This is a genomic window from Arthrobacter sp. JUb119 (assembly GCF_024807995.1).
GTDB lineage: Bacteria > Actinomycetota > Actinomycetes > Actinomycetales > Micrococcaceae > Glutamicibacter.
In genome coordinates this window covers 689,736-745,492 of sequence record NZ_JANUFE010000001.1, presented here as the reverse complement: position 1 = coordinate 745,492, position 55,757 = coordinate 689,736, and the positions used below count along the sequence as shown (strand labels likewise).

The window sequence follows — 55,757 nt, the reverse complement described above, 5'->3', positions numbered from 1 at the left end:
GGCCCCCATTCCTGAGCTTGTTCTTCCTCGGCTTGCTCGCCAGCACCGGATGCCTTGCCCTCTCCATCGTCCACGAGAATATCCGCATATCGATCGGAGCGGCACTAGTGCTTAGCGGTGCCCTGCTCACCATCGGGGTCAATGTTCCGCTCAATCGGCGACTGGAACAGAATTCGTTGGCTTGGGCGAAATATGAGCCACGGTGGATCAGGGCCAATGCCGCGCGAGCACTGGGTTCCGGCCTAGGCGCTGTCCTCCTGCTCAGCGGTGTTTGAGCTGGATGCAGCACTCCTGCCCCGTCACATCCATTCCGGGGGCAACCCGTGATCAACCTGCACAAATTGGCTCTGCGCGAAACTGCCTGCGTCATTGTGTCTCGAATGCTCGATTAGCACCTGGGACACCGATAGCATCGAGAGAGCACTAGCCAATCGTTCCAGGAGCTAAATCCCATGTCCCATAAGGTCAAAGCCGTTATTTCCCGCGTCAAGGACGCACCCGTAGAGGTCGTAGACATCATCGTTCCGGATCCGGGTCCCGGAGAAGTAGTTGTCGATGTGCTCACCACCGGTGTCTGCCACACCGACCTGCACTACAAGCTCGGCGGAATTGGCGACGAGTACCCGTACCTGCTGGGCCACGAGTCCACCGCAGTAGTCAGCCAGATCGGCGAGAACGTCACCAACGTCAAGGTCGGCGACCGCGTGATCCTGAACTGGCGTGCAGTCTGCGGCCAGTGCCGCGCTTGCGCCAAGGGCGAGCCGAAGTACTGCTTCAACACCTTCAATGCCACCCAGAAGATGACCCTGGAAGATGGCACCGAGCTTTCCCCAGCGCTGGGCATCGGATCCTTCGCCGAAAAGACCCTAGTCCACTCCGGCCAGTGCACCATCGTGGATGAAGAAGCCGACCCGGCCGCAGTAGGCCTGCTCGGTTGCGGTGTCATGGCCGGCATCGGGGCAGCGATCAATACCGGCGAGATCAAGCGCGGCGAGTCCGTCGCAGTGATCGGTTGCGGTGGCGTCGGCGCTGCTGCCATCGCCGGCGCGCAGCTGGCCGGCGCAACCACCATCATCGCGGTGGACGTGAACCCGGACAAGCTGGAAGGCGCCAAGAAGTTCGGCGCCACCCACACCGTGGATTCCTCCAAGGTCGACGCCGTGGAAGCCATCCAGGCACTCACCGGCGGCTTCGGCGCCGACGTCGTCATCGACGCGGTGGGCCGCCCGGAAACCTACAAGCAGGCCTTCTACGCCCGCGATCTTGCTGGCCGCGTCGTATTGGTAGGCGTGCCAACTCCGGAGATGAAGCTCGAGCTGCCGCTGCTCGATGTCTTCGGCCGCGGCGGCTCGCTGAAGAGCTCGTGGTACGGCGACTGCCTGCCAAGCCACGACTTCCCGATGCTCGTCGAGCAGTACAAGCTCGGCCGCCTGGATCTGGATGCCTTTGTCACCGAACGCATCACGATCGATGAAATCGAAGAAGCGTTCACCAAGATGCATGAAGGCACCGTGCTTCGTTCGGTGGTGGAGCTCTAGTGGCCGCCCGCATCGAGAACGTCGTCACTTCCGGCACCTTCTCCCTGGATGGCGGGACGTGGGATGTCGATAACAACGTCTGGATCGTCGGCGATGATTCCGAGGTGATGGTCATCGACCCGGCACATGATGTTGCCAAGATCCGCGAAGCTGTGGGCGATCGAGAAGTCATGGCCGTGCTGCTTACCCACGGGCACGATGACCACATCCGTGCGGCTGGCGAATTCGCCGACGCCGTGGATGCACCGCTGTTCTTGAACCCGGAAGACCGCATGCTCTGGGAAGCTGTCTACCCCGAGCGCGATGTGGACGCAGAAATCAGCGAAGGCGATTCATTCACCATCGCCGGCACCACGCTGACCGCCCTGCACACCCCGGGGCACTCTCCGGGCTCAACCTGCTTCTACGCTGAAGACCTCGGTGTACTGTTCAGCGGTGATACCCTGTTCAACGGCGGCCCGGGGGCTACCGGTCGCAGCTACTCCAGCTTCGAGACGATCGTCGAGTCGATCCGCACCAAGCTGCTGGTCCTGCCAGCTGAAACCGTGGTCAATACCGGCCACGGCGATGCCACCTCCATCGGTGCAGAAGCGCCGAACCTGGATGAATGGATCAAGCGCGGTCACTAAGCACCACGCATCGAGCGGCAGCAGGCCATTAGAGCCGGCTGCCGCTCGTGTTTAAAGTTGATGCGCAAAACATCTGGTGATGGCAAGATTAAATACATGCCTTCAGATAAACGCTACAAGTCCGCCACTGCCTTATTCCTGGGCGCAGCAGTATTCATCATCGTCGGCATCGTCGTGCTGTGGTGGGACAGTCAACAAGAAGTAGTTTTCTACTCTGGATCCTATGTACCGCTGGTCGAAGACTCTGAAATCTACTTTGGCCCGGGTCCCGCCGAAGTTCTCGGTTGGGTGCTGGCTTTGCTCGGCGTTGGCGCGCTGGGGGTTGCCGGCGGCTTATCGCTTCGCCAGCTCGCTCGGTTCAAGGCCTGGTTCCTGATCGCCGGACTGCTGTTGGCAGCAGGTGGCATCGGAGCACTGCTATGGGACTACAACCAGGTTCGAACCTTCGGCTGGTTCGCCTATGCCCCGCTGAGCGAAGCAGCATTCGTTCCTGACAGCGCAGCCCACGTCATGGGCGAGCTGGGACTTGTGGCAGGAATCCTGCTGGCCAGCAGCTACCTGGGGTTCCGGCTCGGGTCCAAGCCCAGCGGCTCAGCCATCCGCGGCTAAAACAGCGAGTTGTTGTGCGCCGCAATCAGCTCCGGCGAATTATTGCGCACATTGCCAACAGCGGTATCGACCTCATGCATGGTCCATTGGGAAGCCACATCGAAAGCTTCGGCGCGAATCTGCTCGATCAGCCCTTCACCGTCTTCCTCGGCAGGGTTCATCCACCGGCCCATCATCTCCTTGCCCAACGGAATGGGCAGGCGATCATGCAGGCCCGCAAGTTCGCCGAGCACCCCGGGCTCTTCCGCTGAAGGCGAATCCATGGTCATGATCGAAGTGGAAAGAATCCAGGACCCGTCCTGGTCCTTCCACCATTCGTATAGGCCGGCGAAGAAGATCAGCTTTCCATCCTCGCGATGCACGTAGAAGGGGCGCTTTTTGCTGCCTTCCTTTTTCCATTCGTAATACCCTTCCACCGGGACGACGGCACGGCGCTTCTTCACCGCCGAACGGAAGGTCGGCTTGGTGCTGGCCGTCTCGCTGCGCGCATTGAAGGCGCGCACCCCGACCGCGAGCTCCTTGGCCCATCCTGGCACCAGCCCCCACCGTGCTACATGGATCTGGCGGTGCAGCTCATCGTCGATCAGCCGCTCGAGCACAACCGGCACGTCGGTAGTCGGAGCAACGTTCCAGGACTGGCGCAGTTCCAGATTGGCGTCCGCTTCCGCCTCGGCCTCTGCCACCAGATCGCCGATGGCTTTGGCCATCACATATCGTCCGCACATCGCCTACCCCTTCGAACCGGCATCAAGGAAAATCTGCTCCCCAGTCTAGCGAGCGGAGCAAAAGAATCCAGCGAACTTTTTCTACCCCTCCGGGAACAAAGTAAACACCATTGCCGTTACACCATGTATGAGCAACGAATTGAACCTTGACCACTACGTTCCCGCTGCCGGCGGAGTCACCATGTTCACCACCAGCTGGTGCGGCTACTGCCGCAACCTCAAGCGCCTGATGGACCAGAAGGGTGTCGCATACACCGAGGTGAATATCGAAGAAGTCGAAGGCACCGCAGAGATCGTCGAGGCGTTCAACAACGGCAACCAAACCGTGCCAACCCTGATCTTCCCGGACGGCACCGCAGCCACCAACCCGCGCATTGACGAGGTTGTTGAGCGAGTCGGCGCCTAGATCCGGCCGCGAACCAAAATCGGCACCCGCATCGGGTGCCGATTCTTTTTTAAGCTGTGCTAGATGCCTTGCAGCGTGGCGTGCTCGCTATATTCGTCGAGCAGCGCTGAAATAAATGCTTCGGTGGTGACAGCGGCGAGCAGATCATTAGCCGCGCCTACCGTCGTGGGATCCATTGGAATGCCCATTGCTTGGTAGACCCCATCGAGGACTTGCCGCAATGGCGCGGAATCCTCGACAACAAAGACCGAAGAGAACAGCCATGCCCCGGAAACCACACGCTGAGCTGTGCCTACCAGCTTCACTGGATAGTTGCGCGGCGATTTCCCATCAGGGAGGCCATGCACCGAATGATCTCCCGGGCAATACTCCCCCGGGATTGGCCCGACTTGCGCATTCACGCCAAGGCGCTGGAAAGCGTTGGCATACACCCGCGCGAAGACCTCGAAGCGATTCTGCTGGCGCATCACCGCCTCGGCTTCGGGCTCAATATGATCAACGATCAATGTACCCCGGTGATACGCGGCGGCCCGGCCTCCAGCTTTGCGCACCAAAGGAGCAAAGCCTTGCTGCTGCGCTACCTCACGAGCCGCCTCATAGCCCTCTAGCCGCACATCGCGCTGGCCGAAGGCCAGGGTCGGGTCCGGACGATAGAGCCGTAGCAGCGCGCCGCTTTCGCCAGATTGGACGCTGCGCAACAGTTGCACTCCACGTTCTAGGTCAGCAGCCGGGTCTCCGCTAGGATTTTCGATTTCCACAGATAACGGCGCATCTGACTGGGGGTTCCACAAACTCATAAATCTGAGTCTAATTCAGCAATTCGCTCCAGGCGGAGTAGATGTCACAGCATCCGATTGCCGATGGCCGAGGTTTCTGGGCCATAATAAAAGGCGTGCCAAATTCTTCTACCCCTGTCATCCTGATCGGCGGACCGTCCGGCTCCGGCAAGTCCTATCTCGCGTCGAAATTCGGCCGACCCCACCTGCCGCTGGACGAGTTCTACCGCCAGATCAGCGAAGACGGGAATCCCGTTGATTTCCCCCGTACCGGTTACGGCGAAATCGATTGGGACAATTTGGCTACCTGGAATCAGGAAGCCGCACTGCAGGCTATCGATGATTTGCTCCACCGCGGTACCACTCTGGTCCCTAACTACTCGATCACGACCTCGAGCTACAACGGGCATCGTGAAATCGCTTGCGCAGACGGGCCGATTGTCGCCGAAGGCATCTTCCTCTACGAAATTCTTGAGCCGCTGCGCGCCAAGGGCATTAACGTCCAAGCGTATTACGTGGACGAACCGGCATTGGTAACTGCTCTTCGACGGTTCGTGCGCGATGTAGCACAGCGCCGGAAACCGGTCCTGTTCTTGGTCAAGCGCGGCTATGCACTTTTCCGGGCCCACGGTGCAGACCGGGAAAAGTACCGCCAGCGCCAGTTCACGCTGAAGTCCAAGCCTGAGCTCAAGAAGCTGCTGGCCAAGCTTTCAACCGGCGCATCGAGCTAGCGCGAACGGACCGTCAGGATCTGTTCAGCACGGCCGAAAGGGCCTGCTTCATCGTGCAATACCGTTGAGGTCAGGCCGATGCCGTCAGTGCCGAAGCTCTGCTGGACATCCAGGCCCAGCCACTTGCCCTCGGGCTTGCGGTACATGTGGATCTGCAGATCCACGTTCGGGTAGATCCAGGTTCCTTCCCCCGGATCCACGCGCGGCACCACACCGTTTGCCGTGTCGATCATTCCCACCAAGCTGGACAACGCTGTGGCGTCTCCTGTGTCGACGAGGTCATAAGGAGTACGCAGCCACGCAAAACCTCGACCCGGCCGCAGCTCATCATTGGCGCGCATCTCGATGGATTTGATGTAGCCGCCGGGCCACTGCTCACTGATTTCGCGCACCGCGCAGGCCTCTGGGCCTGGGATTTCCTTGTCTTCAACCCCTGCAACAGCACTGGTGTCACCCGTAATCACCCGCCACGCGCGCGCAACGATGCTGGTGCGGCCCTTGGCCGTCATTTCGGCCTCGATCAATTCGATCGTCCGGCCGGGACGGACCATTCGCGTTGAGATCTCGAATTCTCCGGCGTGAATAAGGCCATGGATCTCATAGCTGATCCGTGCGATGCGCATGTCTTCACGAGGCTGGAAATTTTCCAAGGCGTAGGCCAAGATTCCAGAGGCGGGACCCATGTGCTGCTCATGGGGATTCCACGCACCTTGGGAATGCCACGACGAGCGATAGCGGCCTTCACCGAGTGCTTCGAAATAGAAATCGCCATCAGCTAGGACCTGTTCAAGCTCCTCGTTGAGCTGGTGCGTCATCGTTGCCCTCCTGGCATCGCAGTGTTCAATACTCTGCCCTCAGGTTATCCAAGAGTAATTGGAATCACTAAACTAGCTGGCTGTGTCGTGCTCATGGGCTCGTTGGCCTGCATTATCCATGATTCCGAGCACCTCGGCAATGCCATTGACCGCCCACAGGGCATGAGGAGTCATTGTGTCGAACTGCGCAGATTGCCCCGCCTTCACGTGATAGGTGCGATCTCCTAGCTTTAGCTGGATTTCTCCGAGGAGCACTGTGAACCATTCCTTGCCCGGATGAATACGCAGCTCGGTGGGAGCAGGCGCCTGCGAAGGGTCGAAACGCATTTTCGACACATTCACCCCGTTAACTGCGTCATCGGTGGACAGCTTCCACATGGTTATCCCGGGCATCGAAATCGGCTCCGGGCGGATAATAATCTCGGCTTCAGAGGTCGATACGAGCTCATCCAAGCTGGTATTCAGTGCCTTGGCTATTGGAACCAGCTGGTCAAGAGCAATACGCCGGCCTCCCGTTTCAATCCTGCTGAGCGTGGAAACGCTCAGGGAAGCCTTGCTCGCCAACGATTCCAACGACCAGCCGAGGTTCTGCCGCAACGTTCTTATGCGCTGGCGGATAACTTGGTCAACTTCGAATTCTTGCGTCATGCGCAAAACGGTACACCCCGCAGCGCAAAACGTCGATACCGTGGACACAACATCACAAATAGCAGGGAGAGGAATCATGGAACATTTCGAAGCGATCATTATCGGCGGCGGCAGTGCCGGGCTCGCGGCCGCAGTCGCATTGGGCCGCTCACGGCGCACTGTCCTGGTCATCGACGAGGGAAATCCGCGGAACGCGGCAGCGCAGCATGCCCACAACGTTCTGGGAAACGAAGGCATCAACCCGCTGGACCTCCTGGCCCGCGGACGGCAGGAAGCGATTAGCTATGGCGCGCGGATCATCGAAGGCGAGGTGGAGAACCTCACCGGTTCGCTGGACACCGGATTCAACGTCTCAGCTGCAGGGAATACCTTTAGCGCCGAACGAATCGTGCTGGCAACGGGCCTCATTGATGATTTGCCGTCGATTCCGGGGCTGGCCCAAGCATGGGGTGATACCGCGATCCATTGCGCATACTGCCACGGCTGGGAAGTGCGTGACCAGGAGATCCTGGTACTCGGAATCGGCCCCATGAGCACGCACCAAGCAATGATGTTCAGCCAGCTCAGCTCGAAGATCACCTTCGTCAACCACACCCCGGATGCATTGAACGATGAAAATCGCGCGACACTTGCCGCATTGGGAATACCGGTGGTTGAGCAGCCAGTGAAAGCAATCGATTTCGACACCCAGGGGACTCTGGATTCAGTCACGCTGGCAGACGGCCAGAAGATCAGCGCTCAAGCTCTGGTAGTTGCAAGCCGAATGAACGCACAAGCCTCGCTCTATCTCAAGCTCGGCGGACAGCTTGCCGAGCACCCGCTTGGCACCTTCATCCAGGTCAATGAAATGGGTGCCACAGCCCTGCCAGGGGTTTATGCGGCAGGGAATGCCAGCAACCTAGGCGCGATGGTCATGGCAGCAGCCGCAGCCGGAACGATCGTAGGAGCAGCCATAAATGCGGATCTGCTCGGAAATCAGCTAGCTAAGGCCCAGGCGCAAGCGCGTCTGTAACTGCTGGCTCTACCCCTTCGGGTACCGGCCCAAACGGGGTAGAGCCAAGGCCGCAGGGTGAGCATGAAAATAGCCCGCATCATTTTTCCGGAAAATAATATTTACTAAAACACTAGTCAACGAGCAAATGACGAATACCGATTCAACGATTTGCATTGCCAAAACGCCCAAGTATCACGCATCACGCCCCACGAACCAGCGATCAATGGTACGCTTGATTTGTTACCTCAACGGTTGCAGGCGTGAGTCCCCGCCAGTAATTGTTAGCAGTAGGATTTGTAGCACAGCCAACAAATCGTCTGTGCTTTACAAATCGGTTCATCGATCTTCAGATCGAATGAGCTCCTATCGAAACGAATTCTTCATCTTCTCTTCTTCACTGCAGATAAAACATCTCGACGACTCCGTACGTCACTTTTCTGTGGATTCCTTGTTCTACTCCGCTAGCGTGGGGTCATTACCCGTTAGCAGCCTGGAATCCGACGATGTTTAAGCAAGTGCAGCGACCCCCGTTTTGGCCGATACCGGCAAAATCAGTATTCGATTCTCCGTATCGACGGCAGGCGAATCGTTCTCGGCAGCTCTGCGCGAGGTAACCCCTAAATTTTCCGATTCGGAACTTCGGATCGGCAACCAGGCCACATCGTGGCCAATCAATAAATAAGGATATAACACTATGGCCACTGGCACCGTGAAATGGTTCAACGCTGAAAAGGGCTTCGGCTTCATCGCTCCTTCGGATGGATCGGCTGACGTCTTCGCACACTACAGCGCAATCCAGAGCTTCGGTTTCCGTAGCCTCGAAGAGGGCCAGACTGTTGAGTACACCCTGGAAGCTGGTCCAAAGGGCCCACAGGCAACCAACATCCAGGCTCGCTAAGAGACTTTCTTCAAAGGTGTAGTTCCCCGCAAGGTTGGAACTGCACCTTTGTTGCTTTTAACCGGTTCTTAGCTGCAGGCTTCGACCGGAGGTCGTTCCCGAAGAACCCCAACGCCAAGCAATCTACCTGGCAGTTCCGTCTGCTTCGGGGGCAAGCGGAAAGCAGCAGCTATCGGCATCGGTAGCCGGAATTCAGCTCGGAATTCGACTATCAACTGCACGGGCTAGTAGATTGCGGAAACTCCACTGTGGCGCCACGGCAATGAATTGAAAAGGGAGCTCCATTCGCGACAGGTTAGGAACGGTTGCCGGCGATCCGTTGGAGACCGGACTACTTGCCTGGGTAACTTTGCTGAACCCGATTCTTCGAATTCGCCCACCAGTCCCAGTTCATCGAGCACGTACAAAGTTGACGGACAGATGGTGCCACCGCGAAAGTCCCTGAGGAACTCACGGTGCTTTTCATGAACCGCTACTGGCACACCGCTGCGAGCAAGCATTAAACCGGCGGCCATTCCAGCCGGCCCTCCCCCAACTTTGATTCACTGCCTTCTGCCTGCCATGAATATGCTCTCCTTCACTTGAAATGCCTATTATCGAATTGGATTTGCACCCTACTCGTGAACAGTTCCAGCGCTATTAGACTTCATATTCACAGCGATCATGAACATCGCGAAAATCAACAGCACCACGGCCAGTCCGCGGAACCCTACAGCTGCCAAAATTGGGCCAGCGGTGAGACCGCCAAGCACACCAGCCAGATTCATGCAGAGGTCCGACGTGCCCTGCAACTTCGGACGTTCAGCAAGGCCAACTGATCCAGTAATCATCGTTGCGCCTGCAACCGTCGACGCCGACCAACCGAGGCCTAGACTAAGCAACGCCAAAGTTGTCACGGTATGGTTCTCTGCATTGCTCCATACCAAGATGCTTGCGGTAACCAGCAACGCCTGCCCGGTAAAGATGACCGTTCGTGGACCTAGCATATCTGTGAGCCAGCCAAAGACTGGTGAGAGCGCATACATCCCCGCAACATGGACCGAAATGGTGATCCCGATGAGCGTGAGGCTTGCCCCTTGATGCTGCATGTGAATTGGAGTCATCGACATCATGGACACCATATAAAGATGAGTCAAGGCGACGGTAAGCACGGCACGCCTGGCAGCAGAAGTGTTTCTTAGGATGCTCCAGCCGCGGCGGCGAAGCTGAACCTCGCTCGCTTGGGCAGCCGCCTGACGCTGTGCGATCTGCAACGGATCGGGACGCAAGCCCAGCCAATAAACAAGAACCCCTACCAGCTGGGCGCACATCGCAATAAGAAAGCCACCGGTAAACGGTGGAAGGCTAATGAACTGCGCTAGCTCTTCTCCAGGTTCAAATAAATTCGGGCCGATGACTGCACCCGCAGTTGTTGACCACACAACCAGGGAAAGGTCACGGCCTCGTGTAGCCGTGGTGGACAAGTCGGTGGCGGCGAATCGAGATTGGAGGTTCATTGCCGAACCTGTTCCCAGAACCAGCATTCCAAGCAGCAGCAACGGCCAGTATCTCAGAAAAGCTGCGGCAATGATGACGACAACACCGCTGGCTGCCAGCAATGCGCCGGTCGACAGCGAAATACGCCGGCCGAACTTCTGGGCAAGCAATGCCAAAGGCAACGCCATGATGGCAGCACCTAAAGTATTCATGGTCGCGGCCATGCCAGCCAATGCATCGAGTCCGGAAATGCTTACGATCAGCAGCGACCCCAAAGTCAGGGTTGCGCCACCGCCTAGACCTCCAAGAATTTGTCCCGCAGCGAGGACGGAAATCGACTTGCGTCGAATCCGCTGAATCTGCTGGTCATCCAATGAACGCTGTTCATCCGAAGTGGATTCGATCTGCACATTGACTCCCCCGCATTTATAGCTACCTGTACTGTCTAAGTATCTACTATTTATCTCCGAGCGTTGAGTGCACCGCTGTGCATGACTATGGACCCACCGAAGCTGGGCTATTGCCGGAGTGGTCGCATCCCCATGAATTTCCAATTCAATGGGCTAGGTAACTCACCTTGGTTGCGGATCCGCATCTTTCGACGCTCGAATAATACTGGCGTATCGCTCTGCCGGGTCAGCAGGCAGTCCCACTTTAAGTTCACGGTTCACATCAACAGCGAACACCTCTGCGGCTCCGGATTGGAGTCCATCTCGCGGTCTTCAGACCCCAGTTTGGCTGAGCCGTCGGCGAAGGCGCAAAATTTCGGACCCGTATGTGAGATCGGTCCTTTCGAATAGGGCAACGGCGACGCATGCTTCTGTAGAAGCATACCGAGATTGCTATTACGCCTACTCAAGTTGCTCGTTTTCACGAATCGCTGCCGTAGGCAGCTTACCTTTCGCTGCCTCAAGACCACTGCCTCCAAAGCTCAAAATACGTGCCTTGTCCGGCGCAGTCTCGATCGTTTCCATGACGTGCACCGCGAAGAGCGCCACTTGAGCTTCAAGTGGTTCGAGTTGAGGCCAGATCTCTTCGCCACCAGATTGAACCGCGTGATTGAGCACTTCTTCGAAAGTGCAGTCGAATGCATATAGCTCTTGGGAGTCCGCATACCGCAAGAATACGTATCCATCTTCAGCAGGAGGCACAATAAAGACCTCGCCAAGCCCCGATAATTGGTGTTTCAATCGCTCCAGTTTGCCTGGCAAGCTAGGCATTTGGACCCCCATTCTTGCTTTGGCAGAGAACCATAATGATGCAGCGATCTGATTATTCGGCCACCGTGCTGAGGTCTCTCCCTTCTGCTTTTGTGGCCGAAGGAGTTTTTGCCTTAAGAGGCTGGACTCGCGTGGATGCTAGTCAAACCCCATTGCTCACGATACCTGCGAAATCTCGCCAGTTCGCGTTCATCTGCGGTTGCGGGCCAGGTTGCTTCCGCCCAAGCCATAATTCCCCGCGATCTGGCGGTTGTCCTTGCCTCAATGGGGATACTGCGAGAACGAGTTCCAGATTTCATAACCGCTGCTCACCGCGCAAACGGGACATTTGTCCACGCACCGGGTTCGCACGTGATAACTATTGGCGGTTCCAACACCACAGGCTCCCCAAGATCTTGCTCGGTACACCGCTGACGTACCGTTAGCCCAGCCGGATACGTCAAGTTCGGAACTGTTTAAATGCCAGCAGGCCCGGACTCTGCATGAGTCCAGGCCTGCTGGCCATCACCAATTAGGCTGAAGATTTTCTAGATTAGAAATCCCAGTCTTCGTCTTCGGTGTTCACTGCCTTGCCGATCACGTACGACGAACCGGAGCCGGAGAAGAAGTCGTGGTTCTCATCAGCGTTCGGGCTCAACGCAGCCAAAATCGCTGGCGACACGTCGGTCACGGTCGACGGGAACATTGCCTCATAGCCCAGGTTCATCAGCGCCTTGTTGGCGTTGTAGTGCAAGAACTTCTTGACGTCCTCGGACAGGCCTACCGGATCATAGAGATCGTGGGTGTACTGGACTTCATTTTCGTACAGTTCATACATCAGCTCGAAGGTGTAGTCCTTCAGCTCCTGCTTGCGCTCCTCGGTCTCGTTTTCCAGACCCTTCTGGAACTTGTATCCGATGTAGTAACCGTGAACAGCTTCGTCGCGGATGATCAGGCGGATCAGGTCTGCAGTGTTGGTCAGCTTCGCATGCGAGGACCAGTGCATTGGCAGGTAGAAGCCCGAGTAGAACAAGAACGATTCGAGCAGGGTCGAAGCAATCTTGCGCTTCAGTGGATCTTCGCCGTGGTAGTAGCTCTCAATGATCTGAGCCTTCTTCTGCAGGTTCACATTTTCAGTGGACCAGCGGAAGGCTTCGTCGATTTCCTTGGTCGATGCCAAGGTCGAGAAGATCGAGGAGTAGCTCTTTGCGTGTACCGATTCCATGAAGGCAATGTTGGTGTACACGGCTTCTTCGTGTGGGGTGATCGCATCTGGAATCAGCGAAACAGCGCCAACGGTGCCCTGCAAGGTATCAAGCAGGGTCAGACCGGTGAAGACGCGCATGGTCAGCAGCTTCTCGTCTTCGGTCAGGGTTCCCCACGACTGGATGTCGTTGGACAGCGGCACCTTCTCCGGCAGCCAGAAGTTATTGACGAGACGGTTCCAGACCTCTACGTCCTTGTCGTCCTGGATACGGTTCCAGTTGATTGCCTCAACCTTGTTGGTGAGCTGAATCTTCTCGGTCATTGCCCCTCATCGAAAAGCTAAATCGTATTAAGAACTTTGCTTACAACTCTACCGTTCTTTCGAACGCCACCTGTACAGCAAGGCCCCAAGTTATTGTCAGATCGCTGACACGATCTGAGGTCGTTTTGATATGCAACAGCTGCCGTTGGACGAAACCATGCGGCAGCTGTTGCGTGATGCCATTGCCCGGCTAACCGGTCAATGGATCAAGGTCTTACAGTGCGCAGGAAACGCAGCCTTCAACCTCGGTGCCTTCCAGCGCAAGCTGGCGAAGGCGGATGTAGTACAGGCTCTTGATGCCCTTGCGCCATGCGTAGATCTGAGCCTTGTTGATGTCACGGGTGGTGACAGTGTCCTTGAAGAACAAGGTCAGCGACAGGCCCTGGTCTACGTGCTGGGTTGCGGCAGCGTAGGTGTCAATGATCTTCTCGTAGCCGATTTCGTAAGCGTCTTCGTAGAAGTCGATGTTCTCGTTGTTCATGTAAGGAGCCGGGTAGTAAACGCGGCCGATCTTACCTTCCTTGCGGATCTCGATCTTCGCTGCGACCGGGTGGATCGAGGAAGTCGAGTTGTTGATGTACGAGATCGAACCGGTGGGTGGAACTGCCTGCAGGTTCTGGTTGTAGATGCCGTGCTCCATGACCGAGGCCTTCAGCGCCTTCCAGTCTTCCTGGGTAGGAATCTGCATGCCCTCGAACAGTTCGCGGACGCGCTCGGTAGCGGGAACCCATTCCTGCTCGGTGTACTTGTCGAAGAACTCACCGGAGGCGTACTTCGAGTTCTCGAAGTTATCGAAGGTCTCACCGCGCTCCATAGCGATCTTGTTCGATGCAGTCAGTGCATGGAACAGGATCGTGTAGAAGTAGATGTTGGTGAAGTCGATGCCTTCTTCGGAGCCGTAGTAGATGTGCTCGCGAGCCAGGAAGCCGTGCAGGTTCATCTGGCCCAGGCCGATGGCGTGCGACTTGCTGTTGCCATCAGCAATCGAAGGAACCGAAGCGATGTACGACATGTCCGAAACGGCGCTCAGTGCGCGGATTGCGATGTCTACCGAGGTAGCCAGATCCTTGCCGTCCATGGCCTTGGCGATGTTCATCGAACCGAGATTGCAGGAGATGTCCTTGCCAACGGTTTTGTAGCTCAAGTCATCAGCGAACTCCGAAGCCGAAGAAACCTGGAGGATTTCCGAGCACAGGTTCGACATGGTGATGCGGCCGGCAATCGGGTTGGCCTTGTTCACGGTGTCTTCGAACATGATGTACGGGTAACCGGACTCGAACTGGATCTCGGCCAGGGTCTGGAAGAACTCGCGGGCGCTGATCTTCGTCTTCTTGATCCGAGCGTCGTCTACCATCTCGTAGTACTTCTCGGTGACGGAGATTTCGCTGAACGGTACGCCATAGACGCGCTCGACGTCGTACGGGCTGAACAGGTACATGTCTTCGTTCTTGCGAGCCAGCTCGAAGGTGACATCCGGAATAACAACACCCAAGGACAGGGTCTTGATACGGATCTTCTCATCAGCGTTTTCGCGCTTGGTGTCCAAGAAGCGGTAGATATCCGGGTGGTGTGCGTTCAGGTAAACGGCACCTGCGCCCTGGCGTGCACCGAGCTGGTTTGCATAGGAGAAGGAATCTTCAAGAAGCTTCATCACCGGGATGACGCCGGAAGACTGGTTCTCGATCTGCTTGATCGGCGCACCGTGCTCACGCAGGTTGGTCAGCGATAGGGCAACGCCACCTCCGCGCTTGGACAGCTGAAGCGACGAGTTGACTGCGCGGGCAATCGATTCCATGTTGTCTTCGATGCGCAGCAGGAAGCAGGAGACGAGTTCGCCACGCTGTGCTTTGCCGGCGTTCAGGAAGGTTGGGGTGGCAGGCTGGAAGCGGCCTTCAATGATTTCATCGACCAGGTGCATGGCCAGCTTTTCATCGCCACGTGCCAGGTGCAGGGCAACCATGCATACGCGGTCTTCGTAGCGTTCCAGGTAGCGCTTGCCATCGAAGGTCTTCAGCGTGTACGAGGTGTAGAACTTGAAGGCGCCCAAGAAGGTTTCGAAACGGAACTTCTTGCCGAAGGCGTGCTTGAACAAATCCCGGATGAAGTTCATCGAGTACTGATCGAGGGTTTCACGCTCGTAGTACTCGTGCTTGACCAGATATTCAAGCTTCTCATCGAGGTCATGGAAGAACACGGTGTTGTTGTTCACGTGGTCCAAGAAGTACTGGCGAGCCGCGTAGCGGTCCACCTCAAACTGGATCTTTCCATCTGGTCCGTAAAGGTTCAGCATGGCGTTGAGGTCGTTGTAGCTCAAGCCCTGGAACTGGGCTGGGAGCTCCTTTGAGCTATTCATCGTTGCTGCCGGTTCTGCGACGCTGGTGTCCAAAAGGTTTCAAGCCCTTCTTTGACGTTGAGAACGTCTTCTGAGGTTCCCATAATTTCGAATGTGTAAAGCACGGGTACGTTGCATTTCTCGGCAATGCGTTTTGCCGCAATGCAGTAGTACTCGCCAAAGTTTGTGTTCCCTGCACCGATCACGCCGCGAAGATTCACGCGGTTCGCTTCATGCCGCAGGAACTTCATGATCTGCGGCATGATCGAGCGCTTGCCACGCTCTCCGCCATAAGTGGGTATGAGCAGCACGTACGGTGCAGTTGAGATCAGCTGCGGTTCGGTCGCATAGACCGGAATCCGTGCGGCATCCATCTCAAGTTTGTCCACGAAACGCTTGGTGTTCTCCGAAACAGATGAAAAATAGATCAGTTTCGAATCGGTGAGTTCCAGCGGTTCCTGGGCCTCAGCATGTTGCCTATCGGCAAGCGCTGCAGGTGACATTGCTTTTCGCCTCCACTACAAGCTAGCGGATGGAATTCTTGATTAGTTGGCTGGAGCCAGCAGCTCGATCTTGTCTGGGCGGAAGCCCGACCAGTGATCGTCATCGGTGATTACGACAGGTGCCTGCATGTAGCCCAAGCCACGAACGTGCTCCAAAGCTGCCGCATCCTGAGAGATGTCTACCTTGTTGTACTCGACACCCTTCTTATCCAGCGCGCGGTACGTAGCGTTGCACTGAACGCAGGAAGGCTTCGTGTAAACCGTGATGGCCATGTCCCTGATCCCCTTTAAAAAGTCTTGGTTTCGGCTAAGATCCCGGATTTTCGGAAAAGTCCTAGCCATCCTCTCGGATGCCTCAAAACCACTGTTTCGAGGTGCTTCTGGTGCGAGCCGCACCGACGGGTTCAATACTACATCTTGTGTTTGGCGGGTCAAGCGGCCACAACATGATGTATTACAAGTATGTCATTCATCCACGGCAACGTCCACAGGAACTGTGGATATTAACCCCCGTTTAAACCGCGATTTCTCGCGGACTCGAGACCTTTGTCCACAGGTTGGCAGAAGTCCGCTGTGGGTTAAAAATTCTTCTTGTGAGATGTTCGTCGGCGTGTTCTGCACCCTCCATGTAGTTCGGGGTACACGGTGTGCACCACTACATGTAGTGTCGCCCCTGGCACCCACAGTTTGGCCGACGCACGACCGGCTGTGGAGAACGCGCAGCAAGGGCAGCTGGCGATTTGCCAGCTGCCCTTGCAACGAAGCTCAGTGGCGACGCAGAAGCGACTTAGTCCGGGTAGGTGCGGGCACCGAAGATTCCCTGGCCTACACGCACGACGGTGGCCCCCTCGGCGATGGCCAGCTCGTAGTCTCCGCTCATGCCCATGGACAGGTGCTGGAAGCTTTCAGGAGCATCCTGCTGCAATTGGTCACGGGTTTCGCGCAGCAACGCAAAGCTGCCACGGATAGATGCTTCGTCCTTGGTATTTGCGGCCATGGTCATCAAGCCCACTGGCGTCAACCGATCCAGCGGCGCCAACCCGCCAAGCAAGTCCGCTGCCCCAGCAGCTTCGATGCCTGATTTGCTTTCCTCGCCGGAGGTATTGACCTGGATGAAGACTTCGAGCGTCCGATCCTCTGCCTCCAAACGGCGTTGCAGGGTCTGTGCCAGTTTCAGCGAGTCCAAGGCATGGAACTCATCAGCGAACTTCGCCACGAACTTCGCCTTGTTGGTCTGCAAGGGACCGATAATCGCATAACGCAGGTGCGGGAAATCCTCGCAGAAGTGCTCGTACTTGCCTTGGGCCTCTTGGACCTTATTTTCCCCCAGCGTGTCCACACCGGCAGCAATGGCCAATGCCAAGCGCTCGAAATCGATGGTTTTGGTGACCGGCAGCAGCCGAACCGAGCCAGCGTCGCGGCCGGCAGCCAGCGCCGCCGCGGCGATCTTCTGGTTGACAGCAGCCAGGTTGCGGGTGAAATCCTCGATGGTGGCCGCGTGGGTAGCGGCAGGTTGCGAAGCCAAAGCGCCAACTTTCTTGATGTCACAAACGTGTTGCTGGTGCCAAGGGCACCAGCAACAAGCATAGGCATAAAAGGACTAGAACAATTGCCGCCAATTGGTTTTAGCCAGATTCAGCAGCTCGTCGCCACGCCCGGAGAGCACGGTGCGTATGGCATACAAGGCAAATCCCTTGGCTTGTTCCAACTTGATTTCCGGTGGCATCGACATCTCCTGGCGGTCGGTCACCACATCCAGCAGCGCAGGACCGTCATGGGCCAGGAATTCTTGCACCGTGGCTTCAAGCTGCGCCGAATCATCTACCCGGTAGCCCTTGAGCCCCGAGGCGGTAGCCACGGCCCCGAAGTCGGGGTTGTGCAGATCGGTGGCGTAGGTGACGAACCCGGCGGCCTTCATTTCCAGTTCCACGAAATTCAGCGAGGAGTTGTTGAACACCACGATCTTGATCGGCAGCTTGTTCTGCGTGGCGGTCAGCAGCTCACCGAGCATCATGGCCAATCCGCCGTCACCGGCGAACGCGATAACCTGGCGCTGCCGGTCAATTGCCTGGGCGCCCAGGGCATGGCACAGTGCGTTGGCCATGGAACCGTGGTTGAAGGAGCCGAGCACCCGTCGCTTGCCGGTCATGGTCAGGTAGCGGGCTGCCCAAATCACCGGAGATCCCACATCGGCGGTGAAAATCGCATCCTCATCTGCGTGCTGGTCGATCAGCCGGGCCAGATACTGCGGATGGATTGCAGCACCCGGCTTGGAGGGCGTGGCGAGCTCGTCGAGCTTCGTACGGGTCTTGCGGTAATGCTCCACCGCTGTCTCCAGGTGCTTGCGGTGGGTCTGCACCGGCAGCAGCGCATCCAGAGCCGCCGCGGTGTCCTTCACGGTGCCCACCAGCGGGATGTCCACCCGGGTGCGCTTGCCGATCTGCTCGCCGCGGATATCCACCTGGATGATGGTCGCGTCCTGCGGGTAGAACTGCTGGTAGGGGAAGTCGGTGCCCAGCATCAGGAGCACATCGCATTCGGCAATCGCCTTGGCGCCCGAAGCGAAACCCAGCAGGCCCGTCATGCCCACATCGAAGGGGTTCTCGTACTCGATATGCTCCTTGCCTCGCATCGCATGCACGATCGGCGCCCCGAGCTTGCCAGCCAGCGCGATCACCTCGTCATGGGCTCCTGCCACGCCCGCACCAGCCAGAATGGTGACCTTGCGCGAGCCTTCGAGGATCTCCGCGGTGCGCTCGAGCTCGTCTTCATTGGGCAGCACCCGCGGGTTGGTCTTGGTGATTTCCTGGGTGGGCGTGCGTTCCATCTCCGCCAACGCGACATCGCCGGAAATCACCAGTACTGCCACGCCGCGCTTCTCGATGGCCTCGCGCATCGCAATGCGCAGCATGCGCGGCATCTGCTTGGGATCGGAAACCTGTTCGGCATAGACCGAGCAGCCACGGAAGACTTCCACCGGGTGGGTCTCCTGGAAGTAGTTGGAACCGATCTCCTCGGTAGGGATGTGCGCTGCAATCGCCAGCACCGGCACGCGCGAGCGGTTCGCGTCGTACAGCCCGTTGATCAGGTGCAGGTTCCCCGGACCGCAAGAGCCGACGCATACCGTCAGCTCTCCGGTGATTCCGGCTTCGGCCGCCGCGGCAAAGGCAGCGGCTTCCTCATGGCGGTGGTGGACCCATTCGATCCGCCCGTTCTCCCGCAATGAATCGGTCAAGCCGTTCAGGGAATCCCCCGGAAGGCCGTAAATCCGGCGCACTCCCTGGGTATCGAGCTGTTCAATCAGGTGGTCGGCTACGGTGGGCAAAACATTCCTCCTGCACACAATTTTCCAGTGGGTCTATTCTTCACCCTACTGCGCCAGCCACCTTGTGTCATGGGTTTTTGACGCTGCCGAAGGTTCCTCCCAACACACCGGCAGGTGGCGCACGCAACGAGCGCTGCCTACCGGGCAACGCCGGCTACCCCGCACCGGTGCACCCAGGTCCACCGCGCCTTCTTTCCCGGCGTCCCGGGGCCTGTGGGCGAAGCGCGCCGCGGCGGATCATCGATGGGAGCCAGCCGTGGTATCCAACAGCATGCGCCGGCTCAGCAGCATGGCCAAGGGAGCGGCCGCCGCCAATGCCGAGGCCGCGTAGAGCACCCGCGCAATCACGGTGCTGCCGACGCCTAAGGCCAGGACACCCTGGATGAAGACAAGGCAGAGCAGCGCCTTGGGATGCGACACGGTCCAGGCCAACACGACCCAACCGGCCAGCAGCAGCGGTCCTCCGGAGAAGAGCACCAGGCCCGGTCGCCGATCCGATAGCCGCCCTGCGCTGGTTACGCCGAGGAAGGATCCGAGCCCGAACAGGACCAGCGCGGCCCAAACCCATCCCTCGGCCACGCCGGCGGTGATAGCCGCAACCGGCGCAATGAAGGTGAACGCCGCGAAGGTGCCCCCGTTGACCAGCGTTCCCAGTGCCATGGCCAGGATGAGCGGCCGCGTGGCCAACTGGCTCAGTTCGGCACGCACCGCGTCACCGCCGGGTGGACCGGGGCGCTGCCCGCCATTGGATAGGCTGGAAGCTGCAGCAGAGAACTTCAAGGAGAGACGATGCCCGAACCGCGCCGCATGGCCAATACCACCGAGCTGGCCGCCGGAAAAACCAACGGAGCGATCTGGAAGCTGGAACCCGGGCAGCGCGACCTCGACGCCAACGTGATCTCGCTGGCCCCGTCCGGAGAGATCGGGGAGCACCAGGGCCCGGAGCTGGACGTGGTGCTGCACGTCTTCGCCGGCTCCGGGGTGCTGCATACCGCCAGCGGATCCATCGAGCTGGCCATCGGCGACATCATCTATCTGCCCGCCCGCTCCCAACGGCGCTTCGTGGCCGGCGAAGCGGGCCTGGGCTACTTCTCGGTGCACCAGCGCAAGAAGCGGGCCGGGCTCATGCCCGCCCTGCGTGGCAGCTAGCTCCAGGCCCCGGTCTGGATGAAGCGCTCCAGCTGCGCGGCGTAGGGCTCCAGGTCCAAGCCCTGCTCGGCCACCCACTGCTCGTTGTAGTAGGTGTTCGCGTAGCGCTCGCCGGAGTCGCAGATCAGCGTCACCACCGAGCCCTGCTCGCCGCGTTCGAGCATCTGGGCGATGATTCCGAACGCCGCGTAGAGGTTGGTCCCGGTGGAGCCGCCGGCAAAGTAGCGGGTCTTGGCGCGCAGGAAATGCATGGCTGCCAGCGAGGCGGCATCGGGCACCTGCACCATCTGGTCGATTACCCCTGGCACGAAGCTCGGTTCCACGCTGGGCCGGCCGATCCCCTCGATGCGCGATCCCTGCCCCGTCGCGTAGCCCATGTCCCCGGTGCGCCATCCCCCGTAGAAGGAGGAGCCTTCCGGATCGCCCACGCAGATCCTGGTTTCGTGCCGCTTGTAGCGCGCATAGCGCCCGAAGGTGGCGCTGGTGCCGCCGGTCCCGGCGCCGACCACGATCCAGCTGGGGATCGGGTGGGCTTCGGCGGCCATCTGCGCGTACACCGACTCGGCAATGTTATTGTTCCCGCGCCAATCCGTCGCCCGCTCGGCATAGGTGAACTGGTCCAGGTAGTAGCCGCCGGTTTCGGCCGCCAGCGCGCGGGCCGCCTCATCGACCTGGCCGGCCGCGTCCACCAGGTGGCAGCGCCCGCCGTAGAACTCGATCAGCTCGATCTTCTCGCCGCTGGTGGATTTGGGCACCACCGCGATGAAGTCCAGCCCCAGCATCCGCGCGAAGTAGGCTTCGGAAACGGCCGTGGATCCGCTGGAGGCCTCCACCAGCGTGGTGCCTTCGCCGATCTTCCCGTTGACCAGCCCGTAGAGGATCAGCGAGCGCGCCAGCCGGTGCTTGAGCGAACCGGTGGGGTGCACCGACTCGTCCTTCAAATAGAGCTCGATCCCCCAGTGGGCGGGAAGTTCGAAGCGATGCAGGTGGGTGTCGGCGCTGCGGTTCGCGTCAGCGTCGAGCAGGGAAATGGCACGGCGTACCCAAAGATCTGTCATGGCTCCACTCTAACCGTGGCGAACGGTTTTAACCCTGGCGGCGTGGTACCTTCGGAATCGTGAAAAGAAGGCTGGTTACCGGCGGTTATGCCGCCATCATCCTGCTCGGCTTGGGCTGGGCGGCGTGGGCGGTGCTTTCCGCCGCCGGGCTGGAAACACTCGCCGGCGGGTGGATGGGGCAGGACGCCACCGTCACCTCGGTGCCGCGCATCGGGCAGCTGCCCTGGTTCGGGCTGATGGCCGCAGTGGCGTTCTACGCGATCTGGCAATGCCTGCCGCAAGAACGCACCGGGTTCCATCGCCGGCTGCGCCCCTGGGTGCTCGGCGCGGTGCTGTGCAATGCGCTGTGGGTGGCGTTCCTGGAGCGCGACCGCATCGGCACCTCGCTGGTGTTCGGCCTGCTCCTGCTGGCATTGCTGATCCGCATCGTGGTGATGATCGGCAAGACCCCTGCCCTGCAGCAAGTGGACCGGTGGATTACCCGCGCCAGTTTCGGGCTGTTCACCGGGTGGCTTTCGGTGATCGTGCTGGCCGAAACTGTCGCCTTCGCCGCCCTGTCCGGGGCCGACGCCAGCTCCCTGATGTTCAAGGGCGCCTGCGCCCTGTCGGTGCTGCTCCTGGCGCTGTTCCTCAGCGCGGTGAGCTTCAAGAATCCCATGGGGATCTACCTGAACGCCGGCGCGCTATGGGTGATCGGCTGGATCATCGTGGACCGCTACACCGGCCACGCCACCTCTCCCGGGTTTGCCACGGTGCTTTCGATCGCGGCGATACTGATGCTGCTGTGCCTGCTCAGCGCGCTGCGGACCCGCATTCGCAAGCTGCGCCCGCCCGCAGCCTCCCAGTAAATTCCCAGTTCGCAGTCAGCGCAACGGCGCGGCCTTGAGTGCCCACCCCCGGCTGGCTAGGCTGGGAGCTGAGACCTCAAGGTCCACCAGACTCAAGGTCCATCAGAGAGGAACAACATGTCGAAGACTGCCAAGAGCTTGAAGCAAGTTGAAAAGTCGCTGGCGAAACTCGCCAAGGCTGCCAAGGAAGAGCTGCCGAAGGAAATCCGTGGCGGCTGGAACGAGGCCGTCTCCGGTGTCAACACCGAAGCCATCAGCAAGGCCGGCGCCAACCTGATCGAGAATGTCGGCGGGAATTCCAAGGCCGCCAAGCGTGCCCGCGCCTCGGTGGAGAGCGCTGTGCAGGCCGCCCAGAAGAACCTCGCCGCCCAGGACAAGAAGTCCGGCAATGGCGGCAAGTTCCTGGTCATCTCGCTGATCATCGCCGTCGTGGCCGCGGTCGTGATTTCGCAGAAGAAGAACTAGCTGTCAATCCCGAAGGCGTGGCACCTGCATAGGTGCCACGCCTTCGCTGTTTTCCTGGTACCTGCCGCGCGGCCTACTTCGCGCGGGCCCGTGCGGTCTTGAGGGCCGCCGCGGCGCCGAGCAGCGCGATCACCGCGCCCACCGGAATCAGCCAGAAGCTGTTCGCACCGGTATCGGCGAGGTGTTCGCTGGCTTCCGGCTGGGCTGGATCCGCGGCCTGCGGCGCCTGGGACTGGCCAGCTTCCCGGGTCGGATCCGGGACCCGCGAAGGATCGTGCGATTCCCCGCTCGGCTGCGGCGAGGGGTTCCGGGTTGGTTCCGCGGCTAGCTCTTCGCCCTGGTCTTCACCCTGTTCTTCGCCTGGCGCGTCGCTTGGTGCCTGGCCGGCCAGCTCGAAGACCTCTTCCACCGCACCTAGGTTCGCGAAGACGGTCTCGCCGGTGGCCTCATCCACCGCATCGTTATCGGTCACCATGTAGAGGTGGCCATCGGCTACGGCCAGCCCCTCCAGCTTCTCCTGGGTCCAGCCGCTGGTTTCCTGCAGGACCGGCAGCGCATCGGCCGCCAGCTTCTTCTGCACCAGCGGCACTTCTCCTGCCTGGGCCTGCGGAAGCCGGAACTGGTAGACCGCCTTGTGCTTGGCGTCCGGCCCCACCTGGTTATCGCGCTCGATCACCGCGTAGGAGCCATCGGGCAGCGCAGTGATTTCCGACAGGCCATGCCATGCGCCTTCGGCTGCCGGGTCCAGCTGGTAGCCGTACCAGCTGAACTCGCCGGTGGACGGGAGGTATTTGCCCAGGCGGACGACGTCCTCGCCGGGCAGTTCGCGCTGCACCGCGAACACCACTTCTTCCTGCTTCCCGGAGCCGGTCGCGGCAATGCCTTCCAGCCCGTGCTTGCCCAGCCCCGCCAGTGCAGGCAGCGCGACTTCTTCCTGCACCGCACCGGCCGCGTCGATGCGCACCAGCAGGTTGTCCGCCCCGGTGGCCCCTTCATGGGCGGCCCAGAAACCGCCCTCCGCGCGGGCGGCAATGCCTTCCAGGTCCAGTTCGGTACTGGCCGAGGTCACCGCCATCGAGGATTCCACGGTGGCCGGGGTGCCGGCGCCCAGGGTGTAGATGCGCGGCTGGTACGCGTTGTCGCTGACCGCGAAGAGCTGCGAAGCATCGGCCGGGTTGGCCGACAGGCCGCTGAGCGCACCGAATGGCACCGGATCGGCGGCATCCGAGGACAGCTGCGGGAACTGCGGCGCGGCGGCGCCGAAGGAGTACAGGGACACCGCCGAGCGCACCTGGCCCTCATCGGTTTCCGAGGCGATGGCCAGCAGGTTGCGCCCGGGGATCGGCAAGATCCCTTCCGGGCCGTTGGTGGTCGGCAAGCTTTGCAGATAGCGCGGGCTGGATGGCTCGGACAGGTCGTACACGGCCACGAAGTTCCCGCGTTCGGCCGCGATGAATCCGTAGTCCACGCCGCCGAATTCGGCGATGGCCAGCCCTTCGGGCTCAACGCCCTTCTTCCCTGCGCGCTGCTCCGGGAACAAGCCCTGGGATAGCGCGAGGTGCTCGAAGCTATTGCCCGCATCCCACACCACGTCGCCGGTGGCGGAATCGAAGATCGTGAATCCGCGGCTGCCGCCCTTCCAGTCGCCCTCATTGGCCGTGGCCAGATAGCGGTCCTGGATCCAGCCGATGGCATCGGGCTCGCGCGGCACGCCCTTCAGCTCCCCGCTGGGATCGAGCACGCCGTCCTTTTCGGTGTCGATCCCCGCCAGATCCACGGTCCCGGTGCTGAAGGCGCCGGTAATCCCGCCCGAGGCCAGGTCCACCAGCACCACGCCGTTGTTTTCCTGGAGGGTTGCCGCCAGCTGGTTCTTCTCGTTGATCGTGACGTACTCGGGCTCGGGGTCTTGCGGGGTGTCGAGACCGGCCGCGGCCAGCGGCGGCAGCGCAATCGGTTCGGTGCGGGAACCGGAGGTGAGCGGGACTTCGCGCAGCTTCCAGCCGGCCGGGTCCGCGCCTTGCAGGTCCATGATGGCGATCGATCCGGCCGGGGCTTGCGGCAGCGCGCCTTCGCCAGCGTCCTCGTCGCGTTCATTCTCGATGGCGATGCCCGCGTAGGCACCGTCGGCAGACAGCGCGATGGAATCGGGCTGGCCTGGCAGCGCAAAACTGTGCACCAGCGTGCGGTCGGCAATCCGCACCACATCCACCCGCCCCGAGGGGTCGCTGTAGCTGGCCGAGGTGTTCACCACCACGAACACGTAGTCGCCGTAGGCGGCCACGCTGGTGGGCTCGTCCTCGGCGCTGCCCAGCTGGTGCAGGCCCAGCAGGCCCAGGCCCTTCGGCGCGGCAGGGTTGGAAATGTCCAGAAAGCCGACGCTGCGCGAGAGCGCATCGGAGTAGATCAGCGTGTTGCCGTCCGCCGATACGGTGGAGATTTCTGCGGCGGTCTGGGCCGCGGCGCCCTCGGGATGATTCTCGTAGACCGGGTAGGTGGCCTCGCGTTCGAAGTACTCCCCCGGGTCCGCGGCGGCGGCTAGCGGCGACAGGCTCGCGGCGATGACGGCGGCGGCCAGGATTCCCGGGGCCTTCTTGGATATGCGGTGCACGTAGTTCTCCCCCATGCTGGTTGCGGATGACTCCCCAAGAGTTCCAGCACCACCTAGCCAGAAAGTGAATCTTCGGCAACAGGCAGCCAACCAGCAGGTGTCGGGCGTTCTCCCGCTCACACTTAGTAGAAATTGCGCAACTAAAAGCGGAGAGTGAAGCTGTACCCCAAGGAGAATCATGGAACTGCAACGCATCACCGTTCTGGGCACTGGCGTGCTCGGCGCACAAATCATCTTCCAAACCGCCTACCACGGCTTGCCCGTCATCGGCTACGACATCAGCGAGCAAGCGCTGGCCGCCGCAAACCAGCGGCTGGATGCCCTGGTTGCGCAGTACGCCCAGTACTTCGGGAACCCGCAGAAGGCCCAATCCGCCCGCGAGTCCATCGAACTGACCAGCGATCTGGCCGACGCGGTGCGGGAGGCCGACCTAGTCATCGAGGCGGTGCCCGAGAATCTGGAGATCAAGGCGCAGACCTACCGGAAGCTGGCCGTGCTGGCCCCCGAACAGGCCATATTCGCCACCAATTCATCGACCCTGCTGCCCTCGGATATCGCCGAGTTCACTGGCCGCCCCGGACAATTCCTCGCCCTGCACTATGCCAACCGCATCTGGTCCAACAACACCGGCGAAGTCATGGGCACACCAGCAACCACCCCCGAAGCCTACGAAGCAGTGGTCGATTTCGCCGAGCGTACCGGGCTGGTCGCGATCCGGGTGCTCAAGGAGCAGCCGGGCTACGTGCTGAACTCGCTGCTGGTCCCCTTCCTGCAGTCCGCCAGCCACCTGCTGGTCAACGGGGTCGCCGATGCGCAGACCATCGACAAGACCTGGAAGCTGGGCACCGGAGCGCCGCATGGTCCGTTCGAGATCTACGACATCGTGGGGCTGAACACCGCCTACAACATTTCCCGTGCAGGCGATGCAACCAGCCAGAAGTTCGCCGAGCTGCTCAAGACCCAGTACATCGATCAGGGCAAGCTCGGCGCAGCGGCCGGCGAAGGGTTCTACAAGTACAACTAGCCGCCGCGGGGCGCGCCACCAGGCAGGGGCGCGCCCTCATCCCAGTCGGCCAGCGGCGGAAGGCTCTTCGGATCCGCTACTTCCAGTCCCACCACGATCCAGTTGTGGTCGAAATCCGTGCCTTCGGGAACATGCAGGGTATCGACCACCGGGACAGGGCCACCTGCCAGTCCCCCGGCCTTCGCCGCACGTTCATGATCCCGGTACTGGATGCGCACCACCCGGGCGGCGACTGCTGCCACGGGCACCCCCGTGCCATCGAAGGTGCCGTGGTCATCGAGCTCGAAGGAAATTTCCCCGCGCCCATTGCGCACCTGGGCCAGCTGCCAGCGCACGTGATCTCCTACCGAAAACGCTGAATGGCAGCAGGCATGGAGCGCTCCGTAAATTTCTACTGTGATCTGCATGTTCGGCAATCTACCCGATAGGATTGCCAGGTGGCCCATATAGACGTGACAGACATCCAGTATTTCCTTTCCGACGGCACCCAGCTTCTGGGCGGCGCGGCCTTCAAGGTCACCGCCGGCTCCAAGACCGCGCTGATCGGACCCAACGGCACCGGCAAGACAACCCTGTTCAAGATCATCGCAGGAGACCTGAAGGCCGACGAAGGCTCCATCAACCGCACCGGCACCCTGGGCATCATGCGCCAGTTCGTCGGGCAGGTGCGCGACGACTCCACGGTGAAGGACCTGCTGCTGTCCACCGCCGCACCGACTTTGGCCCAGGCCGCCGCCAAGGTCGCCGAGTACGAGGCCAAAATGCTCACCAGCGAGGACGAGAAAGTCCACATGCGCTACGCCGAGGCGATCATCGAGTGGGGCGACGCCGGCGGCTACGAGCTGGAAACCACCTGGGACAAGGTCTGCATGGCCGCCTTGGGCATCGGGTTCGACAAGGCCGGGGACCGGCTGGCGCGCACCCTGTCCGGCGGCGAGCAGAAGCGCCTGGTCCTCGAAGCGCTCTTCGAAGGCAACGACGAACTGCTGCTGCTCGACGAGCCGGATAACTACCTTGACGTGCCCGGCAAGCGCTGGCTGGAAGAGATCATGTCGCGCTCCAACAAGACCGTGCTGTTCATCAGCCACGACCGCGAGCTGCTGGACAACGCCGCCACCCGCATCGTGACCCTGGAACCGGGCCACGGCGGGGCCACCGCCTGGGTGCACGGCGGCGCGTTCGGCTCCTATGTGGAAGCCCGCAAGGAGCGCAACGAGCGCTTCGAGGAGCTGCGCAAGCGCTGGGACGAGGAGCACGCCAAGCTCAAGGAACTGGTCAACATGTACAAGACCAAGGCCGCGTTCCGTTCCGACATGGCCAACCGCTACCAGGCGGCCACCACCCGGCTGGAGAAGTTCCTGGAGGCCGGCCCGCCGCAGGCGATCCCGCTGGAGCAGAACGTGCAGATGCGGCTGAAGGGCGGGCGCACCGCCAAGCGCGCGGTCGTGGCCGAAAAGCTCGAGCTGACCGGGCTGATGAAGCCCTTCAATACCGAAATCTGGTTCGGCGACCGGGTGGGCGTGCTGGGTTCGAACGGCTCGGGCAAGTCGCACTTCCTGCGCCTGCTGGCCTCCGGCGGATCCGACCCGGAGCGCGAGCACCTGCCGGTCTCCGATGTGGTGATCGCCCCGGTGGCGCATGCCGGCACGGTGAAGCTGGGAGCGCGCATCCGCCCGGGCTACTTCGCCCAGACCCACAGCCGCCCGGACCTGTTTGGCCGCACCCTGCTCGAAATCCTGCACCGCGGCGACGAGCACCGCTCCGGAATGCCGCGCGAGGCGGCGGCCGGAGCGCTGGATGGCTACGGGCTGGCAGCGCAGTCCGAGCAGAAGTTCGAATCGCTCTCCGGAGGCCAGCAGGCGCGCTTCCAGATCCTGCTGCTGCAGCTCTCGGGGGCAACTCTGCTGCTGCTCGATGAGCCCACCGACAACCTGGACCTGCACTCGGGCGAAGCCCTGGAGCGTGCCATCGACGCGTTCGAGGGCACGGTGCTGGCGGTGACCCACGACCGCTGGTTCGCCCGCGGCTTCGACCGCTTCCTGGTCTTCGGCTCCGACGGCACCGTCTACGAGTCCGACGAGCCGGTCTGGGACGAGGCCCGGGTGCAGCGCAAGCGCTAATCCCAGGGAACTGCCCGCGGGTATGGGTCCGGCACAATATGATGCCAAGCCCGTGCCTTCAGTTGCGCCTTCTGCGTTCTGCGGCGCGTTTGCACGCGGGACTAATGCTCGGGGTGCAGGTGAGAATGCGGGGCGTCCATCTGGTGCAGCAGCTGATGCACGCCGGGGTGCACCAGCTCCCAGCGGCGGTACTTTCCATCCCGCTGCACCTGAACTACCCCGGCCTTGCGCAACGTGGCCAACGACTGGGTCACGGTGTTTGCGCCCAGCTGCGCGGCATCGGCCAGCTGGGTGACCGAGGACAGCGGCGCGGCGTGCATGGCAATCAGTATTTTCATGCGGGTGGCATCCGCGCACAGGGCGAACACGTCGATCCAGTCCTGCAGCGATTCCTGCACTTCCTCCAGGGCGTTGGCGCCGACCTGGCCGCGCTCGGACTCAGGCATGCCGCCCCCGCGAAATAGTGGTTGGCAAAATCACCACGCAACCCCTCATCTGTGTGATCAAACACCTGTAGTCTGTGAACATCTACCCCACGCACCGCTCGGAAGGACCTCGTTCGTGCACAGCTACGTCCGGCGCGCCGCACTGATGCTCCCCATCCTACTGGCCACCGCAGGCTGCCAGGCCGCCGTCCCCAGCGACGACGTGCTGCTGCTGACCCCTGCGCTGCCCGAAACCCTGAATCCGCTGGCAGGTTTCGACAACAACGGTACGGGCAAGATCAACGAATCGCTGTATACCCTGGACGGGGAAACTGGCAGCCTGCCGAATTTGGTGCCGCTGCTGGCCGAGGGCGAACCGCAGATCAGCGCCGACGGGCTGCGCTGGAGCATTGCGCTGCAGCCCGGCATCAGCTTCAGCGACGGCAGCGGCTTCGACGCCGGGGATGTGGCCGCCAGCTACCGGGCCATCCTGGACCCCGCCAGTGCCTCGCCCATCGCCGGCGTGCTGGAAAACCTCGATACGGTGCGTGCCGTGGACGAGCGCACCGTCGAATTCACGCTCAAGGAGCCCCAGGTCTCCTTCAAGACCGCACTGCTGATCGGCATCGCCCCTGAAGAACTGATCGCCGACGGGCCGGTGAGCAATTCCAGCCTGAACCGCACCCCGGTGGGTACCGGCCCCTACACGGTGCAGAAATTCGATTCCGCCCAGCTGGTGCTGGGTGCCAATCCCGACTACCGTTCCGGCGCCCCCGACGTGGCCCGGGTGGTCTACGAGCAGTCAGCCGACGACAACGCCCGCTCGCAGGCACTGGCAGGCGGCGGCTACACCGGCACCGTGCTGCCTCCGCGGCTAGCGGCCAGCTTCGCGGATCGCGACGGGTTCGAGGTGGTCACCGCAACCAGCGCGGACTGGCGCGGCATCTCGCTGCCCGCCGACCACCCGTTCACCGCCGATCCTTCCGTGCGCCTGGCGCTGAACCTGCTGGTGGACCGCCAAGCGCTGATCGACGGGGTGCTGGCGGGCTCCGGGCGCCCTGCCTACACCTTCGTCCCGGCCCAGTACGGCAAGGCCTACAACTCTGACGCCGTGTTCGCCCACGACCCCCAGCGGGCCGAGCAGCTGCTGGAGCAGTCGGGGTGGACGCTGGACGGCTCGATGCGCTCCAAGGACGGCCAGGACGCCGCATTCACGATCATGTACAACCCGGGCGACACGCTGCGACGGGACCTGTCCCTGGCCTTGGCCGCCCAGCTCAAGGAGCACGGCATCACCGCCGAGGTCGTGCCCGCCACCTTCGACGAAGCCGAGCCGCGCATCGGCACGGACGCGCTGATGCTGGGCGGCGGCGACACCCCTTACGATGTGGACACCCAGCTCTACAAGATGCTGCATTCAAGCTACCCGGAGGACGGCGCCTACTACGACAACCCCAGCCGCTACGCGGACGCGGCGATGGACCGGCTGCTGCACATCGGCCGGACCAGCACCGACCCAACGGTCCGCGACCAGGCCTACCGCAAGGTCCAGGAACTTTACGTCAAGCAGCCATCGATGCTGCTGCTGGCCTTCACCGACCACAACTACGTGCAGCGCAGCGACGTCCATGAGACGTGGAACACCGCCGGCACCCTGCTCGAACCCCATGACCACGGCACCGCATGGGGCCCGTGGGTGAAAATCGGCCAGTGGACCGGCAAATGAGCCTGACCGTCCTGCGCCCGCGAGGCGTGCCGCGGCTGCCAAGAGCCGGGCTGCTGGTGCTCCGCCGGATGCTGCTGGCCATCCCGCTGACCGCGGGGCTGACCGCAGTGGTGTTCTTCTTGGCTTCCGTCGCCCCGTTCAATCCGCTGGCTGCCTATCTGGGCAGCCGCTACGAGCACACCGGCGCCGCCGAACGCGCGGCCCTGCGCGCCGAGCTGGGCCTGGACGACTCCTGGTTCGGTGCCTGGCTCGGCTGGTTGGGCTCGGCGGTGCACGGCGAGCTGGGCACCTCGCGCATGCTGGCCCGGCCGGTCACCGAGGTGCTCGCCGAGCGCGTGCCCTATACCCTGCTGCTGATGCTTGCCGGGCTGCTGCTTGCCGTGGTGCTCGCGGTACTGCTGGCCTGTGCCGCTGGTCTGTGCCGCGGCGGGTTGGCCGACCGCGCCACCACCTGGATCGCCCAGCTGGCCCAGGCCATCCCGCCCTTCGTGCTGGCGCTGGTGTTCATCGCTGTGTTCTCGCTGCGGCTCGGGCTTCCCACCGGCGGCGTGGCGCCTCCAGGGCAGGAGCCGACCGCCGGGTCGCTGGCCGTGCACCTGCTGCTGCCGGCCACGGTGATGGCCATCAGCCTGCTGCCCTGGCTGGTGCTGAACCTGCGGGCCTCCATGTTCGATCTGCTGGACTCGGATGCGGTTCTCGCGGCTCGGGGACGCGGCGAGGGAGCCGGACGGATATTGGTGCTCGAGGTGCTGCCCGGCGCCCTGCTGCCCTTCATCACGGTGATCGGCTCCCGCCTGGGCGAACTGATCACCGGAGCGCTGCTGGTTGAAACGGTGTTCGGCTGGCCCGGGATTGCCTCGGCGGTGATCGATTCCGCGGTGTCCGCGGACTTCGCGCTGCTGGCCGCGGTGACCGCCTGCTCGGCGCTGGCCGTGTTCCTGGGCAATGCCCTGGCCGACGCCGGCTACCTGCTGCTTGATCCGCGGGTGGGCGATGTCTAGCATCATCCGTGATTCCCGCTTGCTGCCGCTGGGCATCATCCTGCTGGCCGTGGTTTATTCGGTGCTCGTTCCGTTCTTCTCCCCCGAGGCGGTGGAGAACATCGACCTGGCCGCGGTGTACCTGCCGCCGGGGGCCGAGCATTTCTTCGGCACCGATCAGCTCGGGCGCGACGTGTGGGTGCGGGCCGCGGCCGCGCTGCGGCTGTCGATGCTGCTCGCCGTCGCATCGGCGCTGTCCTCCACGCTGCTGGGGGTGCTGGCCGGAACCCTGTCCGCCACCGCCGGCGGGCTGGTGGACCGGATCATCACCCGGCTGGTAGACAGCGTCAGCGCGATCCCGCACCTGCTGCTGGGTGTGGTGATCCTGGCGCTGTGGCCCGGGCAGGGGTGGGCGATCATCCTGTCCATCGCGCTGACCCACTGGACCCAGGTGGCGCGTATCGTTAGGGCCAGGCTGTTGGCCGAACGGGAGGCCGGATACGTCAAGCTCAGCCGGGCCTCCGGCGCCCGGCCGCTGGCGCTGTGGTGCACGCACCTGATTCCCGCGGTGCTCCCGCAGGCGGGCATCGCCGTGGTCCTGCAGCTGCCCCATGCCATCTGGCACGAATCCGCGCTGTCCTTCCTAGGCGTGGGGCTGCCGCCACAATCCGCGTCGCTGGGTTTGCTACTGGAGGACGCCCGCACAGGCATCCTGGTCGGCGCTTGGTGGATGCTGGTGTTCCCGGCCGCGCTGCTGGTGCTGCTCAGCTGGTCCTTTGCCGCCCTGGCGCACCCACAGCCGCAACGCCGCCGCTCCGCGCGGCGCCTCGATTCTCTCGCTCCGCGACGAAAGGGCGGTGCCGCAGAAAAAGCCGATGGGCATCCGCTTCCACGGGGCGCAGGCTTGGTCTTGCGGGGATTGTCGGTATGGAGCAAGGATGATTCCCCAGAACGCTCCGTGCTGCTGGATAACGTCAGCTTCACTGCCGCCGCCGGAGCGGTCAACGTGGTCATGGGTGCTTCGGGCGCAGGAAAGACCATGCTGCTGCGCGCCGCCGCCGGGCTACTGCCTCAATCGCTGGAATCCACCGGCAGCGTCCTCGTGCCGGGAACCGCTGGCGGGCTCTGCCATGCCCCCAAGCTGGGTGAAGATCTGGTTTTCATTCCCGGGTCGGCGGCCACGGCGCTGAACCCGGTGCTCAGCGTGGGCACCGTCTTGCGCCGCGTACGCCGGAGCCACGGCCTGGACAGCTCACCGGCCGCGCTGGCGGCGGTGTTCAAGGACTTCGAACTGGTTCCCGAACTGCTCCATCGCTACCCGCACGAGCTGTCCGGAGGCCAGGCCCAGCGTGTAGTGCTGGCCCTGGGCTTGGCATCCCGCGCCAGTTGCGTTGTGCTGGACGAGCCCACCAGCGCCCTGGATGCGGATACCGCGGCGGCCATCGCTCGGATCCTGCGCCGCTTGGCGGACACCGGGTGCACCATCGTTATGGTCACCCACGACGCTGAACTGGCCGCGGAACTCGCCGACACGCTGACCGTGGTCAGTGATGGGCAAGTGCTCGCATCCGCTTCCGGCGACGGGCAGGTCATCCCGGAATTGGAGGATAGCACCCCATGAGCCTTGAATTGTCTGCGGTGAGCCACCGCTATGCCAAGAACGTCCCCAGAATCCTGGATCAACTGGACCTGGAGGTCACGTCCGGCTCGGTGATCGGTCTGGTCGGGCCCTCGGGTGCCGGGAAGTCCACCCTGCTGGCCATCGCCTCGCTGATGCTGGCCCCGACAGAGGGCAAGCTGCGCATCGACGGCCAAGCGGTACCTGCCCGAGGGCACGTCCCGGCCGAACTGCGCCAGCGCATCGGCATCCTGCCGCAAAACCCGCGCAGCTTCGCGAACCCCCGGCTCACCCTGGGCGCGATCATGGCCGAGCCGTTAGCCCTGCGCGACGGGCTGGCGTTCCCCCGTCCGGGCCGCTATCGCCGCGAGCTGGAGGAACTGGCCCGGGAGGCGAGCCTTGAACCGGCGCTGCTGGAGCGGAAGCCCGGGCAGGTTTCCGACGGGCAGCTGCAACGAGCCCTGCTGGGCAGGGCGTTGGCCCTGGACCCGGCGCTGCTGGTGTGCGACGAGCCGACGTCAGCCCTGGATCCCGGCACCACTGCGCAGATCTTCACGGTGCTGGGCGAGCGGGCTCGAGCCGGGGCGGCGGTGCTCATCGCCTCCCACGACAATGCCTCGCTGGCCGAGCACTGCGATTCGATCCACCAGCTGTCGGCGCTGCGGCGCCCAGACCAAGGGGCACTACTTGGACTCCCCGCCCAAATGCCAAGCGATGATGTCGAGCGCAGGTAGCGGTGTAATCGGCACGTCGGGCTCCACCAACTGGGGAATTTCCAGCCAGAATTCGTGGTGGCCCTGCAGATCAGCCTGCACCTCTGGCAGCCAAGCCAGAATGAAAACGCGGTCGGAGCGCTTGTTGTCCCCTAGCATCCGTTCCTGATGCAGCCTGCGCACCTGGCGGCCAAAGAGTGGAATCAGCTCGGGATTTTGCGATGCACCACCATGGCCAGTTTATCGGATTGACTTGTGGGGTCCGCGGCTAGTCAAGGACACCAAAATGATCAGCAATAGCGTCAAGCTGCGGTTGGCCTGCGTCGCTCAGCGCTCCGGACAGGCACAGGTACGGCATTTATTGGCGAATTGTGCCGGCGCACCGCCGCCCTGTGACCTCGCCGGGATGCGAAACGGCCGCCGGGATCCCCTGCGGGAGGAACGTCGGCGGCCGTTGGATCAATTCCGGAACAGGCTAGTACTTGCGCAGGTTCACCGGCTGCTGTCCGCGCAGCTCGATGCGCAGCTGGTTCACGAGGGCGTGCAGCACCGCATTCGCCGATTCCGTGGAGCCTCCCAAGGTGCGTACCGCAAGACCGGGCACCGGGGCCTGGGAAATGCCCACAGAAATTCCGTCGCGCTGCTGCCCGGCGATCTCGTAGGCCAGTTCGCGCAGGCGAGCGACCATTGCCGCGTCGATGCGCGGGTCGATGGCCAGCAGCATGCCCACGTGGGTGGATTCCTGCAAGTACAGCAGCGAGTCGATGGAATCCTTGCCCGGCTTCACCCACAGGTTATCCAGCGCCCCGAGCCGCCCGTCCAGGTGGACCTCGGTGCGCAGGCGCAGCTGCTCGTAGCTGAACCGGCTGCCGTCCGGGCTCCAGCCCGGGGTGAGGACCTCGCACAGCACCAGCGAGGCATCGGCGGCCATGTGCACCTCGGTGCGCTGGAAGTAGCTGGCGTCCTTATAGGCGATCAGCTGGTCCGGCAGGTATTCGAGCACCGCGCCAGGTTCCAGCCTGATGCGCATGTCCTGCTGCGCCGGGCCCTGCGGGGTGCGGTAGACCTTGGTGGCGGACTGGGTGGTCAGCAGCAGGCTGCTGCCCTCGGCAACACGGATCTCGATGCCGTACTTGTCGGCGCCCAGGTAGCCGCCGCCGGGGTTCACGATGGTGTAGCAGACCTGGGCGGTGTCATCGAGGTAATGCGGGCGCAGCACGCGCAGCGCCCCCTGGTGGTATTGCCGCAGCGCGATGTCCTTCCCGGCCCGCGAGCCGACGTGCAGCCGCAGCTCGCCGACCAGGCCATCCGGGAACGGACTGGGCTCCAGCCCGGAGCCCAAGCCCGGGCTCGAAGCGGCCACTACGCCAGGTCCGTCATCAGCACGTCGTGCTTCAGCCACGCGATGACCTTCTCCAGCCCCTCGTCGGTCTTCAGGTTGGTGAAGCAGAAGGGCTTGTCCCCGCGGAACTGCTTGGAATCCGACTCCATCACCGACAAATCCGCGCCCACGTACGGGGCCAGGTCGGTCTTGTTGATGATGAACAGGTCGGACTTGATCATGCCCTGCCCGGCCTTGCGCGGGATCTTCTCGCCCTGGGCCACGTCGATGATGTAGATGGAGAAGTCCACCAGCTCCGGGGAGAACGTGGCCGAGAGGTTGTCCCCGCCGGATTCGACGAAGATCACCTGCAGGTCAGGGTGCTTGGCTTTCAGCTCCTCGATGGCCGCGGCGTTCATCGAGGTGTCCTCGCGGATCGCGGTATGCGGGCAGCCGCCGGTTTCGATGCCGACGATCCGATCCAGCGGCAGCACGCCGTTGGCGGCCAGGATCTTGGCGTCCTCGATGGTGTAGATGTCGTTGGTGATCGCCGCCATGGAGATCTCGTGCTCCAGGGCCCGGGTGATGCGTTCAATCAGCTGGGTCTTGCCGGCACCGACTGGTCCGCCGATGCCAATCTTGATGGGTTCCATGGTATTTCCTCGAATCTGTTGGGGCCGCAGGTGCGCGGCGGGGTCAGGACATGAACATGCGGGCGCGCTGGTGCTCGTGGCGCATCTGGGCGATTTCCAGCCCGGGCGCCGCGGCGCCCAGATCCATCTCCTCCAGGGTGAAGATCGCCGCGACGGCGTCCGCCACCGGTTCGTGCATCGCCCGGATCACCCGCTGGCCGGCGTCCTGGCCCAGCGGGATGGCGCGGATCGCATTCTGCGTCAGGCTGGTCACCGTGGAGAACAAGTAGCTGCCCAGCGCGTCGGCCACCGGGGCGCCGGCCCCGCGGGCACCCAGGGCGAAGGCGATGGCCGGGTGCCCGGCGCACTGCCCGCTGCGCACGCTGCGCGCATAGGCCGCCACGTCCGCGGTGGGGAACGCCGAGTTGGCCACGGCGAGCATCCGCGCGCCCATCTTGGTGGCTGCCTCGCGCAGCTGGCGGGGCAGGGCCGAGGCATGGATCAGCGCGTCGAGCTGCGCGATCCGCTCCTGGTCCGGCGCCTCATAGGCCAGGCGCAGCAGCAGCCCGTCGGTATAGGCCAGGGCCTGGGACAGGAACTGGTGCAGCCACGTCGCGAAGCTGGCCTCGTCGTGCACCTGCCCGGACTCCAGGTAGCTCTCCATGCCGAAGGAGTGGCTGAACGCGCCGGTGGGCAGTGCCGAGTCCGATAGCTGGAGCAGCGTGAGCAGGTGCGGGGCGCTAGTGGGTGTGCTCGGCATGGCGGAAGGGCACGGGCATAACCCGTTCCTGGCGCTGGTAGGGCGCGTCGTGGTGCTTGAGGAAGTCCTCGACGGTGTGGTCGTACTGCACCACCATCACCTCGGCGCAATACTCCGAGTCGGCGCCGAAGAACTGCGCCTGCAGGTGCCGGTTGCCCAGCGAGTGGGCGATCACGCCCATCTCCAGCACCGTGCGCGGGGCGATGACCAGCACGTCGGTGGGCAGCACCGACACGCTGATCACTTCGGTCTCCGAGAGGAACAGGATGTCCCCGTCACGCAGATCCGGGCCCGGGGCCAGGCGCAGGCCCAGCTCCCGCCCGTGGTCGGTCTTCACGCGCTGGATGCGCTTGACCAGCTCGGCGCTGGGCAGCACCACCTTTTCGTGGTGCCGCCCGGCCAGCTGCTCGGGCTGCTCGTGGAGGTTGCCCACGAGTTCGTCGATAATCATCTATCTCCTTGGTGGTTGGCGGGCCGGCTCACCGGCTAGAACAGGAAGTAGCGCTGGGCCATGGGCAGCTCGTCCGAGGGCTCGCAGGTGGCCAGTTCCCCGTCGACGAACACCTCGTAGGTCTGCGCATCCACCTGGATATCCGGGGTGGCTCCGTTGTGCTTCAGATCGGACTTCACCAAATCGCGGATGCCGTGGCAGGGGCGGATCACCTTGCGCAGGCGCAGGCGCTCGGGGATGCCCTCTTCGATCGCTGCCTTGGACAGGAAGGTGATCGAGGAGGCGTGGACCGCGCTGCCCAGGGCACCGAAGTTCAGCCGCAGCGTGCGCGGCTGCGGGGTCGGGATCGAGCCGTTGGAATCGCCCATCAGCGACTGGACGATCAGCCCGCCCTTGATCACCATTTCCGGCTTGACGCCGAAGAAGGCCGGATCCCAAAGTACCAGGTCGGCAAATTTGCCTTCCTCGACGCTGCCGATGGAGTCGGCGATGCCGTGGGCGATGGCCGGGTTGATGGTGTACTTGGCGACATAGCGCTTCAGCCGCTGGTTATCGCCGATCTCCGGGTCGCCTTCCAGCTTGCCGCGCTGGCGCTTCATCGCGTCGGCCACCTGCCAGGTGCGCAGCACCACTTCGCCCACGCGGCCCATGGCCTGCGAGTCAGAGGAGGTGATGGAGAAGACCCCCATGTCGTGCAGCACGTCCTCGGCGGCGATGGTCTCGGGGCGGATCCGCGAATCGGCGAAGGCCACGTCCTCGGGGATGTCCGGGTTCAGGTGGTGGGCCACCATGAGCATGTCCAGGTGCTCGTCCACGGTGTTCGTGGTGAACGGCAGGGTCGGATTGGTCGAGGCCGGCATCACATTGGGCAGCGCGGCCATGCGGATGATATCCGGGGCGTGCCCGCCACCGGCGCCTTCGGTGTGGAAGGTGTGGATCACCCGGCCGGCGATCGCTTCGATGGTGTCCTCCACGAAGCCGCATTCGTTCAGCGTATCGGCGTGGATGGCCACCTGCACGTCGAACTCGTCGGCGACCTTCAGCGAGTTGTCGATGGACGAGGTGGTCGCACCCCAGTCCTCGTGGATCTTCAGGCCGATCGCGCCGGCGCGGATCTGCTCGGCCAGCGGTGCGCGGTCGCTGGCGTGCCCCTTGCCCAGCAGCCCGATGTTGATCGGCAGGTTCTCCACCGCCTGCAGCATCCTTGCGATGTGCCATGGGCCCGGGGTGAGGCTGGTTGCCTTGGACGCGTCCGAAGGACCGGCGCCGCCGCCGATCAGCGTGGTAGTGCCGTTGGCCAAGGCGACTGGCACCTGGTCCGGGGAAACGAAGTGGATGTGCGTGTCGATCGCTCCGGCGGTGAGGATCTTGTGCTCCCCGGCGATCACGTCGGTGGACGCGCCGATGACGATATCCACCCCGTCGGAGATGTCCGGGTTGCCGGCCTTGCCGATCTTGAAGATATGCCCGTCGCGCAGGGCGACATCGGCCTTGTAGATGCCGGTGTAGTCCAGCACCACCACATTGGTGATCACCGTGTCGGGCACATCCTGGTCGCGGGTGACGCGGCCGTTCTGCCCCATGCCGTCGCGGATGACCTTGCCACCGCCGAAGACCACTTCTTCGCCGTAGGTGGTGTAGTCGTGCTCGATCTCGGCCAGCAGCTCGGTATCCGCCAAGCGGATGGCATCCCCCGTGGTCGGCCCGTACATTTCCGAGTACTGCTTGCGGGTCAGCTCGAAGCCCATGCCTAGTTCTCCTGCTCTTCGTCGGCGGCCGAGGACTTGCCGGCGTTTTCCGCCTCTGCTGCAAGCCGTGCCTCATGCGGCTGCGGCGGGAGATTCTCGTCGACCGGGTCCACGCCGAAGGTGGTGCCCAGCCCGGAGGCCGCATCGCCCTGGTTGGGAAGGTCGATGCTGTAGTCTTCGACGACCTCGGCCTCGCGCTCGGCATCGATGCCTGCGGTGCCGCCGATCGCGTCCGTTTCAACGGCCGGGACCGGCAGGCCCAGCGGCCCGTTGATCCGGTCCTGGAAGCCGTGCACCTCGCGGGCTCCGGAGAATTCGACCAGGTGGACGGTGCGTGCATCGCCCGGCTCGAAGCGCACTGCGGTGCCGGCGGGAATATCGAGCCGGAATCCGCGCGCGGCCACTCGATCGAACTCCAGCTGCGAATTGACTTCGGCGAAATGGTAATGCGAGCCGACCTGCACCGGCCGGTCCCCGCGGTTCACCAGGTTCAGGATGCGGGTTTGCTGCTGTGCATTGCAGGCGATGGGTTCATCGCGCAGGATGTATTCTCCCGGGATCATGATCTGTGCCTTTCTGCGCAGAGGGAACTAGCGAATGGGGTTGTGGACGGTGACCAGCTTGGTCCCGTCGAGGAAGGTCGCTTCGACCTGGACTTGGTCCACCATTACCGCAATGCCATCCATGACGTCTTCGCGGCGGAGGATCGTGGTCCCGTAGCTCATCAATTCAGCCACGGTCCGTCCGTCGCGGGCCCCTTCGATCAATTCGTAGGTGATGACCGCGACGGCCTCCGGGAAGTTCAGCTTCAGTCCACGCGCCTGTCGTCGGCGTGCCAGATCGGCGGCGACGACGATCATCAGCTTCTCTTGCTCCCTCGGCGTTAAATGCATCGACAATTCCCCGTTCAAGAGTGTTTAAGAGTGTCCACCAAGATCGCTGAATTCCGGACAGAAAACGCCGTAACAGCTGTGGATATGGCTAGAATAGCAGACCTTCGGAAAAGGTTTTTTCGACCCGGAATCCATCCATAAAACAACCATTGACAAAATTTATCCACCCAAGTCAAAGAAGTTTTCACGGAAAACAACCCGAACCTCTCCAGCGCGTCGAAAAGCCACGACTTTCCATTCCAGCACAATGCAACGTTCTCCGGGGATTTAATTCCGGATTCCCTGCCTGTTTCCAGCCATGGCTCCGGCAGGAAACTGCTCCCGCTCGGTCCTCCAGGGCGACCGGGAGCAGTTTCCATGCACCGGGCCCGATGCGTCATTCCACGAGCTTGCCTGCCTGCGATACCTCGGTGATCAGCGCGGCCACTTCCGCAGGCACTTCGGGGATCGGCTCACGGGTGATGCCCTCAGGCGACCAGATGAGGTTCACCTGCAGCTGCGGATCGGTGTGCGGATAGTCGCTGCGGTTATGGCAGCCGCGGGTTTCCCGGCGCTCCAGCGCCGACTCCAAGGTGGCGCGCGCGGCCAGAGCCGAGGACTTCAGGTCGAAGGCGTGGCACAGGTCCTGGTAGCCGGCGATGTCCGGGTGGATGCCCACCCGCGCCATCCGCGCTTCGACCTCTGCCAGTTTCTCCAGCCCCAGCGTCAGCCCCGCCTCCTCGCGCACGACTCCGGCGTGCTGGGTCATGATGTCGCGGATCGCCCGCTGCAGGGACCGGACATTTTCCTGCCCATCGGCGGCCAGCAGCCGGTCCACTTCCCCGCGCGCCTTCTCGATGGCCGCCTGCGAACGCGGCTGGGAAGTGAGCGCACGCGAATACCGGGCAGCTCCCTGCCCGACGATCCGGCCGAAGACCAGCAGCTCGATCAGCGAGTTGCCGCCCAGCCGGTTGGCCCCGTGCAGGCCCGAGGAGGCTTCACCGATCGCGTACAGGCCGGGGACCGCCGTCTCATGGGTGAGCGGGTCCACCTGCACCCCGCCCATGGAATAGTGCGCCGTCGGGGCGATCTCGATCTTCTGCTCGGTAATGTCCAGCATCTGCTCCTCGAGCAGCGTCTGGTAGACCCGGGGCAGCCGTTCCATGATGGTGGCGCGGGGCAGGTGCGAGACATCCAGCCAGACCCCGCCCTTGGCGGTGCCGCGCCCGGCGGCGATCTCGGTGTAGGCGGCCAGGGCGACCCGGTCGCGGGTGGACAATTCCATGCGCTGGGGATCGTAGCGCTCCATGAAGCGTTCGCCCAGGGCGTTGGTCAGGATCCCGCCTTCGCCGCGGGCCGCCTCGGAGACCAGAGTCCCGGCCACCGATTCGGGTTCGATGATGCCCGAGGGGTGGAATTGTACGAGCTCGGCATCGCGCAGCCGGGCACCGGCCTCCACGGCCAGGCGGAAGGCGTCGCCGGTGTTCTCGTCGCGCCGCGAGCTGCTGCGCCGCCAGATGCGGGTGTGGCCGCCGGCGGCCAGGATGACCGCGTCGGCATGGATCAGGTACCCGGTGCCGTCGTTGACGTCGAAGCCGTAGGCGCCGAAGATCCGCCCCTCGGCGACCAGCAGCTCGGTGATATAGACCGAGTCCAGGATCGGGACCTGCAGCTGCTGCGCACGGCGGACCAGGGTGCGCTGGATTTCCAGCCCGGTGTAGTCCCCGGCGAAGGCGGTGCGCCGGAATTTGTGGGCACCGAAGAAGCGCTGGGAGATCCGGCCGTCGGTTTCGCGGGCGAAGTTCATGCCGTAGCGTTCCAGGTCCTCGATGCCGCGGGCCGCGCCTTGGGCGACCACCTGCACGGTGCGCGGATCGGCCAGGTAGTAGCTTTCCTTGATGGTGTCCGCCGCGTGCTGCTGCCAGCTGTCCTCGGCGTCCATCGTGCCCAGTGCGGCGTTGATGCCGCCGGCGGCCAGCGCGGTGTGCGCGTCGTGGCGCGGGCGCTTGCCCACGGCCAGCACGTCGGTGCCCGATTCTGCCAGCTCGATGGCCGCGCGCAAGCCTGAACCACCGGTGCCGATGACCAGTACGGAGGTGGATATCTGCTGTTCGTTTCTCATGGTTTCCAGCATCGCCCCGCGCCCAGAATACGTCCAATGAATTATTGGCATGATGTTGATAGCAGTAGGCTATGCACCATGAACCTAGAGCAATTGCGCGGCTTCACCGCCATCGCCGAAGTGGGGCACTTCACCCGGGCCGCCGAGCAGCTGCACCTGGCCCAGCCATCGCTCAGCCGGCAGATCGCCACGCTGGAACAGGAACTGGGCTCCGAGCTGTTCCACCGGGCCCGCGGCAACATCACGCTTACCGCCGCCGGGCAGGCATTGCTGCCCCGTGCGCGCCGGATGCTGGCCGACGAGGAGTCCATCCGCACCGAAATGGCCGACCTGGCCGGGCTGCATCGCGGGCGGGTGCGCCTGGGCGCCCCGCCTACCCTGTGCGTGTCGCTGGTCGCCGAGGCGCTGTCCATCTTCCGCACCTACTACCCCGGGGTGCAACTGCAGATTTTCGAAGCGGGCTCGCACAAGCTGCTGGAGCAGCTGGACGGCGGCGCACTGGATCTGGCGCTCATCGTGACCTCGGAGCATGCGGTGAACGACAACCATCTGGAGAACCTGCCGCTGCTCGAAGAGGAATTGGTGGTCATCGACGCACTGGAGCACCCGCACCTAGCTGGCCAGGAGCTTGATTTGCGCGCGTTGGCTCCGGTGCCCCAGCTGGCCTTCTCGCACAGCTACGATCTGCGCGCCAGCACCGCCCTGGCCTACAAGAACGCCGGCCTGGTGCCCAATATCGTCGTGGAAGGCGGGGAGATGGACGCGGTGCTGCGCTTCGTGCAGCGCGGGCTCGGAGTCGCCGTGGTTCCGGCGACGGTGGCGCTGGACGCTCCGGGAGTGCGCTCCATTGCCTTGCGCGAACCGCTGGCCCGCACCATCGGGCTGGCGCACCGGCGCGATGTCTCATTGACCCGAGCCGCCGCGGCCATGGCGCAGCTGCTGGCCGAAACCGCGCAGCAGCTGGCCGCCGGCCACGGGCAAATCAACTCCCTAGCTTGATCCCCAGGTGGCTGGCCATCGCCTCGGCGAGCAGGCTCAGCTGCAGCGCACTGATCCGTGCCCCGCGCAACCCGTCGACCCCCTCAACCTGGGCGAAGTCCAGCCCCTGCAGGTCGACCTCGCGCAATTGCGCCCCGGCAGCGGTAATTTGCCCGGCCCGCGAATCGACGAAGCCCAGGCGCTGGATCTGCCCGCCCAGGTCGATCTCCTCGAATTGGCAATTGACGAAGAGCACATCGCGCACCGTTGCACCGCGCAAATTCAGCCAGCCGAATTTGCAGTTCTCGAATACCACGCCATCGAGCTGGGCCTCGGCGAAATCCGCAGACCCGAAGCGGCTGTGGGTCACCCGCACATCGTTGAGGAACGCACCAGCGGCTTGCAGGGCGGGAGCCCCGGATTGGTCCAGTTCGCACTGGATTAGCCGGGCATTGCGCAAGGCCTCGATCTGCACGGAGCTGAAACGGCATTCCTCCAGCCGCGCGCCATCGGCCGCCAGCGGCTCATCGAAATCCCTGAAGTGCAGCAGTTCAACGTAGTCGTCGCCCAGATCCCCACGGTAGCCAGGGGCCAGTTCGGGCAGGGTGAAGCGTCGGATTTTCGGTGCCAATGCGCGTCCTTAAAGTGCTTGCTTCGCAACCAGGTTCCCGGCCACGTCATCCAGTGCCGCATCCAGGTGCGGCCAGCGGAACTCGTACCCGGTCCCCTGCAGCACCCCGGGCAGCGCCCAGCGGGACTTGAGCAGCATTTCCGGTTCCACGCGCAGCACGAACATGGCCGGCTCCAGCATCCAACGATACGCGGGCAGCCCGAATTTCGCGCCGGTGGCGCGGCGCAGCGAGGCCATCAGCGCCCGGTTGGCAACCGGGTTCGGCGAGCTGAGGTTGACCGGGCCGGTGATTTCGCGGTGGTCGATGATATGCCCGATCGCGCCGATCGCATCATCGACGTGGATCCAGCTGAAGCGCTGGTTCCCGCGCGTGCGGTGCCAGCCGCTGCGTTCAGCTCCGCTCGGATCCGGGCCGATGCCGCGGTAGCGCCGATGCGCCGGCCACCAGCTATCGTGCTGCGCCCCGCCCAGCCCCAGCCGCGCGACGGCAAGCAGCTTGCGCGTGGCCGGGCCGTCGCCGAGCACGATGGCCATGCGCAGGGCGACCCGGCGCGTGGGCAGCTCGCCGCGGAAGAACTCGCGTTCCCAGTTGCGCGCCACATCCACCGAGAACCCTTCGCCGATCCGGCCGTCTTCGGTGTTCGGCGCATCCATGCTGTGCCGGTAGATGGTCGCGGTGGACGCGTTCAGCCACAGCGCCGGCGGATCAGCGGCCTGGGACACTGCCTCGTGCAGCGCGCGGGTCGTGTCCACGCGCGAGGCGAGGATCTCGTTGCGCGCCGCCTCGTGATAGCGGCAGCCGACATTCTTCCCGGCCAGATTGACCAGCAGTTCTGCACCATCGATGAGTGCCGCCAGCGCCGGGCCATCGCCCCACTGCGCATCCGCTGTACGGCCGCGGCCGATGACCGCCACCTGGTATCCAGCCCCGCGCAGCTGCGCGATCAGCCGTTCGCCAATGAACCCGCTGGCTCCTGCCACTACCGCCCGCCGTGCAGCGCTCTGCATCGTTCCCCGCTCAGAAGTCGTTGATCACCAGTTTCTTCATCTTCAGCATATGCTCGAATGCGCCGGGTCGCTCCATCAGCTCGCCCATGTTCGAGGGCACGATCTGCCAGCTCACCCCGAATTTGTCGGTCAGCCAGCCGCAGGCCTCGGCTTCAGGCACCGCGGACAGCGCCTCCCAGACGCGGTCGATCTCCGCCTGGCCATCGCATGGCCATTCCAGCGAGACGCCGGGATTGAAGGTGAAGTCCTGCGGCACGGCCGAATCCATGGCCGCAACGCAATCCTCGCCGAGCGTGAATTGGGCGTACATCAGCGCTTCGGCGGTAGCGGCTTCGGTCGGCTCCCCGTACGGGAAGGCGCTGTCCAGTTTCGCGCCGAGCACCTGGCTGTAGTACTCGATGGCCTCGACCGCGCGGTTCTGGGCCGCACCGCCGAACATCAGCGCAGGAAAGACCGAGGCGCGCGGCTCAACGGGCTCATCGGACTCCATCAGCTGCCAGGAGACACCGTACTTGTCGTTCACCCAGCCGTAGCGCGCGCTGAACGGGTAGGTGTCCAGCGGCATCAGCGCCGTGCCGCCCTCCAGCAGCGCGGCCCAGGTGGCATCGAGGGACTCGCGCTGGCCGGCGTTGAAGACCACGATGATCGAGATCGCCGGATTCGGCATGAATTCCTGGCCCGCGTTGATCAGCGTGATCTTGGTTCCCCGCACCCACAGCGAAACGGTCAGCGCCTTGCCGGCGAAGGGTTCCTGGAATTCCAGCAGGCCCTCGGTGGGATAGCGCGATTCGACTTCGGTTTTTGCCTCTGGCAGGGCGCGGGCATAGAATTCCCCCGCTTCCTCTGCAGTGCCTTGCATCCATAAATTGACGGTGAGCTTTTGCATGACGGTCCTCCTAGCTGGGCGATGCTCCAAAGCTACCCCGCAGGGCCCTCCAGCAACAGATGGGCCAGCGAACTTTCAGCCCCGATTCATCTGCTCGTCCCGCGTTGTTCGCCCGGTGAACTCGTCCATCGAGCGGTATACGCCGATAACCTTGCCGGCCACGAAATCCCAGGCCGGTCGCGGCAGCACGCCGCGCAGCAGCTGGCCCAGCTTGCTGGTCCACGGCATCAGCACCAGCGGCGTGCCGGCAAGCATCGCCCGCCACGCCCGGTCCACCACGACTTCCGGCTCCAGGATCGGGGTCAGCAGCATCGGCTTGGCGCCCGCGAACATGCCGGTGCTGATATAGGTCGGGCAAATGGTGCTCACGGCGATCTGGTCGTTGCCTTCCAGCTCCAGCCGCAGCGAATCGCTGAAGGACAGGGCCGCAGCCTTGGAGGCCGCGTAGACGCTCATATTCGGGTTGGACACCAGCGCGGCCGCCGAGGCGATGGTCAGCACCCGGCCCTTGCCCCGTCGGCCCAGCTGCGGAAGCAGGGCGTGGGTCAAGTACATCGGGGCGAGCGCGTTCACCTGCATGGCCGCGGTGATCTGCGCGGTGCTGTGCTTCGCGAAGGAGGTGCCGGTGACCACCCCGGCGTTGTTGACCAGCACGTCGATTCCCCCGCCCTCCACCGCCGTGGCGGCGTAGCGCTGGATTTGGCTCTGGTCGGCAAGGTCCACCACATGGGTCTCGACAGTGCCGCCGAGCTGGCGCAGCTCCTCGGCAGCCGCGTCGAGCTTGGCCGCGTCGATGTCCCAGATGACCACCCGTGCCGCGCCCTCGAGGCAAGCCTGCCTGGCGAAAAGCAAACCCATGCCCTGCGCGGCCCCGGTGACAAGGACGTGCAAACCGGCTACCGACTGGAGAGGTGTCTTGCCCATCAGTGAACTCCTTGAGGATCAGTATGGCAACAGCCTAGCCTGTGGCGCGGATTACACTTGGCTCATTTTCATCGAGCGCGCCCAGCAAACACCGCTAGCCTTGGATCATTGGACCGACTCGTCGAAAGGACGACCGTGCGCATTGACCGCCTGGACGCGGATTTGATCGAACTGCTCACCGAATCGCCGATGCTTCCGGTGATGGAGTGCGCCCGGCGCTTGGGTGTTGCCCGCGGCACGATCAGCAGCCGGCTGGCCCGGCTCCACGAGGCCGGCGTCATCCAGGGCATCGTCCCGCGGGTCAAGCCTGCGGGGTTCGGGTACACGCTGGTCGCGTTCTGCCAGGTGGAGATCATCCAGCGCTACGGGCACGATCCGGTCGCGAGCGCATTGGAGGAATCCATCCCGGAAATCCTCGACATGTACACCGTGACCGGCAGTTCGGACTTGCAGCTGCGCGTTGTGGCCCGGACCCCCGAGGACCTGCAGGCGATTTTCAACCGCATCAACAAGGTGCCGGGTGTGGCAAGGACCTCATCCTCCTTCGCCCTGCACGAGCATTTCCAGGGAAGGACACTGCCACTGGTCGCAGCGTGCGCTAGGGCCGAGGCAGAAGTGGAAAACACTGGGCAGATTGACTAGTAAAATGGGTTGATTGGCGGCGATTGCTATGCAGCCTGCATAGAAACAGGGTTTGCGATTGCGCCGGCAGATTCATTCAACCTACAGTCGATGCTTGTGAATCGCGACACGCGAGGATATGAGCAGGGCCACCGCTGACCACGCACCACGGCTTTGTCATACGAACGATTGCCAACCTCGTGCAGCTCTGGCAGTCAGAGAGGAAACTCATGACCCTTCACCAGCGCCCCTCCTTGCAGGAAGTGCCCGCTTACAAGCAGGGCAAGCCCGCAGCCGCTGGAGCCTCCAAGCTCTCATCCAACGAATCCCCGCATAGCCCGCTGCCCTCGGTGCTGTCCAGCATCCAGGAGGGCCTGGCCACGATCCACCGCTACCCGAGCATCGCGGCGCCCGAATTGACCGGCGCCCTCAGCTCGCAGTTCGGCGTCCCGGCGGAGCACATCACCCTGGGCGCGGGCTCGGTCGAGGTCGCGGCCCAGATCATCCATGCGGTTGCCGCCGAGGGCGACGAAGTCATCTACGCGTGGCGCTCCTTCGAGGCGTATCCTTCGCTGGTGCGGATCGCCGGCGCCACCCCGGTCGAGGTGCCCCTGGATGCCGATAGCCGCCATGATCTGCCCGCCATGCTGGCCGCGATCACCGATAAGACCCGATTGGTCTTCATCTGCAACCCGAACAACCCGACCGGCACGGTGGTGGAGGCCCGCGCGCTGGATGAGTTCATCAATGCCGTGCCGCGCAACGTGCTGGTCGTCGTCGACGAAGCCTACGTGCACTTCGACCGCTCGGCCGTGCGGGCCGATGGCATCGAGCTGTTCCGCAAGTACCCGCATGTGGCCGTGCTGCACACCTTCTCCAAGGCCTACGGCCTGGCTGGCCTGCGCGTCGGGTACGCCATCAGCCCGCTGGAAGTTGCCGGGAACCTGCGCAAGGTGGCCGTGCCATTTGGCGTCTCCGACTTGGCACAGCGCGCGGCGGTGGCCTCGCTGGCCGCCATCGGCGAGCTGTCGCTGCGCATCGAGGAAGTCGTCACCCAGCGCGAGCGGATGTACGAGGGCCTGGCCGCTGCCGGGTACCCGGTCGTGAAGTCGCAGGCGAACTTCGTCTGGGTGGATGCCGGAGAGTCAACCGAACAGCTTGAAGCCAAGCTCGCCGCCGGCGGTGTAGTGGTTCGCGCCTTCCCCGGAGACGGGTTGAGGATTTCCTCCGGTACCGCACACGACGTCGATCGCGTGCTCGCGGCCCTGTCCGTCCAGGAGGCCACCGCGTGAGCGCAGTCAAAGCCCCCGAGCAGCTGCATACCGGGCTGACCCGGCGCCAGATCTCCATGATGGGCCTGGGCGGCGCGATCGGCGCTGGCCTGTTCGTCGGCTCCGGCCAGGCCATTTCCATTGCTGGTCCGGCAGTGCTGGTCTCCTACCTGATCGCTGGAACCGTGATCATCGTGATCATGGCCATGCTCGCGGAGATGGTAGCCGCCAATCCGTCCTCCGGCGCGTTCTCCACCTTCGCTGGCCAAGCCATGGGGCGCAGCGCAGGGTCTACCCTGGGCTGGCTCTACTGGATCCAGCTGGTCGTGGTGATCGCTGCCGAGGCTACCGGGGCCGCGGCTATTACCGCCGGCTGGGTTCCGGCCTTCCCGCAGTGGGCATGGGTGCTCGGCTTCGTGGTGGTCCTGACCGGAGCGAATCTGCTCGGCGTAAGGAATTACGGCCGTTTCGAATACTGGTTTGCCGTGATCAAGGTGGCTGCGATCATCGCGTTCCTGGTCTTCGGCGCCTTGGTGCTGACCCGGGTGATCCCGACGCCGGAACCAGTTGGCTTCGCCAATCTGGCCGCCCATGGCGGCTTCGCCCCCGGTGGCATGGCCGGCATCGCCGCCGCAGTCCTGATCGTCATCTTCTCCTTCGGCGGTACCGAGGTGGTGTCCATCGCGGCCGCCGAGTCCAAGGACCCGGCCGGCAACATCAAGCGCGTGGTCAAGTCCGTGATGATGCGTATCCTGTTCTTCTACCTCGGCTCGATCCTGGTCATTGTCGCCCTGGTGCCCTGGAATGATCCGGCGATCGTGGACGGCCCATTTGCGGCTGCACTGGATGTCATGCACATTCCAGGCGTGGGCTTCTTGATGAACGCCGTGGTCGTGGTCGCCTTGCTTTCGGCGATGAACGCGAATATCTACGGTTCCTCGCGCATGCTGTACTCGCTGGGCCAGCGCAAGCTCGCCCCGAGCGCCGTCACCCACGTGACCGGCAAGGGCGTGCCGTCGAAGGCCGTGATCGCCTCCGTGGCCTTCTCCTTCCTGGCCGTGGGCCTGAACTGGATCTGGCCCGAGGCTGTGATGCCGATCTTGCTGAACGTGGTGGGTTCGACCATCATCTTCATCTGGGCGTTCATTGCCGTGACGCAGCTGATCCTGCGTCGCCGCGCGGACCGCGATGGCGGGCATCTGCCGTTGCGGCTGTGGGGTTTCCCGGGCCTGTCGATCGCTACGATCATCGTCCTTGCGGCGATTGTCGCCATCGCGATGACTGATCCCGCGGCGCGCACCCAGCTGCTGCTCACCGGCGGGCTGACCGCCGTGATCTGGGTGATCTCCAAGATCGCGCTGCGCGATAAGCGCGAGGAACCGGCGGACGCCTAGCTCCCGGAAGCCTAGGTCCAGCGATTGCTGGACCTAGGCTTTTCTTTTGGCCATTTCGGTGATCCAGATGGGAGCGAATGGTGAAATGCACCCGGCGGAGGTCGGGTAGTCCGCCAGCACCTGCAAGGTCTCGCCGATGGCCAGGGCACGTCGGCGCAAATGCTCATGCTCGATGCCGATGTGCGCCAGGGTCGTATTCATCGCCCACTGCAGGCGATCCGGTGCGGCGCTCATTCGGGCTTCGATCGTGTCAAGCAGCTGTTCCAGGTCCAGCAGTTCCGGGGCCTTGACTACCTGGTGGGCAGTCAGCTCCCAGCCGGCAGCCAGCTGTACCGGGTCGCTCTGGCTCATGAGCAGCAGGCGGAGCTCCTCGAGCAGCTTGGATTTCTTGACGATGTAGCTCAGGAACCATGCTTGGACCTTGGGAGTGCTGGCGCCTTGGCTCCACACCTGCAGCTGTTCCAAGGTAAAGCTCCGTGGTTTGGCGATCAGCAGCGCGACCAGCCGGGTTGCGGTTTCGCCGGTGGCCCAGAGTTCCTCGGCAAGCTCCTGGTTGCTCTTCAACGACTTGGCCAAGGCGCGGAGCTTGCCTAGATTCACGCCGAAATCATCGCCGTGCTTCTCATTGACCGCGCGGTACTTGGGGTCTTCGAGCTCGGCCAGTGCCTGTTGCACTTGGGCAACTGTGCTCTGGGGTGCCAGTTCCATCTATTTTCCTCTCGCTAGTTGGGCTCAACGGGTTGGCGCAGGATCGTGCGAAGCTTTTCCGGTGCCACCCTACGAGGGTCGCCGAGGTAGATCTCGTGGTGCTTGCCAGTCATGCGCAGTCCCTGGCCGGGTATGAATTCGTGGTGCATCGCGGCCAGGATTTCGGCTTCTGCATCGTAGGGGCCAATGTGCAGCGTCTGCACGCATTGGCCTTCAGCAAGCGACTGGAACCGGATGCGCCCAGGGCAAGGCAACGGCTTCTTCGCCTGGGCGGTTTCCAGAGCCGTCGCGTAGTCGTCCTCGTTGATCCACGCCGGGACCATCAGCATCATGGTCCAGCTCCACTGTTCCTTGTCTCTCCGTTCGGTAAAGACCGCCATGTCCTCGGCCCACCACAAGCCTTCCAGCGGCGGGACGACATAGTCCTTGCCCTGCGCCTTGCTCGCGAATTTGAGTTTGTAGGCCACCGGATACAAGGTTTGCAGGGCTTGCTGGTACAAGTTGCTGGTATTCGGGTCACCTGATCCATCGAACATCAGGTAGTGCATCGCTGGCAGCTGCAGGACACGGAACTGCCCGGCCACGGACCGATAGCTGTCCAGCGACTTCTTGAAGTCGATTTTCGCCGTCAATGTCTCCCCTGGAATCTTTCCGCTCAGAACCACTTGCGCCATTTGAATACACCATATAGTGCGGCAGCAAATCCCAGCATGAGGCCGGCCGCAATCGGGTAGCCGAAGGTCCAATGCAGTTCTGGCATGTTCTCGAAGTTCATCCCGTAAATCGCTGCAATCAAGGTCGGGGCGAAGAGGATCGCTGCCCAACCGGAAATCTTCTTCATGTCCTCGTTTTGGCGCTGGGCTACGAGGGTGGAATTGACGCTCAAGATCTGCGATAGCGCATCCCGGTATTCCACGGCTTGGGTATGCGCGCGGGTGAGGTGGTCAGTGACATCCTGCAGGTAGGTTTCCAGCTCAGCGGGCACCGGGTACTTCTTGAACCCGTCGTCGAGCGATTGCACGACCTCCAGCAATGACGCGGTCGCATGCTGCATGTCGATCACTTCTTGGCTGAGGCGATAAATGCGTTCGGTGACTGCGGCATCGCCACTGAAGACTTGCCGTTCGATCTGCTCCTTGTCGATCCCCAGGCCGTGGAGCACGGGGGCGTATCCATCAACAATCGCATCAAGTATCCGGTACAGCACTGCTTCGGCGCCCAACCGGAGCAGCTCCGGGTCTTTGAGCAGCACCTGGTCCTTGCGAAGCTTGCCGTTCCTGATTGACTCGACGAATTCCTCGCCGTCTGTGCCGTCGATCCACCGGTGGTCCTGGCAGAGCACCGCCACAGCGCCTTTGCGCATCAGGATGTGGAACTCGGACAGCTCGACTTCTTCGGATTCATCGAGGTACAACGCTGAGCGAACTACCAGCAGGAGCACCTCGCCGTAGCGTTCGAGTTTAGGCCGCTGGCGGGCGTGCACGAGGTCTTCGGCTAGCACTGGATGCAGTTCCCACGCCTCGGTGAGATCGTGGATGTCAGCTTCATCTGGTGTGGGATACAAGGACAAAGCAATGCGCTGATCACCAGTCTGGCCGAACGCCAGCGCATCGGCCGCGCTCGTGCCTTCCGGAGCGGATTCCACGTTGCCATCATCAATATAGCGAACAGCCATCGAGGTATGCGACGAATTCTGGGTACCGAAAAATGGTCGGGAATTCGCAGCCCGGCGTTGAACACGTGACATATTGCTCCTGAATGATCTTCGTTCATTCAAGTATCGCAACTCCGGCGAGAATATCGGCGCTGAAACGGTCCTCCGCTCGTCGGCGGCTGAATCTTGCTAGGGGGATCTCAAGGTTCGACGATTTCTACGTCCAGCTCCCCCGCGCGCCACTTCGCTGTCGTTTCATCCGCCAACGCTTCAGCTTCCAATGCCTCTGCGGGAGTCATGAAATACGTATTGATCCGCAATTTCTGTTCCGGATCCAATTCTGGTGAAAGCAATACCATCGGCCTGCTCTCCGGAATCTTCACCGCGTGGAACAACCCGCAATGCCGGGCAGTGTGGTGTATCAGGCAATTCAACCCGGCAGACTTGATATCCGTTCGTCCACCCTTTTCCCACGCGTTCAGATGATCAATTTCGCACCGTTCTACGGGCATGCTGCATCCAGGATAGGAACAGCCCCGGTAGGCGGCTCGGATCGCACGGCGCTGGGACTTCGAATACAGTCGTTGCGTCCGGCCTAAATCGAGGGGCAGGCTCTGGCCATTGAGCACTACCGGATACACTCCGGCATTGCACAGCGCAGTTCTGACTTCACCAGCAGACAAGGACATCCCACTGCTGGTGACCGCGAAGTCTTGTGCTTGCTCTTGCATCTTGTCCCAATTCAGAATGATGCTCACCTGCGGTGCGACCAACCCAGCACGTTGACCCGGCGGGTCACTGGTGCTCGTCCTGTCACTCATCAGCATTGCCATGAATCCAACTAAACGGCGTCGCTCGGGCTTCAAATCCTCCCATGGAGTGACTGCACCATTGGTAGCTGATTCAGTATTACGTTCTTCAGGATCCCCCGGCCGGCAACATTCTTCCTCGTCATCCGAGGTCTCCGAAACTTGTTCGTTGTTGTCTGCCGGCGGACTATCGTCTTCGGTTTCTTCGTCCGCCACCGGATCGTCTTTTGCCCAGTCCGGTTTGGACTCCGCATCGTCCCAACCGGAGTCCTGCTGACCCGTGAATTGAGCCTCGGCGTCTTTCAAGCCGTCCCTGTTCCCGGCCACGGTGGCAGGATTGTCCAGTTGCGCGAAGTAGGCCTCGATATACGCCGCCTGGGAGGGCAACACACGAAGCGTATACTCGATCAGGCCCTGGCGCATGCCCTTCTTGAAGATGCCAATGCGTTCCAGCAGAGCTTTCAGCGGGCGTTTGCCGGCTTTCACCTGAGCCACCAAGTCATTGATGTGCTTACGAGCCGATTTGGGTTCTGAGCGCAGGAAAGCGACTGATTCTGCTTCCAATCGCGCTTTCTCCGCCTGGCCGGTTTCATCGTCGCCGAAATCATTACGTGCCGAATGCAGCTTCAAGGCCGTAGAAGCTACCAATCGCGGGTCCACATTCGGGGCTTCGAATTGCGCGGCTAGCTCCGGGAGCCACGGCTCTACCGGTTGCCCTGCTTGATCGACACCACCTAGCAGGCAGTCGGCTTGGACTAGCCGAGTTCCTGCAGTGCCGCGCGGAATATTCAGCCAGTCGGTCATCATGCCTTTGGCGTCTTTGAAATGGGTGCGCCCGGTAGTGGCATGTCCTTCGGCGGCTTCAAGTTGTTCCAGCGTGGGATCGACACCAGCATCGCTGACCGCTTGGAAGGAGGCCTGATCAAGTTTGTGTGCACCGGTGCGGCGTAGGGCATGAGCTGCGTGGATCTGTGCCCGACTGAGCTTTTGGTTGATTTCCTCGACATACAGCGCGAATATCGCAGCGTGGCCGGCCGGTACGTCGCCGGACAGGATCGAAGTAGCCAAGGCGATTAGCTTGCCCGCCTCGACCAGATTCGATAGTGCTTGTGCCGTCACTGTGCTCATGGGATACAGCATGCCGTGGGCATCGCGGGCACCGGCGGTGGGCAACACGGTTTGTGGAAAACAAAAAATCCTGAAATCTCGGACAAACCGAAATTTCAGGATTTTAATTTGTGGAGGTAAGGGGATTCGAACCCCTGACCTTCTGCATGCCATGCAGACGCGCTACCAACTGCGCCATACCCCCAAAAGGATTGCTGCCCTGATCAGGCAACTCCATAATCATAGATGACTACCTGATCAGGATGCAAATTGAGGGTTACTTCTGGTTTTCAGAAAGTTCCTCAGGCAGCTCGATGACTGGGCAGTCGGCCCACAGGCGTTCGAGCGCGTAGAAGATGCGGTCTTCCTGGTGCTGAACGTGGACGACTACGTCGCCGTAGTCCAGCAGGACCCAGCGTCCCTGGCCGAAGCCTTCACGGCGAATCGGACGCATGCTGTACTCGTCGAGCACCTCAGCGACGATTTCATCGACGATTGCGTTCACCTGAGGTTCTGATCCACCAGAGACAATCAAGAAAGCGTCGGTGACGCCCAAGCGGTCGGCAACGTCCAGCGCGACCATGTTTTCTGCCATCTTCTCGGAAGCCGCGTGCGCGGCAACTTTCACGAGGGCAATTGATTCGGCGTGTGCTCCCATAGAGTGGAGTGCCTCCTTATAGAGGTGTAGATCGAGAACCTAATTGTCCTACGAAAACTAGTTGCCAAGCAACATGATCAAGCCAGCAATCAATGCTGCACCGCCCACGCTGAGGGCGACGATCATCGCGATCAGCATGTTATTGGCGCGGCGGAGGCCGTGCGCCTGCACGTCAAGTGGCTGCAATCCCTGTGCATTGACCGCATCGATGCGTGGCATGTCAACGTCCGGGGCCGGTTGGGCCGTATGGGTTTCAGCCTTCTGATCCGCCGGCGCCTTTGGCGCAGGCTTAGCGGCTGGTTTTGCAACTGGCTTGGCTGCAGGCTTGGCCGGTGCCTTGGCCGCAGGCTTGGCGGGGGCCTTCGCTGCGGGTTTGGGCGCCGGCTTGGCCATAGGCTTCTTGGCTGCTGGTGCCGCTTCGTCCTTCTTGGAGCTGAGCTTGCCGCCGGCGTTGAAGTCCAGCGAAACACTCTGGGTCTTGGGCCCTTGCACGCCGGTTTTGGCGATGCGGTCCTCGACCTCGCGAATGTTGCCCATGGCGCCGGTGAAAGGATCGGAGGCCTTGTCGTCCTTGCCCTGGTTGGCATTCTGGATGCGCAGGCGTTCACGTTCCGCGGCACGGCGGGAAATGATGGCCGCGCGGGCTGCCATTTCACGCTGGTGGGCGAGCACTTCGAGATCGATCTCGGAATCGTCCTCCCCCAGCAGGTTTGGATCGACCGGGGTCTTCGGCGCGTGGGCACGGCGGGCGGCTAGCGCCTGCTCGACGCTCATGACCGTAGTCTCCGGGTCGTCTTCCTTGGGCGCAGGCTTCTTGGCGGCCGGGGCCTTCGGCTCGGCCTTGCCCTGGTCTGCCAGCGCCTGGAGGCGCAGTTGACGGCGGGTCAGCGGCTTAGGTTCCTCCGCGGGGGCGACCGTTGGAATATTAGTGGTCAGCGCGCCGACCTCTTCTTCCAGTCGACGACGCTCGCGCAAGGCCTCGCGGTCACGGGCACGGCGCAACGACGCCCGTTCACCCAGGGACTCTTCGGACTGTGGTGCGCTAGCTGGCTCAGCTGCAGGCTTTGCGCTGGGAGCCTTGGCTGGGGCTCCAGCCGGCTTGGCCGCTTCTGGCTTGGCACCTGCGGTCTTGGCGGCTGGCTTGGCCGGCTGCGGCTTGGCTGGAGCTGGTTTTGCCGGCTCTGGCTTGGGTGCAGGCTTGGCCGGCTGCGGCTTGGCTGGAGCTGGTTTTGCTGGCTCTGCCTTGGGTGCCGGCTTGGCCTTTGGGGTCGCGTCAGATTTCGCTGGCTTCGCCGAATCCTCGGCCTTTTCCGCGCTTTTCGACGCGTGCTCCTTG

The 55,757-nt window shown here is 62.7% G+C and carries 57 protein-coding genes, 1 tRNA gene and 1 pseudogene (2 of these 59 cut by a window edge); 21 read left to right on the top strand and 38 right to left on the bottom strand.

The genetic code is table 11. The features are described from left to right. The 4 genes from M2368_RS03585 to M2368_RS03570 all read left to right on the top strand — a co-directional run. Positions 1 to 275, top strand: partial view of an anthrone oxygenase family protein gene (locus tag M2368_RS03585; protein WP_400289268.1) — the 3' portion only. 169 nt of this gene lie to the left of the window's left edge; the window shows 275 of its 444 coding nt (coding positions 170-444); its start codon lies beyond the left edge, outside the window; the stop codon is at positions 273 to 275. Positions 276 to 452: 177 nt separating this feature from the next. After that, on the top strand, positions 453 to 1,538 hold the full coding sequence (locus M2368_RS03580; protein ID WP_105661387.1) for an S-(hydroxymethyl)mycothiol dehydrogenase: 1,086 nt from the start codon (positions 453 to 455) through the stop codon (positions 1,536 to 1,538). After that, entirely contained in the window at positions 1,538 to 2,167 is a 630-nt protein-coding gene (locus tag M2368_RS03575; RefSeq protein ID WP_105658255.1) for an MBL fold metallo-hydrolase, read from the top strand. The genes M2368_RS03580 and M2368_RS03575 overlap by 1 nt, the downstream gene beginning before the upstream one ends. 96 nt (positions 2,168 to 2,263) lie before the next feature. Continuing rightward, the gene (locus M2368_RS03570) at positions 2,264 to 2,776 is read left to right on the top strand and encodes a hypothetical protein (RefSeq protein ID WP_332489398.1); all 513 of its coding nucleotides are present in this window, start codon (positions 2,264 to 2,266) and stop codon (positions 2,774 to 2,776) included. Here M2368_RS03570 and M2368_RS03565 read toward each other — a convergent pair. Then, complete coding sequence (locus M2368_RS03565) at positions 2,773 to 3,501, bottom strand: SOS response-associated peptidase (protein ID WP_332499405.1); 729 nt, start codon at positions 3,499 to 3,501, stop codon at positions 2,773 to 2,775. The genes M2368_RS03570 and M2368_RS03565 overlap by 4 nt on opposite strands. 127 nt (positions 3,502 to 3,628) lie before the next feature. On the opposite strand from M2368_RS03565, the gene M2368_RS03560 reads away from it, so the two are divergent. Next, positions 3,629 to 3,907 (top strand): glutaredoxin domain-containing protein, encoded by a 279-nt coding sequence (locus tag M2368_RS03560; protein ID WP_388022142.1) that lies wholly within the window; start codon positions 3,629 to 3,631, stop codon positions 3,905 to 3,907. 59 nt (positions 3,908 to 3,966) lie between these two features. Here the strand turns inward: M2368_RS03560 and M2368_RS03555 are convergent, their stop codons facing one another. Further along, positions 3,967 to 4,704, bottom strand: a complete 738-nt coding sequence (locus tag M2368_RS03555; protein WP_498724013.1) for a lipoate--protein ligase family protein — start codon at positions 4,702 to 4,704, stop codon at positions 3,967 to 3,969. 95 nt (positions 4,705 to 4,799) lie between these two features. On the opposite strand from M2368_RS03555, the gene M2368_RS03550 reads away from it, so the two are divergent. Next, positions 4,800 to 5,414, top strand: a complete 615-nt coding sequence (locus M2368_RS03550; protein WP_105658250.1) for a uridine kinase family protein — start codon at positions 4,800 to 4,802, stop codon at positions 5,412 to 5,414. On the opposite strand, the gene M2368_RS03545 is transcribed toward M2368_RS03550, so the two are convergent. Together M2368_RS03545 and M2368_RS03540 are read right to left on the bottom strand one after the other, a co-directional pair. Continuing rightward, positions 5,411 to 6,229, bottom strand: a complete 819-nt coding sequence (locus M2368_RS03545; RefSeq protein ID WP_332595148.1) for a thioesterase family protein — start codon at positions 6,227 to 6,229, stop codon at positions 5,411 to 5,413. The genes M2368_RS03550 and M2368_RS03545 overlap by 4 nt on opposite strands. Positions 6,230 to 6,301: 72 nt before the next feature. Next, on the bottom strand, positions 6,302 to 6,955 hold the full coding sequence (locus M2368_RS03540; protein WP_498724012.1) for a helix-turn-helix domain-containing protein: 654 nt from the start codon (positions 6,953 to 6,955) through the stop codon (positions 6,302 to 6,304). Here M2368_RS03540 and M2368_RS03535 point away from each other — a divergent pair. Beyond that, positions 6,954 to 7,889 (top strand): NAD(P)/FAD-dependent oxidoreductase, encoded by a 936-nt coding sequence (locus M2368_RS03535; protein ID WP_498724011.1) that lies wholly within the window; start codon positions 6,954 to 6,956, stop codon positions 7,887 to 7,889. The genes M2368_RS03540 and M2368_RS03535 overlap by 2 nt on opposite strands. Before the next feature lie 676 nt (positions 7,890 to 8,565). Further along, positions 8,566 to 8,769: a cold-shock protein gene (locus tag M2368_RS03530; RefSeq protein ID WP_013349123.1), complete on the top strand. Its 204-nt coding sequence runs from the start codon at positions 8,566 to 8,568 to the stop codon at positions 8,767 to 8,769. A 224-nt stretch (positions 8,770 to 8,993) separates the two neighbouring features. Here M2368_RS03530 and M2368_RS03525 read toward each other — a convergent pair whose 3' ends face one another. The 10 genes and pseudogenes from M2368_RS03525 to M2368_RS03480 all read right to left on the bottom strand — a co-directional run. Beyond that, positions 8,994 to 9,269, bottom strand: coding sequence for an FAD-dependent monooxygenase (locus tag M2368_RS03525; RefSeq protein ID WP_498724187.1), 276 nt, complete (start codon positions 9,267 to 9,269; stop codon positions 8,994 to 8,996). 114 nt (positions 9,270 to 9,383) lie between these two features. Continuing rightward, the gene (locus tag M2368_RS03520) at positions 9,384 to 10,655 is read right to left on the bottom strand and encodes an MFS transporter (protein WP_400289280.1); all 1,272 of its coding nucleotides are present in this window, start codon (positions 10,653 to 10,655) and stop codon (positions 9,384 to 9,386) included. Positions 10,656 to 11,096: 441 nt separating this feature from the next. After that, positions 11,097 to 11,465, bottom strand: a complete 369-nt coding sequence (locus M2368_RS03515) for a hypothetical protein (RefSeq protein ID WP_498724010.1) — start codon at positions 11,463 to 11,465, stop codon at positions 11,097 to 11,099. A gap of 532 nt (positions 11,466 to 11,997) precedes the next feature. Continuing rightward, on the bottom strand, positions 11,998 to 12,972 hold the full coding sequence (nrdF, locus tag M2368_RS03510) for a class 1b ribonucleoside-diphosphate reductase subunit beta (protein ID WP_105658533.1): 975 nt from the start codon (positions 12,970 to 12,972) through the stop codon (positions 11,998 to 12,000). Between the two features lie 214 nt (positions 12,973 to 13,186). Then, the gene (nrdE, locus tag M2368_RS03505) at positions 13,187 to 15,325 is read right to left on the bottom strand and encodes a class 1b ribonucleoside-diphosphate reductase subunit alpha (RefSeq protein ID WP_498724009.1); all 2,139 of its coding nucleotides are present in this window, start codon (positions 15,323 to 15,325) and stop codon (positions 13,187 to 13,189) included. Then, positions 15,322 to 15,807, bottom strand: a complete 486-nt coding sequence (gene nrdI, locus M2368_RS03500; RefSeq protein ID WP_105661398.1) for a class Ib ribonucleoside-diphosphate reductase assembly flavoprotein NrdI — start codon at positions 15,805 to 15,807, stop codon at positions 15,322 to 15,324. The genes nrdE and nrdI overlap by 4 nt, the downstream gene beginning before the upstream one ends. Before the next feature lie 42 nt (positions 15,808 to 15,849). Then, entirely contained in the window at positions 15,850 to 16,080 is a 231-nt protein-coding gene (nrdH, locus tag M2368_RS03495; protein ID WP_013349130.1) for a glutaredoxin-like protein NrdH, read from the bottom strand. Positions 16,081 to 16,594: 514 nt separating this feature from the next. Then, on the bottom strand, positions 16,595 to 17,332 hold the full coding sequence (locus M2368_RS03490) for a YggS family pyridoxal phosphate-dependent enzyme (RefSeq protein WP_105661399.1): 738 nt from the start codon (positions 17,330 to 17,332) through the stop codon (positions 16,595 to 16,597). A gap of 75 nt (positions 17,333 to 17,407) precedes the next feature. Continuing rightward, positions 17,408 to 19,132, bottom strand: coding sequence for a ubiquinone-dependent pyruvate dehydrogenase (gene poxB / locus M2368_RS03485; protein ID WP_105658529.1), 1,725 nt, complete (start codon positions 19,130 to 19,132; stop codon positions 17,408 to 17,410). A gap of 318 nt (positions 19,133 to 19,450) precedes the next feature. Then, positions 19,451 to 19,837: pseudogene (locus M2368_RS03480) on the bottom strand (Cmx/CmrA family chloramphenicol efflux MFS transporter); the annotation flags it as partial. An 84-nt stretch (positions 19,838 to 19,921) separates the two neighbouring features. Between M2368_RS03480 and M2368_RS03475 the strand changes: the two are divergent. Beyond that, a complete protein-coding gene (locus tag M2368_RS03475) occupies positions 19,922 to 20,281 on the top strand; it encodes a cupin domain-containing protein (protein ID WP_105658528.1) in 360 nt (119 codons plus the stop codon). Here M2368_RS03475 and M2368_RS03470 read toward each other — a convergent pair. Continuing rightward, on the bottom strand, positions 20,278 to 21,339 hold the full coding sequence (locus tag M2368_RS03470) for a PLP-dependent cysteine synthase family protein (RefSeq protein ID WP_332488758.1): 1,062 nt from the start codon (positions 21,337 to 21,339) through the stop codon (positions 20,278 to 20,280). The genes M2368_RS03475 and M2368_RS03470 overlap by 4 nt on opposite strands. Before the next feature lie 59 nt (positions 21,340 to 21,398). Between M2368_RS03470 and M2368_RS03465 the strand changes: the two genes are divergently transcribed. Continuing rightward, entirely contained in the window at positions 21,399 to 22,187 is a 789-nt protein-coding gene (locus M2368_RS03465) for a TspO-related membrane protein (RefSeq protein WP_105661401.1), read from the top strand. 117 nt (positions 22,188 to 22,304) lie between these two features. Then, entirely contained in the window at positions 22,305 to 22,652 is a 348-nt protein-coding gene (locus tag M2368_RS03460; RefSeq protein ID WP_105658525.1) for a hypothetical protein, read from the top strand. A 73-nt stretch (positions 22,653 to 22,725) separates the two neighbouring features. On the opposite strand, the gene M2368_RS03455 is transcribed toward M2368_RS03460, so the two are convergent. Further along, entirely contained in the window at positions 22,726 to 25,260 is a 2,535-nt protein-coding gene (locus M2368_RS03455) for an esterase-like activity of phytase family protein (protein ID WP_498724008.1), read from the bottom strand. Positions 25,261 to 25,438: 178 nt separating this feature from the next. Here M2368_RS03455 and M2368_RS03450 point away from each other — a divergent pair, with 178 nt between their 5' ends. Continuing rightward, complete coding sequence (locus M2368_RS03450; protein ID WP_219844345.1) at positions 25,439 to 26,284, top strand: 3-hydroxyacyl-CoA dehydrogenase; 846 nt, start codon at positions 25,439 to 25,441, stop codon at positions 26,282 to 26,284. Here M2368_RS03450 and M2368_RS03445 read toward each other — a convergent pair. Further along, positions 26,281 to 26,691, bottom strand: a complete 411-nt coding sequence (locus M2368_RS03445; RefSeq protein WP_332488767.1) for a hypothetical protein — start codon at positions 26,689 to 26,691, stop codon at positions 26,281 to 26,283. The genes M2368_RS03450 and M2368_RS03445 overlap by 4 nt on opposite strands. Positions 26,692 to 26,721: 30 nt before the next feature. On the opposite strand from M2368_RS03445, the gene M2368_RS03440 reads away from it, so the two are divergent. Further along, entirely contained in the window at positions 26,722 to 28,404 is a 1,683-nt protein-coding gene (locus M2368_RS03440) for an ABC-F family ATP-binding cassette domain-containing protein (protein WP_332727894.1), read from the top strand. 101 nt (positions 28,405 to 28,505) lie between these two features. Here the strand turns inward: M2368_RS03440 and M2368_RS03435 are convergent, their stop codons facing one another. Further along, positions 28,506 to 28,850 carry an ArsR/SmtB family transcription factor gene (locus M2368_RS03435; protein ID WP_105658520.1) on the bottom strand — a complete coding sequence of 115 codons (345 nt, stop codon included), beginning with the start codon at positions 28,848 to 28,850 and terminating at the stop codon, positions 28,506 to 28,508. Positions 28,851 to 28,965: 115 nt separating this feature from the next. Between M2368_RS03435 and M2368_RS03430 the strand changes: the two genes are divergently transcribed. The 4 genes from M2368_RS03430 to M2368_RS03415 are packed head-to-tail and all read left to right on the top strand — an operon-like array spanning position 28,966 to position 33,887. Next, positions 28,966 to 30,555, top strand: coding sequence for an ABC transporter substrate-binding protein (locus M2368_RS03430; RefSeq protein ID WP_498724007.1), 1,590 nt, complete (start codon positions 28,966 to 28,968; stop codon positions 30,553 to 30,555). After that, positions 30,552 to 31,556 carry an ABC transporter permease gene (locus M2368_RS03425; RefSeq protein ID WP_105661406.1) on the top strand — a complete coding sequence of 335 codons (1,005 nt, stop codon included), beginning with the start codon at positions 30,552 to 30,554 and terminating at the stop codon, positions 31,554 to 31,556. Before M2368_RS03430 ends, M2368_RS03425 begins: the two co-directional genes overlap by 4 nt. Further along, positions 31,549 to 33,156, top strand: coding sequence for an ABC transporter permease subunit (locus M2368_RS03420; RefSeq protein ID WP_498724006.1), 1,608 nt, complete (start codon positions 31,549 to 31,551; stop codon positions 33,154 to 33,156). Before M2368_RS03425 ends, M2368_RS03420 begins: the two co-directional genes overlap by 8 nt. Then, complete coding sequence (locus tag M2368_RS03415) at positions 33,153 to 33,887, top strand: ABC transporter ATP-binding protein (RefSeq protein WP_332488776.1); 735 nt, start codon at positions 33,153 to 33,155, stop codon at positions 33,885 to 33,887. The genes M2368_RS03420 and M2368_RS03415 overlap by 4 nt, the downstream gene beginning before the upstream one ends. Here M2368_RS03415 and M2368_RS03410 read toward each other — a convergent pair. From M2368_RS03410 to M2368_RS03370, 9 genes are all read right to left on the bottom strand, one after another. Then, complete coding sequence (locus tag M2368_RS03410) at positions 33,837 to 34,025, bottom strand: hypothetical protein (protein WP_105658516.1); 189 nt, start codon at positions 34,023 to 34,025, stop codon at positions 33,837 to 33,839. The genes M2368_RS03415 and M2368_RS03410 overlap by 51 nt on opposite strands. A 316-nt stretch (positions 34,026 to 34,341) precedes the next feature. Beyond that, positions 34,342 to 35,268 (bottom strand): urease accessory protein UreD, encoded by a 927-nt coding sequence (locus tag M2368_RS03405; protein WP_286134328.1) that lies wholly within the window; start codon positions 35,266 to 35,268, stop codon positions 34,342 to 34,344. Beyond that, positions 35,229 to 35,840: an urease accessory protein UreG gene (gene ureG, locus M2368_RS03400; RefSeq protein WP_105658515.1), complete on the bottom strand. Its 612-nt coding sequence runs from the start codon at positions 35,838 to 35,840 to the stop codon at positions 35,229 to 35,231. Before ureG ends, M2368_RS03405 begins: the two co-directional genes overlap by 40 nt. Positions 35,841 to 35,883: 43 nt before the next feature. Continuing rightward, positions 35,884 to 36,579 carry an urease accessory protein UreF gene (locus M2368_RS03395; RefSeq protein ID WP_105658514.1) on the bottom strand — a complete coding sequence of 232 codons (696 nt, stop codon included), beginning with the start codon at positions 36,577 to 36,579 and terminating at the stop codon, positions 35,884 to 35,886. Beyond that, positions 36,560 to 37,030, bottom strand: a complete 471-nt coding sequence (gene ureE, locus M2368_RS03390) for an urease accessory protein UreE (RefSeq protein WP_105661409.1) — start codon at positions 37,028 to 37,030, stop codon at positions 36,560 to 36,562. The genes M2368_RS03395 and ureE overlap by 20 nt, the downstream gene beginning before the upstream one ends. A 35-nt stretch (positions 37,031 to 37,065) precedes the next feature. Continuing rightward, on the bottom strand, positions 37,066 to 38,778 hold the full coding sequence (ureC, locus tag M2368_RS03385) for an urease subunit alpha (RefSeq protein ID WP_332488784.1): 1,713 nt from the start codon (positions 38,776 to 38,778) through the stop codon (positions 37,066 to 37,068). Between the two features lie 2 nt (positions 38,779 to 38,780). Next, the gene (locus M2368_RS03380) at positions 38,781 to 39,341 is read right to left on the bottom strand and encodes an urease subunit beta (protein WP_402696114.1); all 561 of its coding nucleotides are present in this window, start codon (positions 39,339 to 39,341) and stop codon (positions 38,781 to 38,783) included. A 27-nt stretch (positions 39,342 to 39,368) separates the two neighbouring features. Next, the gene (locus M2368_RS03375; RefSeq protein WP_498724005.1) at positions 39,369 to 39,671 is read right to left on the bottom strand and encodes an urease subunit gamma; all 303 of its coding nucleotides are present in this window, start codon (positions 39,669 to 39,671) and stop codon (positions 39,369 to 39,371) included. Positions 39,672 to 40,047: 376 nt separating this feature from the next. Next, positions 40,048 to 41,772 carry an FAD-binding protein gene (locus M2368_RS03370; protein ID WP_498724004.1) on the bottom strand — a complete coding sequence of 575 codons (1,725 nt, stop codon included), beginning with the start codon at positions 41,770 to 41,772 and terminating at the stop codon, positions 40,048 to 40,050. 78 nt (positions 41,773 to 41,850) lie between these two features. Between M2368_RS03370 and M2368_RS03365 the strand changes: the two genes are divergently transcribed. After that, a complete protein-coding gene (locus tag M2368_RS03365) occupies positions 41,851 to 42,771 on the top strand; it encodes a LysR family transcriptional regulator (protein WP_105661412.1) in 921 nt (306 codons plus the stop codon). On the opposite strand, the gene M2368_RS03360 is transcribed toward M2368_RS03365, so the two are convergent. The 4 genes from M2368_RS03360 to M2368_RS03345 all read right to left on the bottom strand — a co-directional run bounded on the left by M2368_RS03360 (position 42,755) and on the right by M2368_RS03345 (position 46,199). Further along, entirely contained in the window at positions 42,755 to 43,381 is a 627-nt protein-coding gene (locus tag M2368_RS03360) for a pentapeptide repeat-containing protein (RefSeq protein ID WP_332488787.1), read from the bottom strand. The genes M2368_RS03365 and M2368_RS03360 overlap by 17 nt on opposite strands. Before the next feature lie 9 nt (positions 43,382 to 43,390). Next, a complete protein-coding gene (locus M2368_RS03355) occupies positions 43,391 to 44,389 on the bottom strand; it encodes an epimerase (RefSeq protein ID WP_498724003.1) in 999 nt (332 codons plus the stop codon). Between the two features lie 10 nt (positions 44,390 to 44,399). After that, positions 44,400 to 45,275 (bottom strand): VOC family protein, encoded by an 876-nt coding sequence (locus tag M2368_RS03350; protein WP_105658507.1) that lies wholly within the window; start codon positions 45,273 to 45,275, stop codon positions 44,400 to 44,402. Between the two features lie 75 nt (positions 45,276 to 45,350). After that, entirely contained in the window at positions 45,351 to 46,199 is an 849-nt protein-coding gene (locus M2368_RS03345; RefSeq protein WP_105661416.1) for an SDR family NAD(P)-dependent oxidoreductase, read from the bottom strand. A 108-nt stretch (positions 46,200 to 46,307) separates the two neighbouring features. On the opposite strand from M2368_RS03345, the gene M2368_RS03340 reads away from it, so the two are divergent. The 3 genes from M2368_RS03340 to M2368_RS03330 all read left to right on the top strand — a co-directional run bounded on the left by M2368_RS03340 (position 46,308) and on the right by M2368_RS03330 (position 49,485). After that, on the top strand, positions 46,308 to 46,841 hold the full coding sequence (locus tag M2368_RS03340) for an Lrp/AsnC family transcriptional regulator (RefSeq protein WP_286172087.1): 534 nt from the start codon (positions 46,308 to 46,310) through the stop codon (positions 46,839 to 46,841). A 209-nt stretch (positions 46,842 to 47,050) separates the two neighbouring features. Continuing rightward, on the top strand, positions 47,051 to 48,112 hold the full coding sequence (gene hisC, locus M2368_RS03335) for a histidinol-phosphate transaminase (protein WP_332499062.1): 1,062 nt from the start codon (positions 47,051 to 47,053) through the stop codon (positions 48,110 to 48,112). Further along, a complete protein-coding gene (locus M2368_RS03330) occupies positions 48,109 to 49,485 on the top strand; it encodes an amino acid permease (protein WP_105658504.1) in 1,377 nt (458 codons plus the stop codon). Before hisC ends, M2368_RS03330 begins: the two co-directional genes overlap by 4 nt. Before the next feature lie 33 nt (positions 49,486 to 49,518). On the opposite strand, the gene M2368_RS03325 is transcribed toward M2368_RS03330, so the two are convergent. The 7 genes from M2368_RS03325 to M2368_RS03295 form a co-directional block, all read right to left on the bottom strand. Beyond that, on the bottom strand, positions 49,519 to 50,193 hold the full coding sequence (locus tag M2368_RS03325) for a DNA alkylation repair protein (protein WP_105658503.1): 675 nt from the start codon (positions 50,191 to 50,193) through the stop codon (positions 49,519 to 49,521). 14 nt (positions 50,194 to 50,207) lie between these two features. After that, positions 50,208 to 50,867, bottom strand: a complete 660-nt coding sequence (locus M2368_RS03320; RefSeq protein WP_133833283.1) for a GyrI-like domain-containing protein — start codon at positions 50,865 to 50,867, stop codon at positions 50,208 to 50,210. Beyond that, positions 50,849 to 51,868 carry a magnesium and cobalt transport protein CorA gene (locus tag M2368_RS03315; RefSeq protein ID WP_332488796.1) on the bottom strand — a complete coding sequence of 340 codons (1,020 nt, stop codon included), beginning with the start codon at positions 51,866 to 51,868 and terminating at the stop codon, positions 50,849 to 50,851. The genes M2368_RS03320 and M2368_RS03315 overlap by 19 nt, the downstream gene beginning before the upstream one ends. Before the next feature lie 179 nt (positions 51,869 to 52,047). Continuing rightward, positions 52,048 to 53,784: an HNH endonuclease signature motif containing protein gene (locus M2368_RS03310; protein ID WP_498724002.1), complete on the bottom strand. Its 1,737-nt coding sequence runs from the start codon at positions 53,782 to 53,784 to the stop codon at positions 52,048 to 52,050. Positions 53,785 to 53,895: 111 nt separating this feature from the next. Further along, positions 53,896 to 53,968: transfer RNA gene (locus M2368_RS03305), tRNA-Ala, on the bottom strand. Positions 53,969 to 54,040: 72 nt separating this feature from the next. Continuing rightward, the gene (gene rsfS / locus M2368_RS03300) at positions 54,041 to 54,421 is read right to left on the bottom strand and encodes a ribosome silencing factor (protein ID WP_105658500.1); all 381 of its coding nucleotides are present in this window, start codon (positions 54,419 to 54,421) and stop codon (positions 54,041 to 54,043) included. Positions 54,422 to 54,478: 57 nt separating this feature from the next. Next, positions 54,479 to 55,757 carry the 3' portion of a hypothetical protein gene (locus M2368_RS03295; protein ID WP_146112903.1) on the bottom strand. It continues 104 nt past the right edge of the window, so only the last 1,279 of its 1,383 coding nucleotides appear in the window; the start codon falls outside the window, past its right edge; it ends in the stop codon at positions 54,479 to 54,481.

Bases quoted from the DNA above. Each gene is read 5' to 3' on its own strand.
- M2368_RS03355 (WP_498724003.1), bottom strand. From the start codon at position 44,389: ATGCAGAGCGCTGCACGGCGGGCGGTAGTGGCAGGAGCCAGCGGGTTC.
- M2368_RS03580 (WP_105661387.1), top strand. From the start codon at position 453: ATGTCCCATAAGGTCAAAGCCGTTATTTCCCGCGTCAAGGACGCACCC.
- M2368_RS03565 (WP_332499405.1), bottom strand. From the start codon at position 3,501: ATGTGCGGACGATATGTGATGGCCAAAGCCATCGGCGATCTGGTGGCA.
- M2368_RS03415 (WP_332488776.1), top strand. From the start codon at position 33,153: ATGAGCCTTGAATTGTCTGCGGTGAGCCACCGCTATGCCAAGAACGTC.
- M2368_RS03315 (WP_332488796.1), bottom strand. From the start codon at position 51,868: ATGGCTGTTCGCTATATTGATGATGGCAACGTGGAATCCGCTCCGGAA.
- M2368_RS03375 (WP_498724005.1), bottom strand. From the start codon at position 39,671: ATGCATTTAACGCCGAGGGAGCAAGAGAAGCTGATGATCGTCGTCGCC.
- M2368_RS03350 (WP_105658507.1), bottom strand. From the start codon at position 45,275: ATGCAAAAGCTCACCGTCAATTTATGGATGCAAGGCACTGCAGAGGAA.
- M2368_RS03560 (WP_388022142.1), top strand. From the start codon at position 3,629: ATGAGCAACGAATTGAACCTTGACCACTACGTTCCCGCTGCCGGCGGA.
- M2368_RS03435 (WP_105658520.1), bottom strand. From the start codon at position 28,850: ATGCCTGAGTCCGAGCGCGGCCAGGTCGGCGCCAACGCCCTGGAGGAA.
- hisC (WP_332499062.1), top strand. From the start codon at position 47,051: ATGACCCTTCACCAGCGCCCCTCCTTGCAGGAAGTGCCCGCTTACAAG.
- M2368_RS03395 (WP_105658514.1), bottom strand. From the start codon at position 36,579: ATGCCGAGCACACCCACTAGCGCCCCGCACCTGCTCACGCTGCTCCAG.
- ureG (WP_105658515.1), bottom strand. From the start codon at position 35,840: ATGGAACCCATCAAGATTGGCATCGGCGGACCAGTCGGTGCCGGCAAG.
- M2368_RS03470 (WP_332488758.1), bottom strand. From the start codon at position 21,339: ATGACAGATCTTTGGGTACGCCGTGCCATTTCCCTGCTCGACGCTGAC.
- M2368_RS03460 (WP_105658525.1), top strand. From the start codon at position 22,305: ATGTCGAAGACTGCCAAGAGCTTGAAGCAAGTTGAAAAGTCGCTGGCG.
- ureC (WP_332488784.1), bottom strand. From the start codon at position 38,778: ATGGGCTTCGAGCTGACCCGCAAGCAGTACTCGGAAATGTACGGGCCG.
- M2368_RS03370 (WP_498724004.1), bottom strand. From the start codon at position 41,772: ATGAGAAACGAACAGCAGATATCCACCTCCGTACTGGTCATCGGCACC.
- M2368_RS03475 (WP_105658528.1), top strand. From the start codon at position 19,922: ATGCCCGAACCGCGCCGCATGGCCAATACCACCGAGCTGGCCGCCGGA.
- M2368_RS03525 (WP_498724187.1), bottom strand. From the start codon at position 9,269: ATGCTTGCTCGCAGCGGTGTGCCAGTAGCGGTTCATGAAAAGCACCGT.
- M2368_RS03345 (WP_105661416.1), bottom strand. From the start codon at position 46,199: ATGGGCAAGACACCTCTCCAGTCGGTAGCCGGTTTGCACGTCCTTGTC.
- M2368_RS03535 (WP_498724011.1), top strand. From the start codon at position 6,954: ATGGAACATTTCGAAGCGATCATTATCGGCGGCGGCAGTGCCGGGCTC.
- M2368_RS03445 (WP_332488767.1), bottom strand. From the start codon at position 26,691: ATGCAGATCACAGTAGAAATTTACGGAGCGCTCCATGCCTGCTGCCAT.
- M2368_RS03325 (WP_105658503.1), bottom strand. From the start codon at position 50,193: ATGGAACTGGCACCCCAGAGCACAGTTGCCCAAGTGCAACAGGCACTG.
- M2368_RS03420 (WP_498724006.1), top strand. From the start codon at position 31,549: ATGTCTAGCATCATCCGTGATTCCCGCTTGCTGCCGCTGGGCATCATC.
- ureE (WP_105661409.1), bottom strand. From the start codon at position 37,030: ATGATTATCGACGAACTCGTGGGCAACCTCCACGAGCAGCCCGAGCAG.
- nrdI (WP_105661398.1), bottom strand. From the start codon at position 15,807: ATGTCACCTGCAGCGCTTGCCGATAGGCAACATGCTGAGGCCCAGGAA.
- M2368_RS03380 (WP_402696114.1), bottom strand. From the start codon at position 39,341: ATGATCCCGGGAGAATACATCCTGCGCGATGAACCCATCGCCTGCAAT.
- M2368_RS03515 (WP_498724010.1), bottom strand. From the start codon at position 11,465: ATGCCTAGCTTGCCAGGCAAACTGGAGCGATTGAAACACCAATTATCG.
- nrdH (WP_013349130.1), bottom strand. From the start codon at position 16,080: ATGGCCATCACGGTTTACACGAAGCCTTCCTGCGTTCAGTGCAACGCT.
- M2368_RS03570 (WP_332489398.1), top strand. From the start codon at position 2,264: ATGCCTTCAGATAAACGCTACAAGTCCGCCACTGCCTTATTCCTGGGC.
- M2368_RS03545 (WP_332595148.1), bottom strand. From the start codon at position 6,229: ATGACGCACCAGCTCAACGAGGAGCTTGAACAGGTCCTAGCTGATGGC.
- M2368_RS03425 (WP_105661406.1), top strand. From the start codon at position 30,552: ATGAGCCTGACCGTCCTGCGCCCGCGAGGCGTGCCGCGGCTGCCAAGA.
- M2368_RS03320 (WP_133833283.1), bottom strand. From the start codon at position 50,867: ATGGCGCAAGTGGTTCTGAGCGGAAAGATTCCAGGGGAGACATTGACG.
- M2368_RS03410 (WP_105658516.1), bottom strand. From the start codon at position 34,025: ATGCTAGGGGACAACAAGCGCTCCGACCGCGTTTTCATTCTGGCTTGG.
- rsfS (WP_105658500.1), bottom strand. From the start codon at position 54,421: ATGGGAGCACACGCCGAATCAATTGCCCTCGTGAAAGTTGCCGCGCAC.
- M2368_RS03530 (WP_013349123.1), top strand. From the start codon at position 8,566: ATGGCCACTGGCACCGTGAAATGGTTCAACGCTGAAAAGGGCTTCGGC.
- M2368_RS03365 (WP_105661412.1), top strand. From the start codon at position 41,851: ATGAACCTAGAGCAATTGCGCGGCTTCACCGCCATCGCCGAAGTGGGG.
- M2368_RS03450 (WP_219844345.1), top strand. From the start codon at position 25,439: ATGGAACTGCAACGCATCACCGTTCTGGGCACTGGCGTGCTCGGCGCA.
- M2368_RS03310 (WP_498724002.1), bottom strand. From the start codon at position 53,784: ATGAGCACAGTGACGGCACAAGCACTATCGAATCTGGTCGAGGCGGGC.
- nrdF (WP_105658533.1), bottom strand. From the start codon at position 12,972: ATGACCGAGAAGATTCAGCTCACCAACAAGGTTGAGGCAATCAACTGG.
- M2368_RS03540 (WP_498724012.1), bottom strand. From the start codon at position 6,955: ATGATTCCTCTCCCTGCTATTTGTGATGTTGTGTCCACGGTATCGACG.
- M2368_RS03555 (WP_498724013.1), bottom strand. From the start codon at position 4,704: ATGAGTTTGTGGAACCCCCAGTCAGATGCGCCGTTATCTGTGGAAATC.
- nrdE (WP_498724009.1), bottom strand. From the start codon at position 15,325: ATGAATAGCTCAAAGGAGCTCCCAGCCCAGTTCCAGGGCTTGAGCTAC.